Genomic DNA, 57096 nt, shown 5'->3' with positions numbered 1-57096 from the left:
CCCGTCGATGGAACCAAAGTTACCTTGTCCGTCGACCAGGGTGTAGCGCATGGAAAAGTCCTGCGCCAGACGCACGATAGTGTCATAGACGGCAGAGTCACCATGAGGGTGGTACTTACCGATCACATCACCGACGATACGAGCCGACTTCTTATAGGCACGATTCCAGTCGTTATTGAGTTCATGCATGGCGAACAGAACACGGCGATGCACGGGCTTCAAACCATCTCGCACGTCGGGAAGAGCACGGCCCACAATCACGCTCATGGCGTAATCGAGGTAGCTGCGGCGCATCTCCTCTTCAAGCGAAACGGGAAGCGTCTCCTTGGCAAAGGAATCCATAGGTCAATTCTTTATAGATATGGGTTAAGCAGTAAGCCAGCCGTAAACGGACAAGAGGAAATTCTAGCACTTTCACATAGAGGGACGCAGCGTAGCGAGGCGAGAAGGCGGGCGATATGTGATTGAAACGGTCGATTCGTCAAAAATCCATCGTCCACTGATCGTATCGATGATGGATTGAAGAAGCGGCCCCACCCTTTGCCTGTTGCCTAAAACCAACAATAAAAGGAAAGAACAAGGCTAATTCCACGCATCTTCACGAATCGTTCCCCGTCCCCCTCACGCATGTGGCCGAAATGTCTTAAGATTCGACCTAACACGCATGAAACCCAGCGCAAGCAAGTCTTTGTTCCGTTCAAAGGATTGCTATACTGGTTCCGTTAATCAGCGGCAGGGGTTCGCTGCGGTCACTTAACAGCATCAGCTCAACGAGGAGAAATATGAACAAACCCTCCAAAATCGCACTTGTACTCGCCATTGCCGCCGCATCGGCCACTAGTGCAGTTTCCGCACAAGAGTCCGGCGAAGTTAACAACTGGCGCAATCCGTTCGGCGACGTTTGGAAAAACGGCACCAACGAACTGTGCTGGCGCAACAACTTCTGGACACCTGCTACAGGTATTCCAGGTTGTGACGGTGTGCCCGTTGCCCAAGCCCCCGAAGCTCCTGTCGTCGCTCCTACTGTCACCAAAGTGACTCTGAACGCTGACACGTTCTTCGACTTCGACAAATCCACCATCAAGCCAGAAGGCCGCCAGGTTCTGGATCAAGTGGCTGACACCGTTCAGTCCATCGATCTGGAAACTCTGATCGCTACCGGTCACACTGACTCGATCGGCGCTGAAGCTTACAACCAGAAGCTGTCCGAGCGTCGCGCCAATGCTGTTAAAGCATACTTGGTCAACAAGGGCGTACCTGCAGACCGTATCTACACCGAAGGCAAGGGCGAAGCTCAGCCAGTGGCGTCCAACAAGACCCGCGAAGGCCGTGCTCAAAACCGTCGCGTAGAAATCGAAATCGTGGGCAACCGCAAGTAATTCTTGCTGCATCACGTATTTCTGTAGCTAAGGCTACAATTAAGGCTCCGCTTTTGCGGGGCCTTAATTTTTTTGGATGAGCCATGACCGCTTCCACCGTCACTAACGTCAATGTCGATCCCGCAGAGATCGATAAATTCAGTGCACTGGCATCCCGCTGGTGGGACCCTGACAGCGAGTTCAAACCGCTGCACGCCATCAACCCTTTGCGTCTGGACTGGATTCTGTCCTACACCGGCTCCCTGGCGGGCAAGCAGGTCCTGGACGTGGGGTGTGGTGGCGGAATTCTGTCAGAAAGCCTGGCTCAGTCCGGCGCTGACGTCACCGGCATTGATCTGGCCGAACGCTCCTTGAAGATTGCCCGTCTGCACAGCCTGGAGTCGGGCGTACCCGTCAAATACGAGATGATCAGCGCCGAAGACATGGCCGATCAGCACCCGGGTCGTTTTGACGTTGTCACCTGCATGGAAATGCTGGAACATGTCCCCGATCCGGGCTCCATCATTGCGGCTTGCGCCAAGCTGGTCAAACCCGGTGGCTGGGTCTTTTTCTCGACCCTGAACCGCAATCCCAAATCCTTTTTATTCGCCATCGTGGGCGCCGAGTATCTCTTGCGACTGATCCCCAAGGGCACCCACAGTTACGAAGGCTTCATCAAGCCCAGCGAGCTGATTTCCTCGGCCCGTCGCAGCGGTCTGGATGCCCTCGCCCTGAAAGGTCTGGAATACAACCCGATTACTGAGCACTATCGCCTGTCCGGCGACACCTCCGTCAACTACCTGCTGGCCAGTCGTCGCCAAAGCTAAGTCCTCATGAATAAACTGGTTCTATTCGATTTTGACGGCACCCTGGCCGACTCTGCCCCGGATCTGGCTGCTACGGCCAATCGGATGCGCAAGGAACATGGCCTGTCTGAACTGCCTTACGAAGCGCTGCGTCCCTATGCCTCGCACGGCGCTCGTGGTCTGCTCAAGGTAGCGCTGGATATCAACACCGATCATCCTGACTACGCGCAGTTGCGAGCGCAGTTCCTGCAGGACTATCACGATCACATGACGGAGTTGACCCATTTGTTTGAAGGCGTGGCTCCCATGCTCACGCAATTGGAGCAGGCGGGCTACACCTGGGGCATTGTCACCAACAAGCTGGAATACCTGGCCCTGCCACTGATTCGTCACCTGGGCCTGGCAGAGACGTGTGCCGTCACGGTAGGCGGCGACACGACCCAGCACACCAAGCCGCATCCCGAGCCCCTGTTGTACGCGGCTAAAAAAGCCGGTTTTGCGCCGGCAGACTGCCTGTATGTAGGCGACGATTTGCGTGATATTCAAGCTGGTCAGGCGGCCGGCATGGCGACCATGGTTGCCGCCTACGGCTATTGCGCTGGCGACGAAAGTATCGGCACCTGGCAGGCTGATCTGACCGTGCACCACGCCAACGATATTTGGGAAGGCGTAAAGCGCTGGGCAAATGGCCAACTGCCCCGCCCCACCCCGCTGGCCTGTTGAGCAGGCTCAGGGCAGCAGCTCCGACAGGCGCTGCTGCATCCACACAGCCACAGGTGCTAAGGATTGCCCCTGTCGCCACAACATCTGCACCGGCAAAGGCGGCAAGGCCAGTTCCTTGCAATGCAGCTGCGCTAATTTATTGCGCAGGTTTTCATACTCCGCAATATTCAAGGGCAGAATCGCCCAGCCCAAGCCATCAGCCACCATATCGGCAATCACATAAAAGCTGTCCGAGCGCCACACGCTGGGACTGACCACCGTCTGTTCCACCCCTTCAATATGAATCAGCAGCTGTCTATGCGCTGTCAGTTCTTTACGACTGACCTGCTGTTGACTGGCCAGCTGGTGCGTACGCGCAACACAAATCGCTTGTGGTACGGCTCCGATATAGCTTTGCGCAAAAGAACTGGCATCGGCCCCACGATCAAACTGAATGGCTACATCCGAGCGCCCCTCGGCAAGATAATCCATGACCTCGGATGCCGTCCCGTTCCAGATCGTCAATTCCAGCGCAGGCCAACGTACGGCCAGCTCTTTCAGCAATAAGCGCAGGGGCTCCTGCGGCAAAGCCTCATCCAGACCAATTTCCAGGCGGGCCGACTGTCCCTGTGACAAATCCAGAGCGCGGCGATTCAAACCGTCTGCCTGACGCAACAAGGCCTTGGCCTCAAGCAACATGATTTCACCTTGCACCGTCAGACTCAAGGTTCGTCTTGAGCGATCAAACAGCTCCAGATTCAAATCTGCTTCCAGCAGAGAAATCGAGGTGCTGACCGCGGACTGGACCTTGCCCAGCTCTTTGGCCGCTTGCGTCATGGAGCCGGTTTCAGCCACGGCCACAAAGTGTCGAATACGCTCTAAAGTCCAATCCATTTATCTATTTTATAGATGCTAATCAACTTTGTCTGTTGATAATATTGATAGATCATAGTGGCTTTCCTACCCTTCTGGTTCCCTATGTTGCACAGCTCGATTACCCATCAAGCCCAAACTGCTCCCCTGTCTCCAAGCCGTCGCTGGTTGATCCTGGCGATTGTGTCGGCAGCCCTTTTACTGATTGTGGTGGACATGACGGTGCTCTACACCGCCCTGCCCCGCTTGACGCATGACCTGCAAGCTTCGGCCTCGGACAAGCTCTGGATCGTCAACAGCTATGCCCTGGTCGTCTCCGGACTGCTCCTGGGCATGGGCACCCTGGGCGACCGCCTGGGTCACAAACGCCTGTTTCTGTCTGGCCTGGCCACCTTTGGGCTGGCCTCGATCGCGGCAGCCTATTCCCCCAACCCAACGGCCTTGATTGCCGCACGTGCGTTTCTCGGGGTGGCCGCCGCCATGATGATGCCAGCCACCTTGTCGCTGATACGCATCACCTTTCACGATGAACGCGAGCGTGCGGTAGCTTTTGGTGTCTGGTCGTCGATTGCGTCAGGCGGAGCCGCTTTCGGTCCGGTCCTGGGCGGCTTCTTGCTGGAGCACTTCTGGTGGGGGTCGGTCTTTCTGATCAACGTCCCTATTGTCTTGATCGCCTTGCCCTTGGGCTGGCTGCTGGTTCCCCGCTCTACACCGGACACCTCCCGCCCCTGGGACATCAAAGGCTCTTTGCTGATCATGGTGGGTCTGGTGGCCAGCACCTTGGCAATCAAGGAGATGGGCAAGCTGCACATCAACTGGAGCTTGACCGCTATCGCCCTTCTGACAGGCATTGCCTTTCTAAGCTGGTTTGTCCGTCAACAAAATCGCAGCCCATTTCCTTTACTGGACTTTTCCCTGTTCAAGGACTCCACCCTGAGCACGGCCGTGCTGGCTGCACTGACGGCATCGGCGGCCCTGATTGGCATGGAGCTGGTCTTTAGCCAACGCTTGCAACTGGTGCTGGGTTTCTCGCCCCTGGAAGCCGGTATGGCAATTTTGCCTTTGCCTCTGGCCGCTTTTGTATCGGGTCCTCTGGCGGGTCGTTTGCTGGTCGTCATAGGCAGCAAGCACCTCTTGATGGGCGCGCTGAGCCTGGCTGGAGCGGGTATGGCCACGTATCTGTTGTGGCATAACAGCGCACAGTTTCTGCAAGTGATCAGCCTGGTCATGCTTGGACTGGGTGTAGGGGCAGCCATGACCGCCGCCTCCAGCACCATCATGCAAAGCGTGCCGCCTTCACGGGCCGGGATGGTGGCCTCGGTCGAGGAAATGTCTTATGAGCTGGGTGGAGCACTGGGCGTGACCATTATGGGCAGCCTGCTGTCCTTCGTGTACAGCGCCAGCCTGATTCTGCCGCAGAACTTGAGTGACCGAGCCCTGGCCTACGACAGTCTGGATCAAGCCTTGTTGATGGCAGAGACCATGCCGCAGGATCTGGCCCTGACCTTGAGTGAATTGGCCCGCGACTCCTTCGACAAGGGCTATGTCGCCGTATTGGCCAGTTGTACGGTCTTGCTGCTGATGGCAGCCTTGGCTGTCTGGTACTTCCAGCGCAACAAGCCCAGCCAAACCGGTTATTCCCACTAATCTTTTTGCAACAGCGCCAACTTGTCGGTTTGAGCAGCCCAGTGCTCATGATCCGGCAAGGGCGCTTTCTGTTGAGTGATGCGCTTCCAGGTCGGGTTCTCGCTCAAGGTCCGATTCAGCTCCACATAGACCTGCTGCTCGGGCGTCACATCCTGATCACTGACAATCGCCCCCACCGGACACTCGGCCACGCAGATGGAGCAGTCAATGCATTCGTCAGGATGAATGACCAGGAAATTCGGGCCTTCAAAAAAACAATCCATGGGACACACCGTCACACAATCGGTGTACTTGCACTGGATACAGGCTTCCGTCACTACATAGGTCATGAAACAGCTACTTCAACAAATAAAGACGGGGCATAGCATAACAGCTGAGCATGAGCATCATGTGATCGCTGTCGGCTATGCCCCGCGTATTCAGCCTGAGTTCAGGCTTCTACTATGCGGTTTGCTTCGCCACTTCACTTAAATCGCAGGCGGCTCCACAGGCAAAAAGTGGAAAGGTTTAGTGGGCTTGAAATGCTCCAGCACTTCGCCCATGTAGACCGTACTTTGTTCTGGCCCCAGCTCCAACTTCATGACCTTGCCGCTTTCTGCCGAGAAATCGACCTTGGTCATATCCACCCAGAACGCACCCGGCGACAGCACCGAGTCAAAGTAATACAGACTACGCTGGTGGTCGAACACCGTACGCCAACGTGTTGAAGAGTTTTGCGGCTGCCCCTCCACCTTCATGCCATAGGGCGTAGAGGCATTACGGATCACACTCAGGACACTGGCAACGGCTTTATCATCGCTTAGATCGCGTGGCACGGCATCAATATAAAAAGAGGCACGGACAAAACGGTCTGCAGCACGACTCGTACCGGGCAACATGTTCACGCCCCCCACCTGCTCCCAGTAATCCTTAATAGCCAATTGCTGGTCAAAAACAGGAGAGTTCGTCATGACCTGATACTTGCGGCTATGGTGAATATGCTGTTTTCCGTCGATGTACTCAATAATCGCGCTGTCCCCGGACGAGTCCGACATGGACAAGTGCAAGGTCGCCAGACGATCCTCATCGGGCATGGTATCCGTCAATACGACAAATGGATTTTTCTCCAAAGCAGCAACGGCTTCTGCAACGGTTGCAAAGTTATCAAGCACATATTGTCCCCACAAAGACAAGCTCAAAGTCTTGTCACCCTTTTTGGGGGTAGGAAACTGCGACTCAGGCAGCCACAACAAATTAACGTTCAACCCCTTCTCATTAGCACCATCGGTCGAAGCCATGTCATAGCCTGAAGCAATCACGCTGCCATACTTAGAGGTCCACTCGACCGAGGCAGGACCAGCCTCACCATTACGCTTTGCGCCACGAGGGAAAATCCAGAGATTGGTTCCAACATCCTTTTTCCAGTCCATGGAACGACCGGTAATCACCTGTCCGTTATCACCCAGAAAAACAGCTCGGGTACACGCCTGAGAGGCCGCAGGCACCAAAGCCAGCCCAACTGCACATGCCAGCAAAGTACGACGACATTTTTTTAGCAACATCTTTCTCTCCAGAGACGGCTAGCCGCCCAATCAATGAAACAAAAAAACCGACTGCTTTCACAGCCGATACATTGGACACGGGTGTAACAGAAACAGGATTAGGACATTGCGTCAAGCCAAGTTAAGTCTTGTGGTGCAAGACCGACAAAAACAGAGCATGAAATCCCTTGTTTTGAGAATAAAAACATTTGCTAACTCATGATCGACCGCAATATTATTTTTCCTTACTGATCGCCTTGAAGCTGCGTTTTTCACTCTGAAAACCTGAGTAGCTGCCTTATCAGCCCGCGTATAAATGAACCAAATACGATCTCCAAACTAAACACACCTTTTTCTTGTTTTTAAAAAACTTAAAGATAGTCATTCAGGTCTGAAAACACAGGCGATGTGTGCTCGAAATCTTTCACCCAGAACTGGAAGATCATTAATTACCAGGAATGGTCAAATCCTATCCGTAGGCACAAGGAACGGCATAATGCCTCGACACGGACTTCAATAACATGCAATAAAAAACAGCCCGTAACGGGCTGTTTTGCATATTCGTCTAAAACTCCAGGCAATCAAAAAACTCCGGCAATCCTGCATAGCTATCCATAAGCTGGTCAATGACATAAGCACTATCACGGGTTTCCAGAGCCAGCAGGTTTTCCCGGTAATCTTCTTCAGCCAAGCCAACGGCTATGCGGCCCGGTTCGACACGGGCACCGGCCAGCAGCTCGGACAGCTTGGGGTCCTGCATCGCCTCCAGGGCAGCGCGCAAGGCCAGTTCTTCGTCCGTAAAACCAACTTGTCCGGTGCGATCAGCGCGTAACGCCGCTTGCACTAAGGGCAACAAATTATCAATATCTTGCTTGCTAAGGTAAAACACATGCATGACACGTTCTCCACGGGTTGGTGATCGGCTAGTCCAGCATACCGAAAGACATAAGACTGACGCTAGTGCGCCGTCATTTACAGAATTAAAAAGGGGGTCCATGACAATGATGCGTAAACTCACTCATTCCCGCTGGCTATTATTGGGAATCTTGCCACTGGCCAGTCTGGCTCATGCCCAAGTGAGTGCTCAACGTCCAGACGCCATTTCCGACAGCACGACTTCGCCACACTATGCCGTGCAGATTACACCCTATGCCTGGATTACCGGCTTGTCGGGTGAGTCCTCCCCCTTCAAACGCGCGCCCTCCCTGGATATAGAAAAGTCCTTTTCAGATGTCCTGCACGATCTGCGTGCCGCGGCCTTTCTGAACGCCTGGGTGCGTCGCGACCGCTATGTGTTCAACAGCGACCTGCTCTACGTGAACACACGCGAAAGTGAAGTGGTAGGTGGTTTGCCTTTGGTCGGTGCTGCAGAAGGGACCGTGGACACGCGTCTGTTCATGGCCACATTACAAGGTGGTTACCGCATCTACGACACTGAACAAGCCAGCCTGGACGCACTGGCCGGTTTTTCTTTTTGGGATATACGCACCCGTGCCCATCTGAGTACAGCTGGCCGAACCCGGCATCATCAGGAGAGCTTCAATTGGGTGGACCCCATGATAGGACTGCGTGCGTTCTATCGTTTCACCCCGGAGTTTTCCACTCAAGCCCAGATCCACTTGGGCGGCTTTGGCGTGGGCTCGCGCCTGAGCTATCAAGCCACCTTGACCTTGAACTACGAGCTGTCAGAGAACTTCTCCATCGCTGCCGGATACAAGATGCTGGATGTGGACTATCGTCGCTCCGGCCATGTCTTTGACACTCGCATGTCGGGCCCCGTGCTGGGGCTGAGCTGGCGCTACTGATTGCACGTGAAAAGGGGGCGGTTCCGCCCCCTTTCACCGAACATCAGGCCATACCATCTACCTGATGCCGTCGCTCCCAGAACCGTGAAGACACTTTTTCAAGCAGATCATCACCGGTTTTGATGACGAACACACCCTTGTCCACTGAAACACCCGCCCGGTCCAGCAAGGGTTGGGCTGCACCGTTATGACCAATTGCTTTCAAGTGTCCATAGGCGTCGGCTACAAAATCCACCGCCGCCTTGTTGGTGCACAGCTTTGAAGCCTCTTCCTGAGTAAGCAGCAAGGCCACCGCATCAAACAGAACCGAGGGCGCACCCGCAATCTTTTCATCGGCAGCCAATTGTGTACCGTCTGACAGCGTCACTCCCCCTACTTGCGGAGCGATAAGCTTGACGGCCACACCGGCCTCCTGAGCCCCTGTCAGCAGCATTTCCAGCAAGCCCTTGTCAGCTCCGTCCGTTACCAGAATACCCAGCATCCGACCGGCAATCGGCGACTTCTGGGCCAGTATGGACAAGGCTTTGGAAGGTGCCATGTCGATCGGCTCGCGGGCGGGCTTGGCAGGAGGCGGCAAATCCAGCCCCAATCCCTGAGCCGCTCGTTTGGCCAGATCCTCATCAATGACACGCATGTGCGAGAGCACACGCACACGAACATGATTGAGCTGGACCTTGGACAGTTCAAATACCAGTCCGGCAATCAGATGCTCCTGCTCAACTTCAGTCTGAGAGCGATAAAACAATCGGGCCTGGCTGTAATGATCCGAGAACGACTCAGCCCGTACACGCAGTTTTGCGCCATCGTCTACGGTACTAGGGAAGGTACGAAAGCCATGGGGCTGCGCGCGCGGTCCGCCCGATTCACCCGCCTCCTCCAGGCTGTTGGGCTCGTAGGTCGCACGACCCTTGGGAACCTGCGTCTGCATCATGCCGTCGCGCTGCATATTACTGAACGGGCAGCGGGGTGCATTGATAGGAATCTGATGAAAGTTGACCGTTCCCAGTCGAGACTTTTGCGTATCCAGGTAGGAGAACAAGCGGCCTTGCAGCAAAGGATCATCCGTAAAGTCGATCCCCGGAATGATGTTGGACGGCAAGAAAGCAACTTGCTCGGTCTCTGCAAAGAAGTTGTCGGGATAACGATCCAGAACCATACGACCCACGATTTTGACGGGTAGACTTTCCTCGGGAATGAGTTTGGTCGCATCCAGCACATCGTAGTCCTGCTTGTCAGCCCACTCCTGATCGAAAACCTGCACACCCAGCTCCCACTCCGGGAAGGCTCCGCTTTGAATCGCCTCGTACAGATCGCGTCGTAGATAATCCGAGTCTGCCCCGGAAATCTTGACCGCCTCATCCCACAGGGTGGACTGCAAGCCCTGCTTGGGTTTCCAATGAAACTTCACAAAATGCGACTTGCCCTTGGCATTCACAAAACGGAATGTGTGCACACCAAAGCCCTGCATCATGCGAAAGGACCGTGGCAAGGCTCGATCGGACATCAACCACATGACGGTATGTAAAGACTCGGGCATCAGGGAGACAAAATCCCAGAATGTGTCATGGGCTGACGCTGCCTGAGGAAAGCCCCGGTCCGCCTCGGGTTTGACGGCATGGATCAGATCCGGAAATTTGATGGCGTCCTGGATAAAAAAAACGGGCATATTATTGCCCACCAGATCCCAGTTGCCCTGCTCGGTATAGAACTTGACCGCGAAACCACGCACGTCACGTGGTGTGTCTTTGGAGCCTTTAGAGCCCGCTACCGTTGAGAAACGACAGAACACCGGCACCCGATGTCCTTCCTTTTGAAATACACAGGCCTGGGTCAACTCCGGAATCGCTTGCGTGCATTCAAAATAACCATGTGCTCCTGTGCCGCGAGCATGAACAATGCGCTCCGGTATACGTTCATGGTCGAAATGGAATATTTTCTCGCGCAGGACAAAATCTTCCAGCAAGGTCGGGCCACGCGCCCCGAAACGCAAGGAATTCTGATTGTCCGATATGGGTACGCCATGATTGGTCGTCAACTCAGCATGGCCAAACTGATGCAACTCCCCGCCTTGCCCCACGGCATCCTGATTGGTTTTGGCTGCGGATTTCTTCGTCACCATATGTCCTCCAATCAAATCAAACGAAAACCCCATTCCACTGGGGTGCCCCTGGAAAAAGCCTAGAAGTTTTAATGACTTGATGTGCGAAGCAATCTCTCAAAACGTAAACAAGCATGTCCAGCTTTTTTCGTGACAGAGCCGTAACTGTCTGGTGAGCTCTGACATCATGCCCACCTCCTCGCTCTATACTGGGCACGCTTTATCGCCTGCTCAAGCGCGGGCTCCCCGTTTCTTTTTGGAATGATTTCGTGTTTCAAGTCGCTGCTCTCGTTTTCGCCCTGTATGTCGCCTGGCGACTGATCAAACCGCTGAAGATCAAACCCTGGATCAAATGGCTGCTCAGCATCTTGGCCGTCGCCGCCACCTTCCACCACTACACCGTAGCGCTGTTCTGGGGCTCACGGGCTTCACCGGAAATTCCCGCACAAGTCATCATGATCCTGGGCTGGGCTTTCGGGGCCGTCCTGCTGGCTGCCTGCTTTACCTTGATCACCGATCTGGCAGGTTTGCTGATGCGCGTTCTGTACAAGCCAGCCGGGCTGCTTCTGTTGCGCTCCCCTGCCTTGCGGGGCGTGCTGGGCATCACAGCTGTCAGCCTGTCCGCACTGGGTGTCTGGCAGGCAGTGCAAGTCCCCGAGCTCAAGTCCATCGAAGTAAAGGTCAAGGGCCTGTCCCCCAAGCTGGATGGTTTCAAGCTGGTGCAACTGACTGATCTGCACGCCAGCCGTCTGCTGCAAGGCCCCTGGATACAAGCCATTGTTGATAAAACACAGGCTTTGAAACCGGACCTGATCGTCATTACAGGTGATCTGGTCGATGGCACGGTGAAAGCTCGCCGCAATGATGTCGCCCCCTTGCAAGCCCTGTCTGCCCCGCAAGGGGTGTGGGTAATTGCAGGCAACCACGAGTACTACACCCAGTACCAGCCCTGGATCGAGCACTTCAACAGCCTTGGGCTACGTATGCTTCTGAACGAGCACAGCATTATTGAACAAGACGATGCTGCTTTTGCTTTGGCTGGCATTACCGACAAGTCGGCAGCCGTGCATGGGCAGCCCATGCCCGATGTGGCTGCAGCAGTCGCCGGGATCCCTGCTGGCATGCCCATCATCATGTTGGCCCATCGCCCTGACACCGCCAAGGAAAGCGCAGCGGCGGGGGCGGCCTTGCAGTTGTCGGGCCATACCCATGGCGGCCATATTGTGGGCATGCACAAGATCGTGCAGATGGCCAATGATGGCTATGTGGGTGGACTGTATCAAGTGGGGGATATGCAGCTGTACGTCAGCTACGGTGCCGGATTGTGGGCGGGCTTCCCGCTGCGACTGGGGCGCGCCTCAGAAATCACCTTGATTACCTTGCGCGCCTCCTGATTCCAGGACTGGAACCAGAGCATCAAGACACGCTGCGCAGCGCCCGTCGACACAGGCGCTGCACAGCAGCATTATCCGGCGCTTGCGTCTGCCATTGGGCACATAGATCACGCACCCACTGCGGCTGATCCTTGGCCGCATCATTCAAGAAATTGGCTACCGAGTCCTGCACATACACACTGCCATCCCGATACAAGAGCTCAAGAATCGGCAACATGCGTTCCGGTTCTTTTTTCAGGATGGCAATATGTGCGCACCACACTCCCCGAGGGCGCAAAGCCTCACACGCAAAGCGACGCAGATACTCCGAGTCTGTGCGCGCCCACTGCTGCAAGCTCTGAATCGACACATCCAGCTCTGCCACCAAGTGAGGGCGTACCGCCATCCAGGCCCATTCACGCACACCAAAATGCGCATCATCAGCCAAAGGACGCAGTGTCTCCAGGCGCTGGGGAACGCTTAAGGATGTACGGGCCCCCACCATGAAACAAGCCCAACCCCGTACCACGTCAGCCTGATGCTCCACACAGCGCGTCCAGGCCATCTCGCCATACCTGTCCAGCAAGTATTCCGCAATGGCTTTCATGCGCTTGAGAATGCCCAATTGGGCCAGGGTGTCGATGTGCTCTGCGCCCTGCTCATCAAGTTCCGGAAATACGATCGCCACCAGCACGCGCTGATCGATGGCCAAGGACTCGGTCAGAGTAAGGCCCTGGATTTCCCCCTTGGACAGAGCCAGCAATATATCGGCCGGTATGTCCGCGACCTTGACATAAGCCTTGCGGTTTTCGGTACTCATGACGCGTCGTCTCCACCAGCGGCTTTGTTCAACAAGGCGCTAAGCTGTGTGCACTCCGCCTCGGACAAATGCTGGAACAATTCGCCTATCCACTGAGCGTGAGTTCCTATCAGCGCCCTGGCCAACTCCGCTCCCTGAGGGCTGAGTTTCACCATGACGGAGCGCCGATCGGTCTGAGCCGCAAAGCGCTGCACCAAGCCCGCTTTCAGCAGCCCATCCACCAGAGTTGTGACAGTCGCCCGCGTAACGCCTGCCCGTTCAGCCAGGATGTGGGAAGGCATCCCGTCGGGTGCTTCCTCCAGCAGGAACAAAAGTACAAAACGGGCTTCACTCAAGCCATGGGGCGCCAACAAGGCGGCGCAGTCCCGATCAATACGGGCAGACAAGGACAGGAGCTGAAAACACAGGGACATGCCCTGAACGTTGACGCCCTTTTGCTGCTCTGCGTGCGAGAGCAAGGCCCGATATTTCGCTTCCAGTTTCATAGTTCGACATCGAATGATTTGATATCGAATCTTAATGTCAGACCGCTTCAAAAAACAAGAAAAATAAAGGAGGGCTGATTTCATATCATGCCAATTCAATCCATAAAGCGGAATATGTCCAGGTAGTAAGGAGCCTATCGATAAAGACAGCCATTTTTTCGACGAAAGAGTGTCGCCAAAATTCGACAATGCCACATTTTAAGCTTGATGCTTACAAGACAGGCCCACGCATGCGGTAAGGTATAAGGCTGGTCAGGCATCAGCCCTGCCACCGTTCATCAGCAGCACACATGGAATCCGATTACCAGCATCATGAATAGCATCAAGAAATCGAGCAAATTGGCGAATGTTTTGTACGATATTCGCGGCCCCATCATGGACCGGGCCAAACAAATGGAAGACGAGGGCCAGCAACTGATCAAGCTCAATATCGGCAACTTGGCGGTATTCGGTTTTGACGCCCCGGAAGAAATCCAGCTCGACATGATCCGCAACCTGCCCAACTCTTCGGGCTACTCGGATAGCAAAGGTATTTTTGCCGCGCGCAAAGCCGTCATGCACTACACCCAGGAACAAGGGATCAAGGGCGTGACGCTGGAAGATATTTACCTGGGCAATGGCGCCTCTGAGCTGATTGCCATGGCCACCAACGCCCTGCTGGACGACGGTGATGAACTGCTCCTGCCCATGCCCGACTATCCGCTGTGGACGGCTGTAACCAGCCTGTCCGGCGGTACGCCCGTGCACTACTTGTGTGACGAATCCAAAGGCTGGATTCCGGATCTGGACGATATCCGTTCCAAGATCACCCCACGCACCAAGGGCCTGGTTGTCATCAACCCGAACAACCCCACCGGCGTGCTCTACCCCGACTCGGTGCTGCAAGCTCTGGTCGATATTGCTCGCGAATTCAATCTGGTACTGCTGGCCGACGAGGTCTACGACAAGGTCCTGTTCGACGACATGAAGCACACCGCCATGGCCAGCCTGTCCAACGACGTACTGACCCTGACCTTCAACTCCCTGTCCAAGAGCTACCGCGCATGTGGTTACCGCGCAGGCTGGCTGGTGATTTCGGGCGACAAGAAAGCCGGTGCCGACTACATCGAAGGCCTGAGCATGCTGGCCAATATGAAGCTGTGCGCGAACGTGCCCGGCCAATGGGCCATTCAAACCGCCTTGGGCGGCTATCAAAGCATTAACGACCTGGTATGCGAAGGCGGACGTCTGCGTCGTCAGCGCGATCTGGCTTACGAGCTGATCACCGCCATTCCCGGGGTTAGCTGCGTCATGCCCCACGCTGCCCTGTACATGTTCCCGCGTCTGGATCCCGAGGTTTATCCCATCAAGGACGACCGCCAATTCTTCCTGCAACTGCTGGAAGCCACCCGCGTGATGCTGGTGCAAGGCACGGGCTTTAACTGGCCTCATCCGGATCACTTCCGCATGGTGTTCCTGCCCCACGAGCCGGACCTGCGCGAGGCCATCAACCGCATCGCCAAGTTCCTGAAAGACTACCGTATCAAGCACGGTACAGAACGGCCTGAGTTTGCCCAGGCGACCATTCCAGTCGTAGACAGCGCCGAAGCTGAATAAAAATCGGACTCAATGAAAAAAGCCAAGGACTCATTCTCCTTGGCTTTTTTTGGCACTCAAGATACTTGAGACAATTGCTCCGCAACCCAAGCAATAAAAACACGCAGCCGAACATTCGTATGTTTGCTGCGATGAAAAGCCACATACAAGGGCATAGGGTCCATTGCCCAATCCGGGAATAACGCGATCAGGCGCCCTGCTTGCACCGCTTCCTTGGCCAAATACGCCGGCAGGCAAACCAGCCCCAAACCCGCCTCACCCGCTGCCAGATAGGCATTGCCATCATTCACGGCCAAGCCATAACGGCCTGGCAAGGAAACCCGCTCTTTATGGCGACGCAAGGCATAAGGAAACGGTTTGTTCTGATGTTCCCACAGGTATCCCACCATTCGATGCGCAAGCCCTTCCAGCTCTTCAGGATGCACAACGGTACCAAACCGCTCCAGATACGAGGGTGCTGCATAGATAGACAGATCCAGCGCCCCCACCCGCTTGGCAATCAAGGACTGGTCTTGAATCTGACCACCTCGAACCACACAGTCCATGCTTTCATCGAGCAGATCTACCGTCTTGTCGCCTACGCCCATATCCAGCTGAATATCCGGGTAGCGTGCGTAGAACGACGGCAAGGCAGGCACCAGCACACGGCTGGCTAAAGGGCTGGGCACATCTACCCGCAAGCGGCCACTGGGCGAAGCCAAGGCTTGGGCCAGATCCCGCTCACTGTCTTCCAGATCGGCCAGCAATTGCACCACACGCTCAACATAAAGTGCTCCAGCGCTGGTCACACTGACCTTGCGCGTCGTGCGATTCAGCAAGCTCACCTGCAAGCGTGCCTCCAATTGCTGCACCAGATGCGTGGCCCTGGTTCGGCTCAGATGCAAAGCTTGGGCCGCCTTGGTAAAGCTGCCCGTCTCCACCACCTTGGCAAAGGTACGCATCGCTTCGAAACGGTCCACGTATTGTCCCCAATCGGTTGCAGTAATTGTTTGGATTATAGAAATAGTGTTGTCTGCCATCCAGCGTTTATCTGTCCACGCACAAGACCTACAGTGCATAGCTCAATGAACTTCACCTGCCCAGCAGGCACTGGAAAGCATGATGACTACCTTACGCCAAGCCGTCTTCCCCACCGAACGCCAAGCCTTGTATGAGCGCGGTCACTACTCACCGGCGATCCGTTCCAATGGCTTTTTGTTTATTTCTGGCCAGGTCGGCAGCCGCGAAGACGGCTCACCCGAGCCGGACCTCGAACAGCAAATACGTCTGGCCTTTGAGAACCTCCATACCGTGCTGGGCGCAGCGGGTTGCAGCTTTGCTCATGTGCTGGATGTGACGCTATTTTTGGTCAACCCGGAAGCCAATCTGGAAACCCTGTGGAAGGTTCTGCCGGACTACTGGGGTGATGCGCCCTACCCGGCGTTGACAGGCGTAGGGGTGCCTTGGTTGTCAGGCTTTCAGTTCGAGATCAAGGTAGTGGCGCAACTGCCCGAACAAGCCTGATACGCAAGCTCTTGTCTTCTTTATCGATAGGCTAATCGTGCTGATTGGACTCACTGCCAGGCAATGCAGCTAATACCGCAGCCTGCATACTTTGCGTAAACGCGGTATCGCCCATGGCCCGACTGACCATCCCTGTCCCCAACATGGCGGCAAACAAGAGCATGACTTGCTCTTCGGTCTGCTCGGCACACGCTTGCAGGGCAACGCCACGAAACTGCTCAAACAAGCTCTCTACGCCTTCGCTGTAAATTGCCGTGGTCTGCGCATCCGCAGGCAGGCCGCTGGCCAGGGAAGAAAAGGCCAGGATCGGGCAGCTTTGGGTTTGAGGACGGTGCTTGAAATATCGCCGCATCAAGGCTTGAAACCCTTGCACGGCGTCCTGTTCATAGCGCTGGTTGATACGCTCCCAGGATTCGGAAGACTGGGTAAAGGCAAATCGGGAGGCCTCGTCAATCAAGGCCTCCTTGGAAACAAACTGCTTGTAGAAAGCGCCTGCCGTCAGGCCCGCCTCTTTCATGATGTCCCCGATCGAAACCCCTTCCACCCCATGTTTGCGAAACAGTCGGCAAGCCGTCTCCAGCACCCGCTCGCGGTTGCGTTCGGCCTGCTCACGCGAGACACGCCCCATTCAAACCTCCGGACGACGAAAGGCAATCAGCTTGGCAATCAGGCGCTGGCACACCTCATTGTTCTGATTCAGGGTGTGAGACTCCACCACCACCATGCCCCTGTCCGCTTTGGAGCGGGAAGGCTGAATGTCGATGATTTTACTGAGCACATGCAAGACATCGCCAGGGCGCGTAGGCCGTGGCCAATCGATTTGCCCGCCTGCACCAATGATCCCCTGACTGAATACCAGGCTGTCCACCAACAGCTTCATGGTAATAGCGGCAGTATGCCAACCACTGGCGGCCAGCCCCTGAAAGAACGTGCCCTTGGCCGCCTCTGCATCCAGATGGAAAGGTTGTGGATCAAACTGGCGGGCAAAACTGACAATTTGTGCTTCATCCAGAGCATGTTCTGCGCTGCGAAACTCCATTCCCAGGGCCAGATCCTCAAGATAGACAGGTGCTGTAAGGCTCATCCGAATACTCTCCAGAAAGTGTGTGAGTGCGTGTCGCTGCCCGCGTAAATAGATTATGGATGGCAGCTATCCTTGCACGGCTTTCCTGGAAAATCAAGGATAGATTATGGTCATACTCTATTTTTTAGAATGGTAATAATTCTGCTTTTTTTACTGCGGAACAAACCATCCAGAAGCTTGAAAGCAGGTGCCTGAACGCCGAAAAACAGTCTAAAAATCAGTTCCTTGCGGCCAGATGAAGGCACAGTAGCCAGTGACACACCCGTCAGGCCACACCCCTGCCACTACAGGCACAATGCATCTTGAATGCTACACATCCCTCCAAAAACCAACGCCTGGGTTTTCTATCGTTCTGCATCCTGATTACAATCACACTCTTGCGGTTCTGTCGGGACTAACGGTGCTTCATACCCGTCTTTCTTTCCCAGGTACAACCAGACCTTACCCTGCCCTGAGGCCACAAACTTGTTGATTCAACAAGTCTTTTGCACCCGCTTCAAGCATGGCTAACCCATTGATTAAGAGGAGATCCTACACCTATGTGCAAATTCATTTATGCACTCTTCTTTGGTATAGAGAACGGCTCAAGTTTTCGATTTCGCAGCGCGATAATCTAGACTTGAGCGAAGCAATAACTTACTGAAAGACTTCACTCAGGCCTCAAGAATTATCGTCAGCTTCTATTGACGAGGATGCGCTGTACCCGCGCACCCAAAAAACTTGAGCATGTCATGAGTACTTTACTGTCAGTCCACTCACTCTCTTACGAAACCCTTTCCGGTCCTTTATTCAAAGAAATTGCCTTCACTATCAAGGCCGGAGATCGAGTTGGACTTATAGGCCACAACGGTTGTGGCAAAAGCACCTTAATCAGCCTGCTTTGCGGCGAACTGACGCCCAGGCAAGGCAGTATTTCACTAGCAAACCACTGCATTCTGGCGCGTGTTGAGCAATACCTGCCAACGGATCTGCACGCCTTGAGTTTGCTGAACGCCGTACTGGCTGCCCTGCCCGCAGAGCAGCACGATACGGATTCCTGGCGCGCAGAAAGCTTGCTTGGCGAGATGGGCTTTCAGGAACAGGACTGGCATACCCAGGTCAGTGACTTAAGTGGTGGGCAATACACTCGCCTGCTGCTGGCACGGGCCTTGATTACCCAGCCTGATCTGCTCTTGCTGGACGAACCCAGCAACCACCTGGACTTGCCTTCCCTGCTTTGGCTGGAAAGCTTTCTAAGCAATTGGTGCGGCACATTTGTGCTGGTCTCTCACGACCAGCGCTTGCTGGATAGTGTGTGCAACAGCACCATTATTTTGCGTGATCGTACGTTGTCTTTTTTCTCTCTGCCCTGCTCGGCTGCGCGTGAAGCATTGCGCAATCGGGACGAGGCGGATTTGCGTCGTCATCAAGGCGAGCAAAAGGAAATTGATCGCATCGAACAAAGCGCAAAACGCTTGGCTATCTGGGGACAGGTCTACGACAACGAGACCTTTTCCCGCAAAGCCCAAAGCATGGAAAAGCGCCTGTCCAAACTGCGTAAAAACCAGACCGATCTGACGGATGGCACACCCTGGACCTTGCGGCTGCATGGCCTGGACATGAAAGCAGATCGTCTACTGGATATTGCAGATATGGCTGTCAGCCCGGCACAGAACCTGCCTGCTCTCTTTCAAGCCCATGGCCTGCAAGTGCGCAGCGGGGATCGCATCGGATTGGGCGGTCGCAATGGTTGCGGTAAATCCTCTTTATTGCGTCAGCTATGGCGATACTGGCAAGACGAGGCGGACATGGACGGGCTGAAGTTTCACCCGCAATGCCGCATTGGTTATTACGACCAGGACCAGCAGCAACTGGATGGTTCCAAGACCTTGCTGCATGCCTTGCAGGACTTCTCGCCCTTGCCGGACGATGTCAGGAAAATGGCGCTGATCAGTGCCGGTTTTCCTTATCTGCGGCATGCACAGAAGGTGGATAGCTTGAGTGGTGGCGAGCGTGCTCGGCTGATGTTTATTGCCCTGTCGCTGGCCAACTATCATCTGCTCTTTCTGGACGAGCCAACCAACCACCTGGACCTGGACGGCAAGGAAGAACTGGCAGAGGAACTGTGCAAATTCAAAGGCGGTTTTATCCTGGTCACCCATGACCGGGAGCTGCTGGAGAAAAGCTGCAATCGCTTCTGGCTGGTGGACGAGGGTTCCTTGATGGAAATGCAGGACTTGACGCAGTTGTATGCCGCTCTGGTCCAGACAGATCAGCCAGAGGAATCCTCATCAATCTTCAGTCCGGGCTCAGGGAGCACAACAAGGGCTCAATCAGCCCCCTCCAGCGACGACACGCTGCTGGAACAACTGATTGAACTGGAAAGCAAACTGGAGGCTGATATGGCACGCAAGCCCAAGCATCAAAAGCCTGGCTTGCAAGAGGTCTGGCAAGCAGAAATTCACAAGCTGCGCCAAGCCTTGAACCTGGAGTAATCCAGACCTTATGCCTTGTCTGCTCAACAGATCCGGCAAGGCATAAAAAACAGCCCCTTGTTGTCAGATTCAACAAGGGGCTATCTGTATCTGCTGGGCTTCAGTCTGCTAAATCCAGCACCAAGGTCTGCGACATCAAGGGCGAACCCTCACGCAAAGGCTCGGGCTCTCCGCTGGGCACAAAGCCATAACTCTCATATAGCCGGACGGCTGCTTCATTCGTCAGGGTCACACCTAAGCGAACACAGGCTGCTTGCCTGCTTTCTGCCCATTGCACTGCGGTATCCAGCAGAGCAAAACCTGCCCGCAAACCTCGCGCGGACGGTGCCACCCACATCTGATAAATATCGGCCACAGCGGGTTCCGAAGCAGACAACTTGCACCAGACCAGGCCGCAAGCCTGCCCCTCTTTTTCAGCGAACAAGACACGGTCCGTCTCGGACGCACAAGCAGCTTGAATCCGCTCCTGCCAGAAATGCTCAGGATGTGTGGACTCCACGGCATAGGTACTCCCAAATGCATCAGGACAATCACGCAAGGCGCCAAGACGCAATGCTTGATACAGGCGCCACTCCTGCGCCTGAACCGGACGAATAGAGATCACAACACATCCTTTTCAAGAGGAATCTGGTGGTAATCAAGGCCGTACAGCCGTCACCTCCAACTCGACCAACCAGCCTGGGTTCACCAGAGCCTGGACCGCCATGGCTGATCGTACAGGCAGATTTGGCTGTTCCTTGGTTCCAAAGTACTTGGAATAGCCTGCCATGAAGCCGTCAAAATCCAGCTTGCCGCCCTCCGGAGCAACCAGGAAGGCCTGCATCTTGATAATGTCCCCGACCGACATGCCCATCCCTTCCAACTGAGCCTTGATCTGCTCCATGATGGATTCGGTTTGCTGCTGCATATTGCCGTAGGCTGCCGTGCTGGCTGCATCAGCCGACTTGTCGCGCACAGCGGGAACAGTGCCGCTCAAGTACACCGTGGTTTTACCGGCAGGCACTTCCACTGCCGTCAGAATCGGGAAATCCGAATTGGGAATAGGATGGCGCTTCACATCCTGCGCCAACGCCGGTGCAGCCAGACCACTGATCAAAGCAGCAGAGACAAGCATCTTCACGACATTCATAGTTTTCTCCTGATTGAAGGTTCAAAAACCAAGACTTCACTAGGTACAAGCTCTTCCCTAAAGCCTATTTAATTTCAGAAAGCCGCTCTAAAGTTCAGACAGTTATCTTTTGATTCAAAAAAACTGACTTTCTGTAGCCTGTGCAGCAGGCTGTTATCAAGGCAGTAAGCTCATCCACAGAAAACCTCTGATCAGTCCAAAGCTTAATTCAAAGGCCTCAACAGCAATAAAGCACACAAAGCCAGCATGAAAACAGCGATGCTGCCATCCAGTACACGCCAGGCCAACGGTTGACGAAACACAGGTTGCAGCAACCGCGCCCCATAGCCCAAGGCCAGAAACCAGCTGGCACTGGCCGCACAGGCCCCAACAGCAAATGCCCACTGCAAGTTACCGGGATAAGGAGTGGACAGACTGCCCAACAGCACCATCGTATCCAGATAGACGTGGGGGTTCAAAAAGGTGAACGCCAGACAGGTCAGCAAGATACGGCGACGATTGCGCTCGCTCCCCTGCCCGGCCATCAGGCCTCCTTTACCAGTCCAGGCCGGCTGCGCGGCCAGCAGCCCATACCAGGCCAGAAAAGCCGCAGCACCAAAGCGCAGAACTTGCAGCAAACCAGGCCATTCCCGAACCAAAGTCCCAATGCCGGCCACGCCCCCCAGAATCAGGACAATGTCGGCCAGCGCGCAGATTGCCACCACCAGCCCCACATGACTACGCTCCAAGCCCTGCCGCAACACAAAGGCATTTTGAGTGCCGATAGCCATGATCAGGCCTGCCCCCGTCAGAAAGCCAGTTGCAACAACAGAGAAGAACATGCCATCCATCCACAGAATTGAAAAACTGCGTTATGGTGCTGTCATTTACGGTTTAAGCAAAGCTAATTATTCTTCACTTAATCAAGAATAATTAATCGAACAAGCCAGCTATGGATCTGCTGCACCCACAACTACGAGCATTTACGGCCGTCCTGGAAGAAGGCAGTTTTGAAGCAGCCGGGCGCAAGCTGTACATCACCACCTCAGCCATCTCGCAGCGTATCAAAGCGCTGGAGGACAGACTGGGGCAAGTGCTGGTCCTGCGCCAGCCACCTTGCCGTCCAACACCGGCGGGAGAGTTGCTGCTGCGCCGTGTCCGTCCCATGCAGGTTCTGGAAGCCGAGGCCGTCGCAGACTTCCTGCCAGAACAAAATGGCCCACGTCGGCCTATCGCTATTGCGGTCAATAGTGACTCGCTGGACACCTGGTTTCTGGAAGCCTTGTCCCGGCTAAGTCAGGAATATGGCTACCTGTTTGATGTGCGCGTGGATGATCAGGACCACACACTGGAATTGATACGCAATGGCTCCGTGCTGGGCGCGGTCACTGCGGAACCTGCCCCCCTTCAAGGCTGCGAGGTGCAGGCCTTGGGCATCATGCGCTATCAGGCCATTGCTTCTCCCGAGTTTGTGGCCCGCCATTTTGGATTGGGAATAGACGCAGAATCCCTGGCTCAAGCCCCCATGATCGTCTTTAACCGCAAGGACGAATTACAGTGGCGCTTTATACGCCAAATCACGAATGAATCCGTCGCCCCTCCCATCCACTACCTGCCCACCTCCACCGGCTTTGTGAAAGCAGCGGCTTTGGGCCTGGGATGGTGTCTGGCACCCGACTCCATGGTCAGCGATGCCCTGGCCGCCGAAGAGCTGGCTTTAGTCGCCCCCGGCCTATGGCTGGATGTGCCTTTGTATTGGCAACATGCGGCTATCCGCTCCGACACCTTGCGCAATATGGGTAGGGCCCTTCAAGAAGCAACCCGCAGCTCATTGCTGCCGGTGCCCTCTTGAACAGCTCTTTTGAGGTCCGTACGGGAAAACAGTGGGTAGAGTTTTCCACTTCAGGAAGATGGCAGAAGTCTGATTCATGCCGGCTCTTGCCACAGACTTGTCGAGAACAACACTCAGGACTTTCGTTTGGTTCTGGAAGGTCGGGCAAGCTCAGAAATAATGCGCGCCAGCTTCTGCGCCGCTTCCTTCATTTGCTCTGGACTGAATGCGCTCAAACCCAGAATCAGTCCCGAAGGCCCCTGCCCAGCGTGATACATGGGTGAGACGGGACGTACTGCCACGCCCTCCTTCATGGCCCGCTGCGCCACCACCACATCATCAACCGGCGAGGCCAGCCACAAGACGGAATGCATGCCTTGATCGCTTGGCTGCAAGCTGGCCAAGTCACTGGGCAAAACCTCGCGCACAATCTCAAAAAGGTGGTTACGACATTGGGTGTAGATCCCGCGCATACGCCGAATATGGCGCTCCAGATGCCCCTCTGAAATAAAGCTGGCCAAGACATGCTGGTCTGCACTGGGCGGGTGCCGATCCAGCAGAACGCGCGCTCCGCAAAAAGCCTGGACCAACTGCGGCGGCACAATCGCATAACCCATGCGCAACGAGGGAAACAGCACCTTGCTGAAGGTTCCCAGATAAATCACCCGCTCCGGGTCCAGGCCCTGCAGGGAAGGAAAGGGATGGCCACTGTAGCGGAACTCGCTGTCGTAATCATCCTCGACAATCCAGGCGGACTTATCGCGTGCCCAGGCCAACAAGGCATTGCGCCGCGCCATGCTCATGGGCATGCCCAGAGGGTATTGGTGCGAGGGGGTGACAAAGGCAAGCCGCGCATCTGCTTGCAAACGTATGCCCGCCGCCACATCCAGTCCCTCTTCATCCACAGGCACACGAACCATCCGTTCCGGCGAACCTATCGTATTCAAGATCGCGGTCATGCCGGGATAGGCCGGGTTCTCTACCCAGGAAAAATCCTGCCTGCCCATCAAGACCAGACAAGCCAGAAACAAGCCTTGCTGAGTACCCGTCGTCACAATGACCTGCTCCGCCTCACAACGCACCGAGCGTGACCGGCGCACGTACTCTGCAATAGCCTCTCGTAAAGGCAAGGCGCCTTGAGGGTCCCCATAACCACCCGGCGCGCCCTGACCATGGGCTCGCAAGCGATTCCCCAAACGTCGCCAGATGGGGCCTGGCGCAGCGGCACCCAATGGAATCGACACAGCAAACGGGGCAGACGGCAAAGGCTGAAACTGAGCCGCAACCGTATTGAATGGCTGGGCGGCGGGTGGTGCAGGCTGGGCAGGCAGCGATGCCGTCCTGCGCTTCTTCGGCCTTGTTTTGGGATTGGCCAGCGACTGAGCAATATAAGTCCCCACGCCCGGCGAGGACTCCAGAAAGCCTTCGGCAATCAGTTGCTCGAAAGCCTCTACGACCGTGCCGCGGGCGACACCCAGGGACGCTGCCAGGGCTCGTGTGGAGGGTAAGGACTCACCCGGCTTGAGCGCACCGTTTTTTACTGCTTCGCGCAACTTCTGCGCCAACTGACGGCCCAGGCCCCCTGCACTTCGGTCCAGTTCGCCAAGGGAAGGAATCTTTGGATTATGAGCAGTGCGGGACATAAATTGTGGTCCATGAAAATAGCGCCAAACTGGTACAGATCAATGATCCAGAATAGACCAATAATAGACACATCACCCCTGAACCCCAAGCGAAGAAAGACAACGATGTATATCCCCGCCCACTTCGATGAATCCCGTCCTGAACCACTGCACGAACTGATCGCCCAGCATCCACTGGGCATTCTGGTCGCCAATGGCAAAAGCGGTTTAAGCGCGAATCACCTGCCCTTCATGCTGCATCCTCAGGAAGGTGCACAAGGGGTATTGCACTGCCACGTCGCCAGAAACAATCCCGTCTGGCAAGACCTGGAAAACGGTGACGAAGTGATGGTGATATTCCGTGCAGGAGACGCCTACATCTCCCCACAGTGGTTCCCAAGCAAACTGGAAACACACAAGCAAGTCCCATCCTGGAACTACATCGTGGTACACGCCTATGGGCGAGCAAGAATACGCGATGAAGAACGCTATGTGCGCGGGGCCGTGGCACGTTTGACCCGCATCCACGAAGCCAGCCAGCCCGTTCCCTGGAAGATGACAGATGGCCCTAAGGACTATATCGACGCCATGCTGAAAGCCATTGTCGGAATTGAAATTGAGATCACTCGGCTGATCGGCAAAACCAAGCTGAGCCAGAATAAGGAGGCTCGGGATGTGGAGGCGGCATCAGCAGCATTAATCAGCCAGGGAGATCTTTTCATTGGCTGTGCGATGCAGGCGGTGGCAGTAGACAAACGGGAGCAGGAGAACAAAGCGTAGATCACCTGTTCCCCAGCAATAAATATCTTTGCGTCTATTTTTTTATGTGCTGAGTGAAGCCAATGCCCGCAAGGGTGACGGCTTCACTCAAGCAGCCGCCTCGGCAACAGCCTTGCGCACAGCTTCACGCGCCCCTACGCGCTCCAGATAAGCACTTAGTTTGGGAAATTGGCTCATATCGACTGCATCTCCCTCCAGCCAACCACCTACTGTGTACAGATAAGCATCAGCCACGCTGAACTGCTCGCCCAACACCCAGGGACCCACAATCAAGGATTCCAGATAAGCCGCACAAACCGTCATGTTTTGCGGCACCTTGGCGCGCATGGCTTCTTCGGCCGCTGGATCATCTGCCCAACGAGAACCACGGCGCTTATGTGCATGGGCCACATGCACCGTGGATGCCAGATAGCTGTGCAGCTCCTGCATACGGGCGAATGCAAAGGGATCATTCACAGGCGCCAGCTTGGCATCCGGAAAGCTCTGTGCCACAAAAGCCAGCAAGGCCGGAGTTTCCGTCAAAGCCCCCTGCTCTGTCACCAGTGCCGGTACACGCCCCTTGGGATTGACGCGCAGAAACTCCGGGCTTTGCTGTTGATTCGCGCCAAAATCCAGCTTGACCACATCAAAATCAGCCCCCGCTTCATGCAGTGCAATATGAGTTGCAAGCGCACAGGTCCCTGGCGCGGAATAGAACACCCAACGAGACATGTCGATCTCCTTTTGTCCATAAAACGAAGGGACCATTATGACGCTGAAGCGCTGTTGGGCAAGCAAAAAACAAAAAACCCAACAGCCGTTAAGCTATTGGGTTTCTTGGGATATCTTGGTGGAGTCGGGGGGAATTGAACCCCCTAACAATCACCAGTTGGCGCGCCTTTCCACGTGACTCCTGTCATGTGCGTGTCATTTCTCACCCTTTTCACTATCAGGAGCAGCCTATGGCAGAACCTCTGTCGGAACTGTTGCGCTTACGCATAACGCCATCGCAACGCCAGCACCTAAGCGAAGCAGCGGCCTTAGCCGGACTATCCTCATCAGAATATGCCCGCCAACTGCTGACCACTTCTCAATCCATGCAATCAGAGCTGGCATCACTGCGCCATGCTCTAGAGACTCTGTTAGACCAACACTCGCTAGCTACTCAAATGGAAACCCTGATGCTGCTACGGATCTTGGTCCAACCCGAACAAGTCAGCCAGGTACACAAAAGCATGCTGACCATGGGACACATGCCAGCTCACTCGGAGATGTCATATGGAACCCGCACATAAAGAAGCCAAGCAACAATCAAGTGGCCGTGCCTTCATCCTCGGAGTAGTCGCAACACTTATTGTTCTTTCTGCCTGGAACTCCATCCCTGAGTCTGGCGGAAGTTGGATCTTGCAAGCGATCGCTTTTCTTGCACACATCTTCATGTGGTTTTTTATGATTGCCGTCGTCACCAAGTTTTGCTCGTCAATCTGGAGATGGCTCACTCGTTAACACAACAACAAGGATCATCATGATCAATGACCTCAAGACCGTTTCAGAAATCAACGCAGAAATTTCCCGCCTTCAGCGTAAAGCGGAAGTTATCAAACGCAAGACCCGCCAGAATGTACTTGCTGACATCGTACGAACCATGCGGGAAAACGACCTGACCATAGACGAGATTGCCCAGGCCTTTCGCCGTCCAAGCGTCAAGCCAAGTACCTCGCCCACAGTCAAATACAAACACCCTAGCGGTGCAACCTGGTCAGGCAGAGGCCGTACCCCAGGCTGGATGAAAGCAGCTGAAGCCGCAGGTGAGTCGCGTGAACGCTACCTGCTTCCCACCCCGTCCACCAACCCGCAGTAATACAAAAGAAGGGCATCTCCCCTTCCGCCCTCTCCCTTCCAGTCGTTCTGTGGCCCAGCGCCATCGTCTTCTATCCATTTGGAGTAATCATGAAACAGCTCCCCATTTCATTGGGTGCGCTAGCGTTGGCCTGCGCGTCCACCTCCTATGCCCAATCGTCCGAAGTTTTGACTGGACTTCCTGGATTGGCTTGCGAGGCCGTCCTATGCCTGTCCAGCAGCCTGCAACCAGGCGAATGCGCCGCCTCTCTCGATCATTACTTTGACATTCGCAAATACGCCAAAGGCATGCTCGACTGGGAGGCCACTGTAGACGCTAGACGTTTTTTCCTAGGTATGTGCCCAGTTGCATCTGAACCCGGCATGTCGGCACGTATGGATGCCATCTCTCGCGGAGCAGGCAAATGCGATCCTGACTATCTCAATGCGACATATGGGCAAGACATCTACCGCTACCGGATGGTGGGCTCTAATTATCTGGGCATACCCGCCATTCGGGACTTGTCCCTTATCAAGACAGTCACCCTAACTAAATTGCCCAGCTACTGCGTTGTCTACAACGATCATGAATGGACGTACGACTTGAGCATTAAGTACGTCGGTGATCCAAACCGTGGGGGCTATTGGGTTCCGGCCAGAGGCTACGTATCAGCCCAATCAAAATGGGATGCTGAACATACTGGTAGCTGGGCCAACAATTGGCACTACTCGTTTGAAGATCCTCGTCGCAATATCGACGACACCGCAGGCACTGGGAACAACCATTGAGAGAGAGCCGTGTTAGCAGAATTCGCGATTTTGGCCACCACATGTGCGCCCAACATTCATGAAACGACGTTATCGGCCCTGGTACGCCATGAATCAAAGGCCCAGGTATATGCCATTGGCATAAACAAAGGTAAACGACTGGACGAACAACCAACTGACTACGAACAAGCCGCACAAATTGCGAACGATCTCATTGATCGTGGCATTGACTTTGATGCGGGTCTTGGTCAGATCAATGTTCGGAACTGGTCTTGGCTTGGATTGACGACAGAAACAGTTTTTGATCCCTGCACTAATTTGCAAGCTGCTCAAAAAGTGCTGACGGACTGTTATCAGCGAGCCTTACGGCAAACAGCCGATGAGCAACGAGCTCTACGTTCGGCCTTATCTTGCTACAACACAGGCAACTTCGAGCGAGGCTTCAGCAATGGATATGTCGGGAAAGTCCTGGCGCAGGCTGGGGTGAAGATACCAGCGATCAAAGCCATCAAAAATGATGCTGTAGTCGTAACAGCAGAACCTAAGCAGCCCCGACCCCCAAGAGCAGGGAAGCCGGATGGCTTTACAGGAAACAAAATCACCGACGGTTTCAAGAGTTCTGAGGGAAAAGCTTCAGCACCTCCTGAACCAAACGAAGTCACGCCAGCAGTATCAGTACAACCCTCTGCCTAACTATTCCAAACACTCTCCAGCGACAAGCGGGTCGAGGGGTTAGTACGGCCCACAGCCGCGTCAGGCGGGAACAAGACCCCTTAATGCAGCAGGATCAACCTCACGCTATTTCCGAAGACAGGGACGAAGAGCCGACGGCTAGTAGCCCAAGTTCCCTAGGATCGAGTTGACGAGGACAGAGAGCTCAGAGGGGCAGCACCTCTTTGCTTATGGCCCAAGTGCCAGCCACCAGATTTTTATCAGCGCCCATTCGGGCAAACACATCCCTTTTCTTAACCAAAATGCCCGGTGTTTTCTGACACCAGGCCAAGGAGCTATGCATGTTTGTTAAGCAATACCTGACCCGTTTAGCGCAAAACCGGGCCGTGCGCCATGTTTACCAGTCGGCCATTGTGGCAATGCTGACCACCAATATGGCTTACGCCCAAGCGATTGGGGGCTTGAATAAAGCAAAAACAACGCTCGAACAACTGCGTGATGCACTCATCATCATTTTGCCCATCGCATGCGTGATTGCCGGTCTCTTGATTTGGGTCCTGTACTCAGCGGAGATGATGCGAAAAGAAGATGCCACACGCTGGGCTATTGGCGTTATTGGCGCAGGCTCAGTTATCGAAATCGTGGCGCTGCTCTGGAGAGGTTAAGACATGGCAAACAACCCAGACAACTACGACGATGACGAAACTGAACTAAAGCCTTTTCACTATCTCGTGTTTAACGGTTTAGGTAGGAAGCCAACATTCATGGGAGTCCCCACCATGGTCTTCCTCGGCACTTTGTCCTCTGTCGCCATCTTGGCCATGTTCATCGGTCTGTATATGTGGGCCACCTTGATCTTTGTGATCCCATGGCTTGCCTGGATTACAAAATCTGACGACAAAGCCTTCGAGATCTGGGGGTTGGAGCTGAAGACACGACTCAAAAACCGCAATAAAAGTTTTTGGAATGGTTCCAGCTACGCCCCAACCTCATTCTCAGCGCGCCGCCCCTGGCGCCACAAATAAAGGAGTAAGTAATGAGCGCCCTGACTTTGAAGGAGCGTCCGGTATCACATTACGTGCCGTACTCACACCACGTTACTGACGAAATTATTGCGGACAAAGGCAATGAGTACCTGGCGGTCATCAAGGTCAGCGGCCGCTCCGCTATGGCCGCCAGCCTGGAAGATCAAAATGACTGGCTTGAAGCCTTGCATAACGTCCTTCGTGGTTTGCCACTCGGCAAGCTGGGCTTATATACGCATATCGTCGGTCGCTACGTGACTGAATACCCAAACAGCCAATTCTCACAAGTCTTCGCCCGGCAGTTCGATGACTCCTATCGCGCAACCTTCAATGACAGAAATGCCTTGAAGGTCAACGAACTCTACCTGACCGTCTCTATTCATCCCGTAGCAGATGAATTACTGGGCGTGATGGCATCGCTTGAAAAAGCATCTCCTGAACGTCTAAAGGCATGGCAAACCGAATCCATTGAGGATTTGAAAGGGGCTGTTCGCGCCATTCTTGCTGGGCTGCATCGCTATGACGCTGAAGTTCTGAAAATTGTGGATCGAAATGGGTATGCGTTTAGTGAGCCAGGTGAATTTTTTGGATTCCTGCTCTCTGGTGAATGGCATGCAGTGCCAGTGACGGATGGCTACCTGTGGGACAGCTTGCCGTCTGCGCGACCCGTATTCTCGCGCTATGGCGAACTAGGTGAAATCCGAACCCTTACCCGGACACGGAAATTTGGAATGCTGGAATTGTTTCGCAAGCCGGGACAAGTACGGCCTGGCCACTTGGACTCTATCTTGTCCAGCCCTTATGAGTATGTCATCACTCAATCTTGGGGTAGCTTTACCAACTCGGCCGCCAAAAAGCTCGTCAAAAAGCACAAGAAACTACTTCAAGACTCCAATGATGATGCACCGGGTCAAGTCAAGCAGTTAAAGAAAGTGATCGAAAAGATCGAGACTGGCGACCTTGGGCTGGGTGATCATCACGCCACCATGTTGATCTGGGGAGACGACGCTGATTCACTGCGCCGCTCCATGTCCGATATGAGAGCAAGGTTCGCCGATCGTGGTTTAGTTGTTAAGCCACTTGAAAAAGCCCTAGAGGCTGGTTTCTGGTCGCAACTACCAGCGAATTGGAGTTGGCGGACTCGTCCCGTCGCCATCACAAGCGAGAATTTACTTTGCTTGAACAGCTTCCACAATCAGCTCTCAGGCAAAGCGACAGGCAACCCGTGGGGGCCTGCCGTAACGATGTTTAAGTCAGTTGTAGGTGCGCCCTTCTTCTTCAATTACCACGTATCACTTGAAGAGGTCGACGAGACTGGCCAACGACGACCAGGCAACACCTTGATCATTGGATACACCGGGACCGGCAAAACAGTGCTGCAAGGTGTATTGCTCACTCAAGCACAGAAGTTTGGTGCAACGGCGCTTATCTTGGACAAAGATGAAGGACTCCATGTACTTGTATTGGCCCTGCGTGGGCAATACTTCACTCTCCGTTTGGGTTTACCGACTGGCTGGCAGCCTTTCCAACTGGACCCGACACCCAAAAACATGGCCTTCATGCGCCAATTGGTGGCGCACCTAGCGGGACTTCGTGGTGAAACGGTCTCTACCAAGGAAGCAAAAGACATTGCGAAAGCAGTGGAAATGCTAATCCTGGAAATTGATAAAGAAGATCGAGGTATCCATACCCTTCTCCAGTATCTGCCTGACTACTACCAGGAAGAAGGACAGCAGCTCACCCTGCATAAGCGCCTCTTGCCATGGAGGCGTGACGGTGAATATGGCTGGGTCTTCGATAACCCGACAGACAGGCTAAATCTGGAAGTGCCTGAAGGACACAATCCCATTTTTGGTTTTGACCTTACAGAAATCCTTGATGATGAGCATGTTCGCGGCGCAGCGACGATGTACATACGACATCGCAGCCAGGCTCTGCATGACGGTCGACGGATAATCAATTTGGTTGATGAGTGCCAACATCCTTTAAAAGACAAGCACTACCAAGATGACATGCAGGACGCGGTTAGGACCATCCGTAAAAAGAACGGTGTATTGGCGTTCTCCACCCAGGAACCAGAGGCCATTGCTGAAAACCCGGTCGGACCTTCGATTATCCAACAGGCCGGAACCCTCATTTTTCTTCCAAACCCACGAGCAAAGCGCGAAACCTACATGAAGGACTTTGGGCTAAGCGCTAGAGAGTTTGAGCTAGTGAAACAACTTGGAGAAAAAAGCCGTCAATTCGTCGTCAAACAGGGCTCCAGCGTCACAGTCGCCGGGTTGGATCTATCTACATGCCCTGAAGCACTTTTGGTTTTTTCCGGCAGCCCCGACATGGCCACCATTGCTAAACAGGTGATTGCCGAGGTTGGCGATGACCCAGCCACATGGTTGCCCCTTTACGTCGACCGGGCCGAACAAGCTCGTAAAGGTGAGGAACCCGTCGAGCTGATTGATCATTAACGTAATAGCGTAAATATTAATTTCTTAGCTATTATTGTGAGGTTAATTAAATCCAATATTAATTGAATGGAGCCCAGTGTGAATAAACGAAAATTTATATTTGTTTCCAGCCTAATTGCAATCAGCCTAATTACTGGCTGCCAAACAAAAGAAGAAAAATTCGCAGGATACTGGCTCCAAAACAGCGACAAACGCCCTGTTTCCATGCACATCAAACCTGATGGCAGTGACTTTCTTGTCAATATCAACCAACTTAATTTCGGTCGATTTTCAAGAGATATTGAAAAAGGGGTATACAAAGGAAACGAAATTTTGACAATAGGAGAGAAAAAGCAAGTCAAATACAGTGACGACAATGATTCATTAAGTGATATTGACGATGAAACCATCACATTCAAAAGAGTGACAGCGGATCAATACAAAGCAGCCAGCAATCACTAGACTTAATCCAATCCTCTAGATCCCCCTCTTTGGTGGCCAGTTTTTACTGGCCATCTCTTTGCGCCGTCCTGGCGTATCCATGTATCCCTCGGAGCAATTATGAAAAGCATTTCTGCGCTTGCAGCAGGGCTTTGCCTTGCCTTTTCACTTGTATCACCCAGCTACTCAGCCGGTGGCATTCCTACATTGGATGTGAACTCAATCCCCCAACTCAACGCCTTGTTGGATCAACTGGAGACGGCGCGTGCTCAGCTCCAACAGGCGCAAGCACAAGTTCAAGCACTAACCCACTCCTCGGGCTTTGGCTATGTTCTTGAGAATGCCGATGTTCGGCGAATGATGCGGGATTCACTACCTAGTGATGCCTCTGCGCTCCTCAATCGCCTGGATGGCCAAAACTCGACGCTTTCAAGCTCTGTCAACGCCATATCTGAAGAGGTCAATGCACCGGTGAACTTCCAGCAGGACTCTAAAGCGCTTCGTGAGCGATCTGTACGCATTGCAGCCACAAAAAAGGCCATGTCTGAACAGGCGTATAACGCGATGACTAAACGACTTGAGACGATTGATGGCCTCCAGGCCCAAATCAATCAAACAAGTAACCCGAAGGAAATCGCAGAGTTGCAAGCTCGCATTGCGATTGAGCAAGCGAACATTCAGGCAGACCAAACCCGTATTCAACTGGCGGAGCAACAGTTTGCTGCTGAATCGGCACTGCTGGAGGAGCGCGGCAATGTCGTCTACGGGGGCTGGTTTGGCGGCAGAAACAGACAAGCAACTCCATAACTGGGGATCATTATGGCTTTTGATGCAAGCAGGATATCCGAGCCAGCCAACATTAACCGGATCGGCGAGTGGTTGATGAGGCAAGTGGATGTCGTTTTGAATACCGCTATAGCGACACCCATTGAGCAACTAGCCCGGGCCTTAGCTCCTATCATTGTCGTTGGGCTAACCCTGCAATTTTTGTTCTACAACATGGCCATTATGCGTGGCTATGGAAACATGACCGTCACTGAGCTGATGTGGAAAGCAATGCGAGTCGCACTCATTGCGGGAGTCGCAACAGCCGGTGGTTTCTATCAAACCAATATTGTCGATGTCATGATCTCCTTGCCTGACGATGTTGCCGGTATCGTCGCAGGCGGCAATACCTTCTCCGACAGTATCGACACCCTTCGGGCAAGAACCGAATCAGCAGCAGCCACCATGGAGGACTCAGAAACAAACTGGTATCCAAGCAGCAAGAACATCCTGGTCAATATCTATGCAGGCTTCTTAACTGTAGTCACCGCGATAATTAGTGCCTCTGTAGCGGTGCTGATGATTGTCGTCAAAGTTGGTATGGCCTTAGTGGTAGCAGCCGGGCCATTTTTCATAGCCGCATTAGCATTTGAGCGCACGGAACGGCTATTTGACAGTTGGGTGTCACAGGCTCTGAACTTTGTGATCCTGGCATTACTAGGCGCACTGATCATGTCTATTTTGCTAGAGCTAACCCTCTCGTACATAGCCATGCTCATACGGCTACTGACCGAGGGAGACACATCACTTCTTTCATTGATCGCTGGATACTTTCTCGTGGGGATTGCCACGATTGTCATCATCGTTATGTTGCCTGGCCTTGCCCAAAGTCTTTCCAGCGGCTTTGGTGCCCAATTTGGCCTTGGCAGCGCGGGTCGCGGAGCCATGAATGCCATGCGCGCTGGTAGCTTGATTCGAAAGCTGATTCGCTAATACATCCTTAACCCCGCTACAGCACCACCCATTTCCTCCTCAACTCTTCCTTAAAGCCCAACAGTCTACATAGCTGGGCCAGGAGTCATTCCCGATGAAAATACAACTTGCCGCGGTGGCTTTGGCCGCCGTGATGGCTGGTTGCGCCTTTACGCCGCCAGCCCCACCACAACCAGCCGACTCGCCACGAGTCCCGGTCAATCTCACGGCCCCTCTGTCCAGCGGAGGTAGCCATGAGTAAAAAGCTCCGAACCATCGACGTCGCTGAAGAGCTGGAAAAGAACCGAGGGCTGGAACGTGACTTGAAGACCGAACTGATTTCGAGTCGTCGTCGAGCTCATCGACTCAATATTTTTCTTGGCGTTTTGGCATTGGCAGGCGTCGTTGCCGTAGCAGGCTTAACCCCTTTGAAAGAGCCAGCAAAACCGCACATCATCCGTGTCAATGACACAACCGGTGCCATTGAACACATCACCAGCCTTGGCGATACCCCTGAAAGTTATGGTGAACGCATCGACAAGTATTTTCTGAATACCTACGTCCTGAATTGCGAAGGCTATAACTGGTACACCATCCAAGCGCAGTTTGACACCTGCGCTCTGCTTTCTTCACCGCCAATACAGGCCCAATACGGCAAGCGATTTGAGGGTCCTAACGCTCCTACTGAGCGACTTGGCCAGCTTTCAAATCTGGATGTTGAAGTTCACTCGATCACGATGGGCGCCAATCAAACCGCTACGGTTCGATTTAGTACCGCTCAACGGGACGTCAGCTCCGGCCGCAATGAAAAAGAGCATCACCAGATTGCCACCGTCGCATACGAATACCTCCAGGTGCCCTTAAGCGAATCGGTTGCTCGACGCAACCCTCTCGGCTTTCAAGTTATCCGCTACGACTTAGCCGCAGACCTTTCACGTTAAATCCCCTTGAAGGAGTACCCATGAACCGATTTGCCAAAACGGCATTTGCGGTGGCACTGGCGTGCCTGGTCGCTACGCCTGCACTCGCCCTAGATCTGCCCAAACAAGCAGGCACTGACCACCGGATACGCTACGCCAACTACGACCCTCACAATGTCACCCAGCTCGATTCCGTGATCGGTGTGGGAACAATGATCGAGTTAGAAGAAGGCGAAAACTATCTGTTTCATGTATTCGGTGACAGTGAAGCCTATGAATTTACCGAATACACCAATCATCTGTTTCTCAAGCCTGTGGTTGATCAAGCTGATACCAACTTGATCGTAGTCACTGACCGCCGGAACTATACCTTCCGAATCGAGTACCACAACGAGCGGGAGACAAAACAGGCCCTCTATAAATTGATCATGCGCTATCCCGACAGTGAAGCGATAGAAGCACGCCAACAGCAGCATGAAAAAACGGTTCAAACCGCATTTTCTCAGGTAGGTCTTCCAGTGAACTGGCAAGCATATTCCAAGAGTGGCGACCTCGATTTGGCTCCGATACACGCTTGGGATGACGGCCATCAAACCTGGATGCAGTTTGCACCAACCGCCGAAATCCCCGCCATTTATCGAGTCACAGATGATGGCCAGGAAGTGCTCACGAATTACCACATGGCCGATCACAGAACGATGGTGCTACATCGCACTAGCGCACGTTGGCATATTCGGCTCGGAGGCAATGTAGTCGCAATCCATAACGCCGCATTTAGACAGACACCCACAAAGCCACATACAGGAACAGCCTCTCCCTCTGTCGAGCGTGTCGTCCATGGTGTTAAACCGCTTTCCCTGCCCTCCTCTTCTGCTGGCCCTGCCGCCACCGCCTATCCGGCTCAACCGGCTTACGATCCGCAAGCTTTTGAACTGGGCCCCGAACACATAGAACAAAAGGACGGCAAAACGCTCATGACCTTCAGCTCAAACCGTCTGCCAATCGTCCAACCAGTCAATGAGCAGGGGCAAGCATACGCCGCAACCACCACCATTCGGCCTGGGAACATATTGCTCATCGATAGCAATGCGGATGCCTGGCAAGCACAGAGCCGTGGTTTGACTCACATTTTCAAAACGGAGGAGTATTTGAAATGAGCCTCAACCAAACCAACTCACATGACGTTGATGATCGGGGGCCAAGCAACACTGGAAGTACGCGTCGCCCCTTGCCTCCGGGTGCCCGTGGCTTTCTGTGGCTCTGCCTCGTGATCGGTATCTGCATCATTGCAATCGTCATCTGGAACATGACAGGCACTCGTGCTGAAACCCCTGTTGAGAATGCAGACCCTACCACCAGTGGCATCAGCAACCTGCTTCGATTACCTGAGCTAAAGGCGCAGCCAACTCCTACACCTGCATCTAAGCCAGATACCTCTACGGCTGATACATCATCCCAAGAGCAAACTGGCACTATCACGTTGCCCATGATTCCCAACCTGATCAATGGTGTTGATGCTCGACGGCTGCGCAGTCCGCTACGCGCTCAGAACAAGGAACAGGGGCAACAGCACACACAACAGAACGCCGGGACCTCGGTAACGGCTCAAGATGATGCCGGTCCATTAGCGAGTCAGTTACGCCCGTTAGAGCTTGCTCCCTCTGTGGCGGGGCAACTAGGGAATCGTAATTTCTTGATTACCCAAGGCACGATGATCGATTGCGTCATGCAAACTCGATTGGTTACCGCGCAAGCAGGAATGCTGACTTGCAACGCCACCCAGAACGTCATGAGTGCGAACGGGAAAGTCGTCCTTATTGATGCTGGAACCAAGTTTGTTGGTTATCAAAGCGGTGGCATCGAACAGGGTCAACCACGCGCATTTGTGACATGGCATCGCCTTGAAACACCCAGTGGCGTCATTCTCAACCTCAGCTCGCCGGGGACGGGTCCGTTGGGTGAGGCGGGCGTTGACGGTGCCATTGATCACCACTTTTGGGATCGCTTGGGCAATGCCATTTTGCTCAGTCTCCTCGGCGACTTAGGCAATTGGGCCTCGAACCAAGGGAACAAGGGGGACGGCAATATCAGGTTTGATAACACCCGCGAGGGTGGCCAAGAGGTTGTTGCCAAGATTTTGGAACACTCACTGGATATTCCCCCCACCTTGTATAAGAACCAGGGCGAACGAGTCGGAATTATGGTCGCCCGCGACTTGGACTTCAGTAAAGTTTATGACCTCAAACCCACCACTTACCGTCAATAGTGTGGACCGAGGGATTGCGGTTCGGGCAGCCTTACGGCCACTCGAACCGTATCTTAAAGACCCCACTATTTCAGAACTTGCGATTGTGCGCCCCTACTCCGTATTTGTGCGTCAGCACGGAGCCTGGCATGAGCACGAGTGCATGCCTTTGACCTTATCTAGCTTAGAGGGTCTATCGCTCTCACTGTCTGTGTATAACGGCTTGGCACCAGCTCCCATCATGTCGGTCATACTGCCTGACGGTGAACGGGGACAAATCGTACAAGCGCCTGGATGCCTGGATAACACCATTGCAATCAATATCCGCAAGCACACCCAGTTAGTCAAAACACTAGACGAGCTGGAAGCAGAAGGCGCTTTCAACGAGGTTTGCGACAGCCTGGATCTACTCGACGAAAGCGGTCTAACACCGACTGATCACCTCCTACTTCAACTAAAAAACGAAGGTCAGATTGCACGTTTTCTGCATGAGGCAGTTCAGGCTCGCCGCAACATCATCGTTGCTGGCAAGACCGGCTCTGGGAAAACAACCTTTGCCCGCTCCTTAATAGAACGTGTGCCACTAGAGGAACGCATCATCACGATTGAGGATGTCCATGAACTCATCCTTCCCAACCACAGGAACTTGGTACACATGCTCTATGGCGGTAGCCACGGCCGTGTGACAGCGACCGACTGTGTTGCGGCATGTATGCGCCTATCACCTGACAGGATATTTCTGGCCGAATTACGTGGTGGTGAAGCCTGGGAGTATTTGGTTGCTCTCAATACGGGGCACCCAGGATCCATTTCAACAACACACGCAAATAGCTCACTGGATACCTACGACCGCCTAGCCTCATTGATCAAGCAATCGCCAACTGGCGGCCAGCTAGATCTGGCGACCATACAGGCCTTCCTGCGAAATACAGTCGATATCGTCCTGTTTTTTGATCGTTTCAAACTACGTGAGATTTTCTATCAACCACGCCGTCGAGACCTGAGCACCTGATTGGAGGAAATCGATATGAATGAACCCTATGAAGGCATTGGCTTCGCCGTCTATTCCTACAAGCTAATGACCGATATTTACAGTGAAGGCCGTGCCCATCAACAGAACCTAGTAGAGATTGCAGCCAAAATTGACGCCAGCTATCCCTGGGATACCCGATACGGATGGCGCTACAAAGAGTGGCTACGCGCCCGTCGGGAATTCTTTAAAGAGCATGGCTTGCCCGATCTGCAACCTCGACGCAGCCTAAAACTGGGTAACGAACTGCCGATGTACAGCTGACCGTCTGAGCTCAGCCCCTCTGCAACGATTTGACCGCTTCACATGCACCGTGTGCATGAAGCGGTCTTTTTATTGAATAGCACAGGGGCGCTAATCCAAGCAAAAGCGTCTCTGCGCTGACGCTATTTGGATTGCCATGTCCTCGAACACTCATCACTCCACACACCGCTTAAACGAGGCACTTAGCCGTTTGGCCAAAACTGCCAGCCACCGAACGGCGGCACAGAAGGAAGAGGAGGAACAAACAGCCCTACTCATAGGAAAACCCGTATTCAAGCGAATGTATCTACCGGGTATTGGAGAACACACACGCGCCATGCCCAACTGCATCGCACGCAGCAGCATCTTTGCACCCATAGCCCGTGGCAACCGTGCCCTACACGACGACTCCACTCTTCTACAAAACGACAGGATACTCATCAAAGGTTCTGGCAAACAGCTTGGAGAGGATCACGCCGATATCTGGATGCACGCCATCTATCTTCAAATGACCTGCCCATCAGAGCATCAACCTGTAATAAACCGGGCTGATTTTTTGCGCGCCCTTGGTCGACCGATCGGGGGAAGCCAGTACGACTGGCTTCATAGCGGGATGAAGGATCTGGCTCGCTTTACGCTATCCATCGAAGCTAGCCGCAGCAACGGCGTTCTCAAATACAGCTTTGGCCACCACCCGGCCAGTCGTGTCCTAGCGATGCTAGGAGGCTTCGATTACGACGATGCACTAAATGAGTACAGGCTGTATGTGGATCCCCGTTGGGCGACTATTTTTGGCAACCGCGAGTTCACATTAATTGATTGGAAAACACGTTTGAACATGCGTCATGAGCTCTCGAAAAGTCTTCAACGGCTGATCGGAACGTCAAAGGATGCGGAGCAACGCTACAGCTTGCAGCTTCTCAAAGAACGTGCCCAATACATGGGCCGGATGCGAGATTTCAAAGCCAGCTTGCAACGAGCCATTAATGAACTCGCTGAGCTCGGATTAATCATCTCCCCGCGCATCGAAATGAGCAGGCGTGGAGTGGAGCAAGCCACTTGGAATCGAGCCAGTGACGAAGCTCTAGTAGCTTAAAAATCTCAGTACGCAATCTCGATTTTATCGGCATAGGATCGCGCTTACAGGCCGCAAAACTGCCCAAAACCACCTGTGGATAACGTGCTTTGACTATCGGCATAGGATCGCTCAACTTCGGCATAGCATCGCGGATTGTCGGCGTAGCGTCGCGCTTTATCGGCATAGCGTCGCACTAAAAACCAGGAAAACCTTTAACCATGCGGCTTTCAGAGGCTCTGTTACACCTCTACCTTCTTTCTACCTATCTTCTACCTATAGGGCTGTGAATAACTCAAACGATCGGTCTGTCGAGTCTTAGGTCTCTAAGACGCTAAAAAACACATAACGCGTCCTCGTTTTTCCTGTTGCTTATCCAACCTCATATCAAGTCAGTCCCCCACGCCTGTCGCGTGGGGGAAAGGTAGCCCCCAGAAGAACATTGGTCCCCACCCTATCGGGCGGGGATGAGTGTTCCCCTTGGCCGCGGAACCCCTGCCGGGTTCCCTGTCCAGTCCTCCCAAAGTCGGCCTGCGGCCTCGACCCTTCCCCGTGGGCTATGCCCCCCACGCCCGTATCCGGGCGCGGCTCCCCCTGCGCGACACTGCCGCGCTTCTGCCTTCAACATGGAAAGTGGCATTTGCTTTCCAGCACAACCAGGAACCCTACTCATGCAACCTGACCAATTCGTCGAGCAATTTCGTCGCGCATTGGCCGATGCTGACCCGCGAGCCACAGTCACTGCACGCATTCGTTTACTACTGCCCATCATTGAACAGCGACTGGCCAACGGTTCGTCATATGCCGCAGTCGTCGAAGATTTGAACGCAGCGGGCATCGAGATCTCACAAACCGTGTTTGCCAATGCGCTGTGGCGGCTTCGTCAACGTAAGAAACCTCGCTCACCCTCAACCGAGATTTCAATCTCGCCCCAGCCTTCTCATAGCGTGGCAGTGCCGCCCATCACGACAAGCACTCCGGCCCAGGCTCAGGCTCAGGCTCACAGCAGCGAAGCAGTACAAGGCCGACCTAATTCCATCGAATCACCTGCCGATCTGCGCAGATTCCGCGACATGGACATTGATCTGGATGCACTGCGCGAAGAAGGCCGCGCTATGCGAGCCGGACCTAAACCCTCTTGACCCTCTTTTGATTCACCCTCACAACCTGAAGGAAAATTCTCATGAAAATCGCCGTTTTGAACTACACCGGCTCAGTTGGTAAAACCGTCGTGGCGTCGCATCTGCTAGCCCCACGCTTGAATCATGCGCAGATTTTCGCTATCGAATCGACGAATGAAACAGCGGGCGATCTGGGGCTGGATGTAGACCAATTGCGCGGGATGCAGTTTGGAAAACTGTTCCGTGATTTGCTCACGCTGGACGACGCCATCGTGGACGTTGGGGCATCGAACATCGAGGAGTTTTTGGCGCATATGTCGCGCTACGACTTGTCTCACGAAGAAATTGACCAGTTCGTTCTACCGGTTGTCCCGACGGGCAAAGCACAGCGAGAAACCATCAAGACCGTTGCCGCCTTAAGCGGTCTAGGCGTACCTGCACATCGAATTCGAGTGCTGTTCAACCGTGTAGAAAGCGACGTAGATGAAGAGTTTCTGGCGCTGCTGACCTACGCCAAGAAGACCGGCGAATTCATCGCCAATCCAAACGCCGTCATTTTCGAGAATGAGGTGTTCGAGCTGCTGGCCGATAAACGCATCACCATCGCATCGATACTGGCCGATCAGAACGACTACCGTCAGCAATTGCGCGAGGCGGACCCAAAAGATCGCAAACGCATCTCACATCTGTCGGACATGCACGCGTTAAAAGCGTTAGCCCGCCCAGTAGATCGTCAGCTTCATCGCGCCTTCCAGGCCTTATTCGAGGAACTGCTACCTGCCACCAACGGAGCTTCACATGAGTGACGAAAAAACAGCACGGACCAAGCTGGATCTGCTGTTTCAGGAGACCTTGGGGGATGTGGCTGGACTGATCGAACGCACAGAGCGCGTCAACGACAAACTGCGCGAAACTGCCACCGCGCTACTGGCCGGTATTGAAGCTTTTTCTGCTGCCAATGCACAGTTACAAGCCTTGCCCGAGGACTTGGCCAACACACTAGGGGCCGTACTCGATCGCGCCAGCATGGATCTGACCGATCAAGTGGTACACAACGTGCAAGGCAGCCTTTCACCTATTCGCGCTGAGTTGAAGCTAATCAGTGCGGACACCTCTCGATATGCAAGATTTGCACACGTCTCGGCACGCAAGATGGCCATCCTGGCACTGATAGTTGGGGCCAGTGCTGGAGCTGGAGCCACCGCACTCTTGTTGCGCTTTCTTGCTTAAAAAAAGTCATTCTGCCTATGCCTTGGGGCTCAGCCCCGGGGCATAACTTTTTCAAGGATTTTTTATGTCACCGATTACGAGACGACGATTATCGGTATTGATGATTGTTGCATTCCCGCTTCTAGCATGGATAACAGCCGCGAGCTTGGCCAGCGGAGTGACGGTCAATCGTTGGGACGCACGCACCACCTGGCATCTACTGACGGCAACAGCCCAGTTCCCCATCCTCTATATCCCACCAGCCCTTGGATTCGCCTTGTCCTTAGTTGGCGTCATCGCGTTAAGCAAAATGTTTAAACGCACGGCCGGCTTTGAAGGCGACCGTTTCACACGACATATCCGTGGAACTAAAGTCGTCCCTATTGCCAAGCTACGTTCGCAATGCACGGACCGAGTACACCGACAGGTGGATGTGGCCTCTGTGCCGATGCCCGTCAAAGTTGAAAACCTTCACACCCTTATCGGCGGGGCGACCGGAAGTGGTAAATCCGTGGTGCTACGCAGAATGGCCAATTCCGTGAGAAAGCGTGGGGACCGAATGTTTGTGATCGACCCCGATGGCGATTTGCTCAGCAAGTTTTGGCAGCCAGGCGACATCATCCTCAATCCGTACGATGCTCGTTCACCAGGCTGGGCGTTCTTCAATGAAATTCGGGCGGAATATGACTGGAAACGCCTATCCCATTCAATGGTACCGATGAGCCAGGACAAGAGTGCAGAAGAATGGAACGATTACGGACGTTTGTTGCTGCGCGAGACAGCCAAGAAACTCTACACCGTCACTCCTGAAAAGGCACACATCGACGAGTTGTTCCGGCTATGTACGATTGAGGACCCTGCCAAGCTCAAGAGCTACTTGGAAGGCACATTAGCTGAATCGCTGTTTGTAGGTTCATCTGAAGCCAGTAAAGCGCTTTCAAGTGCGCGCTTTGTCCTGTCGAACAAGCTATCTGAGCACACCAGCATGAAATCCGGCTCATTCTCGATTCGTGACTGGATTGATGATCCGAACGGTGGGAACTTGTTCATCAACTGGCGCGAAGACATGGTGACCGCAATGAAGCCTTTGGTCTCGTCTTGGGCTGACGTTTTCATTACGGCTGTCCTGTCATTGCCCGAAGATGCAAAACGACGCTGGTGGTTGTTCATCGACGAGCTGGCCAGCTTGGACGCCCTGCCCTCGTTGGAAGATGGGCTGACCAAGGGCCGTAAAAAAGGTCTACGTGGAGTAGCTGGCCTACAAAGCACATCACAACTAGAGTACATCTACGGCGAGAAAAAGGCTCAAACGATTCGCGCCAGTTTTCGTAACTTGCTGGTTCTGGGCGGATCTCGAACTGACCATGAAACTGCTGAGGATCTGAGCAAAAGCCTAGGCGAACATGAGGTGGAGCGCCATAAATACAGCGTCTCTCGCTCCGTCGGTGATCGCAATACCAATGATCAAAATACGCCGGTCACAGAACGCGTGGTAACCGCCGCGCAGATTCAAGCCTTTGATGATTTAACTGGCTATGTCGCCTTCGCCGGTAAGTACCCGATCTCACGGTTCAAGTTGCAGTTTGAACCGTTTACTCAAGTGATTGAGCCGTTCATTGAATCGACTCAACTCAAACGTATTCCCCGATCAACACAAAGCACGGCTGACGTGCAGCGACAGCCTGCCCTAGTCTTGTCAGTAGGAAACACATCATGATTACCAAAGAGGTTTTACACCGCTCTTCGGCCGCCAAGCATTCGCACTACTATGGCGATCAGGCCGATGACTACTACAGCCGTGATGGCCAGGCCGCCATTTGGCAAGGCAAGGGAGCCGAGATGCTTGGCGCATCTGGCGCGGTCGATACCCAGCGCTTTCATGCCATGTTGCGCGGCGAGTTTGGCCATGGCGTGAGTGCTGGCAACAGCATCCGTCACGATTCACAGGCCCGCTCAGGCCTGGATCTGACGATCTCAGCCCCTAAAAGCGTTTCGCTGCAAGCCTTGATCGGTGGTGATGAGCGCATCATCATCGCCCATGACCGCGCTGTGGAGCGTGCATTGGCCTATGCAGAGCAACATTTTGCACAGTCACGCCAAACCATCCGTGGTAAATCGCAGGTGGAAAACACCGGCAATCTGATCATCAGTAAATTTAGACACGAAACAGCCAGAGCCACAGACAACTCCCCGCCGGACCCGCAGCTCCACACCCACGCCGTCATCATGAACCTGACCCAGCGCAAGGACGGCAGTTGGGCCGCGCTGAATAATGATTTACTGGTTCAGTCCCGCCCGCTTCTGGACTCGATCTACATGGCTGAATTGGCAAAAGAGTTAACCGCCATCGGCTACGATCTGCGCTTTGAAAAGAACCACATCGAACTGGCACATATCTCACGTGACCAGATCGAGCACTTTAGTAAACGCAGTACGCAAATGCACCAGCGCCTGGCCGACGTGGGCATGAGCGGTCACACCGCCTCTCACGCGCAACGTCAGATGGCCGTTTTGGCCACACGCAAGGCCAAAACCCAGGAGTTCACCCGCGACCAGCTTCAAGCGGACTGGACAACACAATCCAAGGACATTGGCATCGACTTCCAGAGCAATCTGCACGCCTCTAAAGAGCGCGCCAAGGATCTGGCCAGCCTTACACGCCACTCACCTGAGCCTGAGGCGCGTCAACGCATTGCCGATACCGCGATGATCTGGTCCATCAAGCACCTAGCTGAGCGCGAAACAGTCATGAGCCAATCCGCATTGCTCAGCCATGCGCTTCGCCATGGAGAGGGAGCCGTCAGCGCAGAGCAACTACGCCAGTCTCTAAGCCGCCTGGTTGCGCGAAACGAGCTGGTAGCCAGGGCTTTTCATTACCGTAGCAGCTCGAAACACGACGCCAAACCGCGCACTCGTCAGTCCTGGGCGCAAGAGCTCGTTCAACTGCGCGGTATCTCCATAAACAAGGCCCTGCAGCAAATCGATCAGGCCATTGATGTCGGTCGGTTGACACCCACCGAACCACTCTTTGCAACCCAGACGGCGTTACACAGTGAACGCGATATCGTATCCATGATGCACGCGGGACGCGACAAGGTAGCGCCGGTGCTAGCGCGTGATCAATTGCAGGCGGAGTTGACCGACACCACCCTCACACCAGGCCAGCGCAGTGCCATCGAACTGATGCTATCAGGCCAAGATCAGATGGTGGGCGTACAAGGATTGGCCGGAACAGGGAAATCATTTGCACTACAGGAAACCAAAGCATTGTTAGAAGCGCGTGGATATCGCATGATCGCCCTGGCCCCTTACGGTTCACAGGTCGCCAATCTGCGCCAGGACGGCATTGAAGCGAACACGGTCGCCTCTATGACAACGGCCACCGAGACCGAGCGCCTGGACAGCAAGCTGGGCGAGAAAACGGTCGTCGTCATTGACGAAGCCGGAGTCATCCCGGTGCGCGAGATGCAAAAGCTGCTACACCGATTGCAGCCCAGCGGTGCTCGCATCGTGTTGCTCGGAGACACTGGCCAGACCAAGGCAGTCGAGGCCGGACGGGCATTTGCACTGCTGCAAGAACAAGGTATGAAAACCGCCCTCATGGGCGATATTCAGCGCCAGAAAAGCCACACACTTAAGCAAGCGGTCGAACTGGCCGCCGTTGGCAAAGCCAGCGCATCGCTCAAAGTTCTGGAAGATTATGTCGTCCAGATTGATGATCGCATTACAAAACGGGATGACGGCACCCGAATACGCGATAGCTGTCCACGTTACGAAGCGATCGCGCGCGAGTATGTCAACCTGTCTGATACCGCACAAGCCAACACGCTCATTGTCACTGGGACCAACCACTCTCGCCAGGCCTTGAATCAACGCGTACATGAACTCAGAGGTCTGAGCGGAAAAGGTCGGCAATACCGCCTGCTCACGCGACACGACACCACCCGAGCCGAGCGTCGCTGCGCCAAATATTACACAGTCGGCGATATCGTCCAGCCCGAGCGGGATTACAAGAACGGGATGAAACGTGGCCAACTGTATGAGGTGGTCGAATGCAATCGCTCCACCGATAGGCTGGTCGTTTTACCCCTGCGTCCTGACCCCGGGCAGGGAGCTCAACCTATTGAAGTGATCCCGAAAACCATGAGTACGCTATCAGTCTATCACCAGCACACCGCCGAAGTGTCCGTAGGTGACATGGTTCGGGTCACTCGCAACAATGCTGAGCTCGACCTGGCAAATGGCGAACGCTATGAAGTGCTCGGTATTGCTCAGGACTCGGTGACCATTGCGGCCAATGGCCGAGCCGTCTCCTTATCCGCTGACCAGCCCCTGCACCTGGATCATGCCTACGCGACGACGGCCCACAGCGCCCAGGGCTTAACCTGCGATCGCGTGCTCTACAACGCGGAAAGTTTTTCGCGCACCACGGCCCAAGACACCTACTACGTGAGTATTTCGCGTGAACGGCATGAGGTCACCGTCTTCACGGATAACGCCACGCTGCTACCAAAAGCAGTCGATAGAAAGGCCTACAAAGGGCTGGCTCACGACTTGCTGCCGCCCCGTAGCAAGGTCAAGCCGCATGAATTGGCCTACACCAAGCCCGAGAAACAGCATGACGAACTGGAAATTTGATCATTTGATGATTTATTGCTGAATAACAGCTAATGAATGGCGCAGGAATTGCTAAACGACTGCTTAAGATTTGCTCATCAATTGATTAACACATGCTTTGTTATTGCTTAATGATTGATGACTTTCATCTGGAATAGCCATGTCTACATTCCAAAACACCACATTCGTACCCCATAAAAACGGCGCATTTACTAGCTTGCAAATGATTTTGTTGCGCTATGTGTTCCACACTTCCTAAAGCAACCAATCTTTTGAAAGCTCGCATTCATGCGGCTTTCAGCACCCCCGCAGGGGTGCGTCTTGTGTGAGACCTTAAGGGCCACAAAGAGCGCCAGCTCATTGGGGGACTTTTGGTCTCTTGCCTGGTCCTCAGACCAGGCAGCGTCACCATGATGGGGCCCCGGCAAAGCCGGGGAATCGTACTCACCAATTGAGCCGATGCCTGCTGTTGACAAGGCAATCGGCTCTTAACGTCTACCTCGCATGCACCGCCAAGCAGCACTGCTGCCATACAACCGGAGATCGTCATGGATAGAACAAACCAGGCCACCCGTCATCAACTTAACAAGAAGCAAGTTGATGAGCGGCAAAAACGTGATGAGATGTCATACTCAGCCGAGTCCCAAAAGCCGAAGAAGAACGGGACAACACTACTGCGGGAAACAATGACAAAACTGGAGCTTAAACGCCCAACTAGCCATGAAGAGATTGCTAGAAAAATTTTGCAAGCACAGACTACCCTAGAAGGGCTACGCAACCGCGACCGCCCAACCGTTAATCAACATGTAATTACACAGCAGCATGCTCCTGATGCAAGATCTTTACAGCTGAGAAAATTTTTTCAAATTTCCATCGAAGCAGGACGGAAAGGTTTGGATATGCCATCAGCTGTCCGTAACAACTCGGAGTTGCTCGGCAACTACATCAAAGGATTAGAGAGCTATAAAACGGGCCTACGTATCACCAAGGATTTAGAGGGACAAGAGGTACCACAAGCTACCTTCGAGCGAATAAGTCATCTACTAGGCACAGAAAAATCTATATACATGAAACTGGAAAAACCGAGCCTAGAGCCACGAAAACTGGAAATTAAGCCAGAAGGACCAGAATTAGAGATATAAGTTCTGACAACATAAAAAAATTTGGATTATTTTTCACTCCCCTAACTAAAACATCCCCAATGAAACTTTAATTTCCACAGAGATTTAATGACACACTCGAGGTATTCCTCCAATACAAACCTTACCTTTTATTAATAACTCATAAAAACGAAAGAAAGGAAGCACTAAGGTAAAATTCAAAATTGCTATGTACTCTAAGGCATCGTTACCATGATTGAACAACTAATTATAGTTAAACGAATTTTCTCGATTGCAGATCAATACTCCCAGAAAATGGAACCCTTGTCAGCCGGTTTGGCTATTTCGTTATTCCAAGATGCTGTGGAGCAGTTGTCCTGGTGCGTGGCCAAACACCTTGATCTTACTGTCAAAGACAACGAAGGGTTCACATCTTTACTTGATAAAATTGAAAACCACTCCGAGGGTAAAATCCCATATAAGGCAAAAATATTAGAGCTAAATAAGGCAAGGGTCTCGTTTAAGCACTATGGCAACCTTCCTGCACGCTCAGAATCTGAGAAATTTCGAGCCTACACATACGATTTCCTTGTGTTGAGTAGCCAACGATATCTGGATATCGATTTTGAGAACATTTCTCTAGCATCCCTTATCAGCGATAACAGGATCCGAAAACATGTTGAAGCAGCTCAAACTGCATTGCTTAACGATAGTGTCAAAGACGCTGTTGAGGAGGCCACGCTTGGCCGCTTCTTTCTCTTCAAAGAATTGGAAAGACACTTTCCAAAGATAGATGGAAATTTAAGTAAAGCAGATAAAATTCTTGAAAGAATCCCCGGATTACAAGGGCAAGAAATTCAAATATTTAGCTATCTCGAGAGTTACTTAGATTCTGTCGCAAAATTCAATGCCAATGCGTTGGCGGGAGGAAATATTAGTGAGCATCTATATTTCGAGCGCATACTTCCGCATGTAACCCAATTTCAGGCAGGAAATACCAAAGTAAACTGGTCGAACAGGAGCAATCCCACTAAGGAATTCGCAGAGAAAGTGATAAAATACGTAATAGAAACAGCTATAAGAGTCGAAAACACGGGACAATAGATCATAACAATTCAGTATAAAGTTAGCGTGCTCTAAGCTAAATTATTAACGAAGTGATCATCACGACGACTCCAGTCCCAAAGCAGACAACTTAACCTGCTCTTTGCTGCCCCTCTTGGGGCAGCAAAGTAGTCCCCAGCTAATCTGCTATTTGCATAACCTTCGGTAGCCACCCCTTCCCTGCAAGAGCCTGCTCTGCTGCTTGACTCGCCTCATCCTTTTTCATTCGCACCAGCAGTGCAGCCTGCTCAGGCGCAGCCTCTGCAGAAACAACCTCCACCAGCCGATCTTTCGAAACATGGCTCAAGTAGGTCTCACTTGTAGCACTCCACCAATCCGACATGGAGACATTGAGCAAGCCTGCCAAGCGATCTAGGGCAGTAGCACGGTTTGACTCCTGACACTGAACACCCTGCACCGTGGTTGCGACCAAATAAGCCAATAGTTCTAGCAAAGTATCTGTATCCTGGGCCAAGGCCCAGCTCAAGGCAGCACCTTCCGCTGCCCCGCCCGCGCCTGGAACTACATCGCCCCAATGCTGTGCGATACGTGCCAGCTCCTGACCTGCTCGGCTATTTGGAAGATCTGGCGCATGGGTTTCCAATGCCTCGCAACTCGTTGAAATACCCAGCCCAAAGCTCTCATGACGACAATAGCTATCACCAAAATGGCGTTGGGCCATCTGGGCGACCAGCACAGCCAATGCCACGTTCGGACTGTTGGCGAGCACCGCTTGCACGATAGCTGTTTTATTAGCAGTCAGCTGACGCACTAAGCGCTCGGAGTGCATCGGTCGGGTTTTTACGGCAGGCAAGGAAACATGGCCAGAGTCCTGTTTGGAGCCCGGATACTGCTCTTGCAACTCTTGTGCCTGCACTCGATCTTCGGGACGAATCAGGCCGGCGACAACACCAAGCTCTCCTCGGAAATCCACGCTGACCATGCACCCAGCAATTTTCTTTTGAGCAGATGTGAACTCGTGGCCCAGGTCTTCAAATCCCGCAATTTGCCTGTATAAATCGTCCCGTTGTTCATCCAGCTTCTGCCATTCAGCCTCGTCGCCACCCTCTTCCTCCAGGTCACTCATCGTCTCCGACAACTGCTCAACCTGGGCATTTAATGAGTCATAAGCTGCCTGAATCTCGTGGGTCAATTCGACTGGCTGCGCATTAACGCGACCGAATCGGCTCTTGACCGATTCAGTCTCAAGCGTAATTTCCACCCAAGACCAGCCCTCTTGTTTAAGCAAATCAGCGTTTTCCTGCAATTTGGCCATCGCCAGCTGCTCAACCAGCCCTCTATCAGTAAGATAGATACCGTCCAGATCGTCTTCATCGGCGAACAAGTCTTTCGTCACCCCGCCACCAGCAGTCTCATACGCTACCAGGCCAATAAAGCGGACAAGCCGGTGACTGGCAGTCAGAGCTTCATCTATCAAGTACCGGCGAATCACTCGCGGATTCTTCCGATCCCACATATCGAGACTGGCATAGACCTGCTCTTGCCGTTTTTGATCATCGGTAACTGCGTATGCCATCAGCGCATCCAGGGACAAATCGTTTGCACGGTAAGCCTGCATAAGTGAGGGCGAGACTCGCCCTAACTGCAAGCGGCGACGTACAACTGTTGCTGTGACCCCGAAAGCAGCAGCCACATCTTCAATGGTTTTTCCTTGATCAATCAACGCCGCAAAAGACTCAAACTCGTCCGCTGGGTGCATCTGCTCACGTTGCACATTTTCCGTGATCGATATCAGCAACGCATTTTCATCAGAATAAAGATTGCAGTCGACCAGTTGCCCCTCTGACCAACGACCATCCTCCATCAAAAGTTGGATTGCTTTTGTGCGGCGCCCACCAGCAATAACCTCATGGAAGCCACGCTTTTTACTCTTGACCACGGCCAGGGCATGGAGCAAGCCTACTTCTGCAATCGAATCGGCTAATTGTGACAGCGGCGTCTGACTTGCCATTTTTCGGGCTTGATACTGCCCTGAGACAAGCAGTTTGCGAGGATCCAGTTGAATAGCCTTATGTTTCATAGCATGTACTCCCGCCAATTTAATGAATGGTCGAATTACCAGCAACAGGTAACGTGTCCGATAGCAAAGCGGATAAGCGCCCCAGTTGAGCAATGGTCAAGGCTGGTAAACGAAATGGTGTCGCAGTCTCATGCGCCTCTCGTAATTCAAAAGCTAATTTGATAAGATCAATTTGCATCGCTTTAACTCCTTCTAGGTTGTGTGATGCTTGCCCCTGCCCTGGTTGCCGCCAGGCAGGGGCTTTTTCATGCCATGTGTATATAAAAAAAACCAACAAATACAGCGCAGCTAGGCAAGGAGGAGGATTGGCCCCAGTCAGCACTGTTTCGAGGGCCAAAACGGGGATCCAACGGGTCATGACCAGAGCTGAACAGAACAGTCCCATCTGGCTTCACCACATAGTGGGTTTCAGTAATTTCGTCACCGTTCCTCTCAGTGACAATGAATCCCTTAAGCCGTATTTTCTTTGCGTCCATAAATCACCCCTCTATTTATTCCAAGGATTTACCGCTGACCGGGATCGAAGATTCCGAGCCCGATTTGTAGATATGTGTTGCGTTCTACATTTCGGCTTGCGGTGTGTGCCGCCGGTCTCGTTAGTTCGTCGCCCTTGCCGTGCCGAACCATGGAAGGACAAACGGAAAGGGACCGTGGAATAAATAGGGAGCGAAGCGAGCGGTTTATGCCGCGAAAGCCCTTGGAGTGCGGGCCTGGAGTGGTACGGTCGGCGTTGTTGGGGCGACGGACTGACGAGATCGGATCCGCGATAGCCCAGCTATAAGAGAACGCAACACAGCCGCGCGGCGAGCGCCTTATGCGCTAGAGCGCACTAACTTCTTTGCTAACCCTTAAACACTAGACTCAAGAAGGCCGTTGTACCCCAATGGGCCGACGTATCAGTTCTTATCTTTAGTAACGCCTTAAACAGAATCCAGAAATGAATGGAAACACTATATATAGTTAAAAATTTTAAATAAAATCTATATATAGTATATTTAGCAGATGAAACGACAGATCCTTAGTCGTTCTACCCCCCACTAAGAACCAGGAACTTGCTATGTCTGTTAACAAGAAACAAACCTCATCCGGCGTGGCGTCACTAGCTGGAAAAACCCTTGGCAGCTCATCTGCCAGTGACGTTCAAAAATCAATGGCGGGCTCGGTACTCCGCCAATCGGGTACAGCCGCTCAAACAGGTAAAAGGATTGAAACCAAAGCCTCTAGCGTCATGAGCAACCCTCGCTCAGCGGCCACCACCAAAACACTAGCCGCCTCAGCCGTTTCCCAAGCAAATAAAAAGCGTTAACAACGTCACACTCAAATAAGAACAGGCCCTAAAAAGGGCCTGTTTTTTTTAGAATAAGCTGATTTGTCCAGCCCTCCCGGTCAACTCAATCGTTTGAGCCGAGTTCTCTTCGTCGGCCCCAGTAGGCAGCTCATGAACAGGAACCTCCCCTTTGTCTGAGCTCTCTGTCTTGCTAGATGATTTGTATTCTTGAGCCAACTTCAATGGCCAGCCACCTAGGATATGAGCAGGTGTATACCACTTTCCCCTAATCCTGCCTGCTAATGCATCTCCATGAATGACGACTGCAGGTACGTGCAGCAGAGCCAACTGCAAGTAAGTCATATGTACGCATCGCAAATCGATATCTATCGCCGTGACATGAAGGACTTCTTGATAGTTGTACCCTTCATCCATCAAGGTATGCGCCAACGCAATAGCCATTCCACCGGCTCCACATGCGGGCTCCTGGATAGATAAGAACCCTTTGTCACCTAACCGATCACTAATTGCCATCGGGCTCCCCAGAATCATCTCTGACATTAGTCGAGATACTTCATAAGGCGTGAAAAACTGACCAGATCTGCTCTCCCCCATATTCATGCCCATGAATATCGTTCCCAACACGTCCCCAAGCTCGCCAGCTACGACGCATTGCTCCAAACACTCAACCAAGAGTCCGAATGCTTTAGCAAAACCATGCACCTCCTCTTTTGCATACTGGGCAATGACTTCCAAATATCGACGCTCTCGCTGCTCATACTGGTTTTTATCCACGGCATTTGCCAAGGCAACCGCACTAATTTCCACCCAGTCAGCCCAGACTCTTGTTAACCCCTTTGACTGAGCAATCGTTGTCAATAGTTGAATAATCTCTCGTTGAGGTTCACTTGCTGAGCCAATAAATCGCTGCTGTTGTGACTTTGTCGACATCTTGTATCTCCGATTATGAGGGCGAAACTGCCCGGAACCAGAGGACACGTCGCAGCGCAGCGCTCAAGTGTCAAAGACGGCCAAGTGGCCGCCAGCACCGAAGGTGCGCCGCACTTGAACGCGAGAACGATGTGACACACTGACCGGGTATACAGATTCGACCCCCACGCCACGGCTCTCTTAGATCTCACCAAGGATGCCTTTCACGTCGCAAAATCATTAATGTAGAGATCTCTACACTATTGCAATGCACGCTACATGAAATTAGCCTACTCTCATGACTCCCACATCGCACTCTTGGCAACTTCTAATTATTAGTCTTCCATCGGCACGCGCTACAACACGCATGCGGATATGGCGCAGCGTAAAACTCCTGGGCTGCGTTGCCCTACGAGATGGGGTCTATTTACTACCTGCTCAAGTCAAGCAGGTCCACCAGCTTCAAGCATTGGCTGATGAGACACTGCAAGCAGGTGGGGATGCCCTACTCCTGAATGTCCAGGCCAAGGACCTAGCTGAAAATCAGCTATTTAAAAACAAGTTCGATCGTTCCCCTGAATATGCACTGTGGTTAACAGACCTGGGGATAGCTCGAAAGTCATTACCCACTCTCAGCATGAGTCAGCTCCAGAAAATGCAGCGCAAGTTATCCCGTAGCTATGACGCTATCCACCAAACGGATTTTTTCCCTGGCGCTGCTTCGATTCAAGCCGAAACGCAATGGCGTGACTTTGTGAACATGATCTCCGTTCTGCAATCCCCTGGGGAGCCACAATCCAAGACCGGAAACGTCATCCCTCGAGACCCGATTCAATATCAAGGCAGGACTTGGGCCACACGCTGCCACCTTTGGGTTGATCGAGTCGCCAGCGCTTGGCTAATAAAACGCTTTATTGATCCTCACGCCACTTTCATCTGGCTAGATAACCTTGCCGATTGCCCTAGCGAGGCGCTGGGTTTTGATTTTGATGGAGCCACCTTCTCACACGTTGGAGAACTGGTCAGTTTTGAGGTTTTACTGGGAAGTTTTGGATTAAATCACGACCGTGCTTTGGTGCGCCTGGGAGCCATGGTCCACGCCTTAGACATAGGGGGAGCCCAAGTACCTGAAGCATCAGGTTTTGAAGCGATGCTCTCAGGAGCCAAGAAGCGTCAACTAGATGATGATCAACTCCTCGCTGAAATGTCGATCGTTCTGGACTCCTTACACGCCCACTTTAGCAACTAGTTTTACTCCCATCCTCAGTCAACACCCAGCTACACGGGCTCTCAACCACCACAGCAGCCCCATTAACGGCGTTAACCAAAATGAAAGCTCACATTTCCTCTCCATCCGCCCAAGCTGCAGAAGTTCAGGAGCCCATCCCTGATCATGAACGACATGGCGTTTCGTTCAAAGAGGCTCTCTGGGTGTGGGTTCGTGTCGCTGCACTCAGCTTTGGCGGACCTGCAGGCCAAATTGCTGTGATGCATCGAATCCTCGTTGAGGAAAAGAACTGGATAAGCGAAACGCGTTTTCTACACGCCCTGAACTACTGCACTCTTGTGCCAGGGCCTGAAGCGCACAAACTCGCCGTATACATAGGCTGGTTGCTCCATCGCACGCGGGGGGGGCTTTGGGCCGGCCTGCTCTTTATTTTTCCTGGTCTTATCGCGCTAGGGGTCCTCAGTTGGATCTATGCAAGCTATGGTGAGGTTGGATACGTTCAGGCCTTATTCTTCGGTTTAAAGGCAGCAGTACTAGCCGTTGTACTAGAAGCGGTAATGCGCGTTGGCCGTCGAGCGTTGAAAACTAGGCTCATGGTAGCAATGGCGGTTATATCTTTTATTGCCATCTTTTTCTTCGCAGTCCCTTTCCCCGCCATCATTGTCGCGGCCTGTCTGATAGGGCTGATCAATGAGGCATCAGGTAGATATTCACCCCGCCCTCAGACCAAAGAAGTGGCAAAAGTACCTGAAGAGATCCCAGTAGCCGCCATTGATGTCGCCTTTGCACAGGAACTACCAGAGCACGTACGTCCATCCCATATTCGGGCCTTGAAGGTGGCTGTACTTGGAGCTGGTCTTTGGCTCGGTCCGCTCTTTATTTTTCTGGCCACCATAGGTCCGGACAGCGTCTTTACGCATATCGCCACTTTCTTCAGCAAAATGGCCGTACTGACATTCGGAGGAGCTTATGCCATTTTGTCGTATGTTGCGCAACAGGCTGTCGACCATTACCACTGGCTTGCACCGGGAGAAATGCTGGTGGGTCTTGGGATGGCTGAGACGACACCCGGGCCGCTGATCAGCGTGGTGCAATTTGTTGGTTTTATGGCCGCCTACCGGCAGCCAGGCACCCTGGACCCCGTAATAGCTGGAACCCTGGGGGGCATCCTGGCCAAGTGGGTCACCTTCGCCCCTTCATTTCTCTTTATATTCATCGGTGCCCCATACATCGAGGCCTTACGCAACAACCGCGCCCTAAATGTCGTCCTGTCCATGATTATGGCAGCGGTAGTTGGCGTAATTCTGAACCTGGCGGTCTGGTTTACCATCCACACCTTTTTTACAGAAGTGACTGTAAAACATACCTTTGGGATGACACTGCAAATCCCTGTTCTCTCTAGCTTAGATAAATGGTCATTAGTGCTCTCTCTTGCTGCCGTAGTGGCCATGTTCCGTTTCAAACTGGGCATGTTTACTACGCTCGCTGGGTGCTGCATCGCAGGCATCTTGATTCACCTTTTCAGCTAACGAACTTTGGTTACTACGCTCACTGGCCCGATGGACTTCAACAGTAATGTGAGAAAGCTCATGAACATCAACCAGCCGTTGTTTATAGCTCTCTGGGGTCATCGGCTCCGGTGACACCAGCGATACTATCGCTGCAAAATGCCCAGGGCCTAACTGCCAGACATGTAAATCAACAATCTCGCAGCCCATTGGCTCCAACGCCTCACGGATCTCGCTCTCAACAGTCTGCCCCTCATCCACCGCATCCAGCAAGACACTCCCCGCGGTTCTGATCAGCCCCCAGGACCATCGCGCAATAACTAACGCGCCTACTATTCCCATGAGAGGGTCAGCCCAAAGCCAACCATAACTACGACCTAATAACAGGGCTGCAATCGCCAAAACCGACGTCAAGGCATCTGCCAACACATGAATATAAGCCGCACGTAGATTGTTGTCGCCGGCCATCGCATGTAGCTCTGGCTTCTCGTGATGGTGGTGGTGATCATGACCATGATGGGAATGACTGTCTTTTAACAACCAAGCACAAACCAGATTAACGAGCAGACCAACGACGGCAACAACGATTGCCTGGTTGAAGTCAATTTCAATCGGTTGAGTCAATCGCCAAAAACTCTCCCAGCCAATAAGCAACGCTATCAGTGCCAATATCACCGCACTGGCAAAGCCAGCAAGGTCACCAAGCTTCCCTGTTCCAAATGTAAAACGAGGGTTAGAAGCATTGTGGCGAGCAAACCGGTACGCCCACGCCGTAATCAGCATCGCACCGGCATGAGTAGACATATGCCAACCATCGGCCACCAAGGCCATCGAGCCATAAATTGTCCCTCCAATGATCTCAACCAGCATCATGGAGGCTGTCAAAATGATGACCAACCAGACCTTCCGTTCATTCTCCCGATGTTCCGCACCAAGAAAAAAATGACTGTGCTTATAAGCACCTAGCGAACTCTGACTCATCTGCCACCTCTACAACCATAGATACACGCAAGACAACTACTTTAAGTAAGCTCGAATCACCTCGATCATTTCCTCTCCTCCCTGCTG

60 protein-coding genes (2 of these 60 running past the window's edge) are annotated in these 57096 nt (G+C 53.2%); 39 read left to right on the top strand and 21 right to left on the bottom strand.

Annotation, left to right across the window (positions count from 1 at the left end):
- On the bottom strand, positions 1 to 342 hold the 5' portion of the coding sequence (gyrA, locus tag U2949_RS02585; protein ID WP_321286008.1) for a DNA gyrase subunit A. The gene continues 2343 nt to the left of window position 1, outside the view; only the first 342 of its 2685 coding nucleotides appear in the window; its start codon is at positions 340 to 342; its stop codon lies beyond the left edge, outside the window.
- 440 nt (positions 343 to 782) lie between these two features.
- Between gyrA and ompA the strand changes: the two genes are divergently transcribed.
- The 3 genes from ompA (at position 783) to gph (ending at position 2887) form a co-directional block, all read left to right on the top strand.
- Complete coding sequence (gene ompA / locus U2949_RS02580) at positions 783 to 1379, top strand: outer membrane protein OmpA (RefSeq protein ID WP_009464175.1); 597 nt, start codon at positions 783 to 785, stop codon at positions 1377 to 1379.
- 83 nt (positions 1380 to 1462) lie between these two features.
- Positions 1463 to 2185, top strand: a complete 723-nt coding sequence (ubiG, locus tag U2949_RS02575) for a bifunctional 2-polyprenyl-6-hydroxyphenol methylase/3-demethylubiquinol 3-O-methyltransferase UbiG (RefSeq protein ID WP_009464176.1) — start codon at positions 1463 to 1465, stop codon at positions 2183 to 2185.
- A gap of 6 nt (positions 2186 to 2191) precedes the next feature.
- Complete coding sequence (gene gph / locus U2949_RS02570) at positions 2192 to 2887, top strand: phosphoglycolate phosphatase (protein ID WP_026482976.1); 696 nt, start codon at positions 2192 to 2194, stop codon at positions 2885 to 2887.
- A 6-nt stretch (positions 2888 to 2893) separates the two neighbouring features.
- Here the strand turns inward: gph and U2949_RS02565 are convergent, their stop codons facing one another.
- Positions 2894 to 3760, bottom strand: coding sequence for a LysR family transcriptional regulator (locus U2949_RS02565; RefSeq protein WP_026482977.1), 867 nt, complete (start codon positions 3758 to 3760; stop codon positions 2894 to 2896).
- A gap of 84 nt (positions 3761 to 3844) precedes the next feature.
- Here U2949_RS02565 and U2949_RS02560 point away from each other — a divergent pair, with 84 nt between their 5' ends.
- Positions 3845 to 5386, top strand: coding sequence for an MFS transporter (locus tag U2949_RS02560; RefSeq protein ID WP_026482978.1), 1542 nt, complete (start codon positions 3845 to 3847; stop codon positions 5384 to 5386).
- Here U2949_RS02560 and fdxA read toward each other — a convergent pair.
- The 3 genes from fdxA to U2949_RS02545 form a co-directional block, all read right to left on the bottom strand.
- Positions 5383 to 5715 (bottom strand): ferredoxin FdxA, encoded by a 333-nt coding sequence (fdxA, locus tag U2949_RS02555; RefSeq protein WP_026482979.1) that lies wholly within the window; start codon positions 5713 to 5715, stop codon positions 5383 to 5385. The genes U2949_RS02560 and fdxA overlap by 4 nt on opposite strands.
- Before the next feature lie 138 nt (positions 5716 to 5853).
- On the bottom strand, positions 5854 to 6927 hold the full coding sequence (locus tag U2949_RS02550; protein WP_035274484.1) for a linear amide C-N hydrolase: 1074 nt from the start codon (positions 6925 to 6927) through the stop codon (positions 5854 to 5856).
- A gap of 544 nt (positions 6928 to 7471) precedes the next feature.
- Complete coding sequence (locus tag U2949_RS02545) at positions 7472 to 7801, bottom strand: hypothetical protein (protein WP_321286003.1); 330 nt, start codon at positions 7799 to 7801, stop codon at positions 7472 to 7474.
- 106 nt (positions 7802 to 7907) lie between these two features.
- Here U2949_RS02545 and U2949_RS02540 point away from each other — a divergent pair, with 106 nt between their 5' ends.
- Positions 7908 to 8711 carry a hypothetical protein gene (locus U2949_RS02540; protein ID WP_026482982.1) on the top strand — a complete coding sequence of 268 codons (804 nt, stop codon included), beginning with the start codon at positions 7908 to 7910 and terminating at the stop codon, positions 8709 to 8711.
- Between the two features lie 43 nt (positions 8712 to 8754).
- Here U2949_RS02540 and U2949_RS02535 read toward each other — a convergent pair whose 3' ends face one another.
- Positions 8755 to 10830: a catalase gene (locus U2949_RS02535; RefSeq protein ID WP_026482983.1), complete on the bottom strand. Its 2076-nt coding sequence runs from the start codon at positions 10828 to 10830 to the stop codon at positions 8755 to 8757.
- A gap of 248 nt (positions 10831 to 11078) precedes the next feature.
- On the opposite strand from U2949_RS02535, the gene U2949_RS02530 reads away from it, so the two are divergent.
- On the top strand, positions 11079 to 12203 hold the full coding sequence (locus U2949_RS02530; protein WP_321286001.1) for a metallophosphoesterase: 1125 nt from the start codon (positions 11079 to 11081) through the stop codon (positions 12201 to 12203).
- A 22-nt stretch (positions 12204 to 12225) separates the two neighbouring features.
- On the opposite strand, the gene U2949_RS02525 is transcribed toward U2949_RS02530, so the two are convergent.
- Positions 12226 to 13002 carry a DNA alkylation repair protein gene (locus tag U2949_RS02525; RefSeq protein WP_026482985.1) on the bottom strand — a complete coding sequence of 259 codons (777 nt, stop codon included), beginning with the start codon at positions 13000 to 13002 and terminating at the stop codon, positions 12226 to 12228.
- Positions 12999 to 13487, bottom strand: a complete 489-nt coding sequence (locus tag U2949_RS02520) for a MarR family winged helix-turn-helix transcriptional regulator (protein WP_026482986.1) — start codon at positions 13485 to 13487, stop codon at positions 12999 to 13001. Before U2949_RS02520 ends, U2949_RS02525 begins: the two co-directional genes overlap by 4 nt.
- Positions 13488 to 13799: 312 nt before the next feature.
- Between U2949_RS02520 and U2949_RS02515 the strand changes: the two genes are divergently transcribed.
- Complete coding sequence (locus tag U2949_RS02515; RefSeq protein WP_009456304.1) at positions 13800 to 15083, top strand: pyridoxal phosphate-dependent aminotransferase; 1284 nt, start codon at positions 13800 to 13802, stop codon at positions 15081 to 15083.
- Between the two features lie 56 nt (positions 15084 to 15139).
- Here U2949_RS02515 and U2949_RS02510 read toward each other — a convergent pair whose 3' ends face one another.
- Positions 15140 to 16042 (bottom strand): LysR family transcriptional regulator, encoded by a 903-nt coding sequence (locus U2949_RS02510; RefSeq protein ID WP_321285998.1) that lies wholly within the window; start codon positions 16040 to 16042, stop codon positions 15140 to 15142.
- 142 nt (positions 16043 to 16184) lie between these two features.
- Here U2949_RS02510 and U2949_RS02505 point away from each other — a divergent pair, with 142 nt between their 5' ends.
- The gene (locus tag U2949_RS02505) at positions 16185 to 16586 is read left to right on the top strand and encodes a RidA family protein (protein WP_321285996.1); all 402 of its coding nucleotides are present in this window, start codon (positions 16185 to 16187) and stop codon (positions 16584 to 16586) included.
- A gap of 31 nt (positions 16587 to 16617) precedes the next feature.
- On the opposite strand, the gene U2949_RS02500 is transcribed toward U2949_RS02505, so the two are convergent.
- Both U2949_RS02500 and U2949_RS02495 read right to left on the bottom strand, forming a co-directional pair.
- Entirely contained in the window at positions 16618 to 17214 is a 597-nt protein-coding gene (locus U2949_RS02500) for a TetR/AcrR family transcriptional regulator (RefSeq protein WP_257722747.1), read from the bottom strand.
- The gene (locus tag U2949_RS02495; protein WP_035274486.1) at positions 17215 to 17670 is read right to left on the bottom strand and encodes a MaoC family dehydratase; all 456 of its coding nucleotides are present in this window, start codon (positions 17668 to 17670) and stop codon (positions 17215 to 17217) included.
- Positions 17671 to 18401: 731 nt separating this feature from the next.
- On the opposite strand from U2949_RS02495, the gene U2949_RS02490 reads away from it, so the two are divergent.
- A complete protein-coding gene (locus U2949_RS02490; protein ID WP_321285992.1) occupies positions 18402 to 20144 on the top strand; it encodes an ABC-F family ATP-binding cassette domain-containing protein in 1743 nt (580 codons plus the stop codon).
- A gap of 100 nt (positions 20145 to 20244) precedes the next feature.
- On the opposite strand, the gene U2949_RS02485 is transcribed toward U2949_RS02490, so the two are convergent.
- From U2949_RS02485 to U2949_RS02475, 3 genes are all read right to left on the bottom strand, one after another.
- Positions 20245 to 20748 (bottom strand): GNAT family N-acetyltransferase, encoded by a 504-nt coding sequence (locus U2949_RS02485; RefSeq protein ID WP_026482991.1) that lies wholly within the window; start codon positions 20746 to 20748, stop codon positions 20245 to 20247.
- A 33-nt stretch (positions 20749 to 20781) separates the two neighbouring features.
- Positions 20782 to 21273 carry a RidA family protein gene (locus U2949_RS02480; protein WP_026482992.1) on the bottom strand — a complete coding sequence of 164 codons (492 nt, stop codon included), beginning with the start codon at positions 21271 to 21273 and terminating at the stop codon, positions 20782 to 20784.
- A 203-nt stretch (positions 21274 to 21476) separates the two neighbouring features.
- A complete protein-coding gene (locus tag U2949_RS02475) occupies positions 21477 to 22094 on the bottom strand; it encodes a LysE/ArgO family amino acid transporter (RefSeq protein ID WP_321285990.1) in 618 nt (205 codons plus the stop codon).
- Positions 22095 to 22204: 110 nt separating this feature from the next.
- On the opposite strand from U2949_RS02475, the gene U2949_RS02470 reads away from it, so the two are divergent.
- A complete protein-coding gene (locus tag U2949_RS02470) occupies positions 22205 to 23104 on the top strand; it encodes a LysR family transcriptional regulator ArgP (protein ID WP_026482994.1) in 900 nt (299 codons plus the stop codon).
- Positions 23105 to 23217: 113 nt separating this feature from the next.
- On the opposite strand, the gene pdxR is transcribed toward U2949_RS02470, so the two are convergent.
- Positions 23218 to 24726, bottom strand: coding sequence for a MocR-like pyridoxine biosynthesis transcription factor PdxR (pdxR, locus tag U2949_RS02465; RefSeq protein ID WP_321285987.1), 1509 nt, complete (start codon positions 24724 to 24726; stop codon positions 23218 to 23220).
- Between the two features lie 105 nt (positions 24727 to 24831).
- On the opposite strand from pdxR, the gene U2949_RS02460 reads away from it, so the two are divergent.
- Positions 24832 to 25485: an FMN-binding negative transcriptional regulator gene (locus tag U2949_RS02460; RefSeq protein WP_257722754.1), complete on the top strand. Its 654-nt coding sequence runs from the start codon at positions 24832 to 24834 to the stop codon at positions 25483 to 25485.
- 87 nt (positions 25486 to 25572) lie between these two features.
- Here the strand turns inward: U2949_RS02460 and U2949_RS02455 are convergent, their stop codons facing one another.
- Positions 25573 to 26196 (bottom strand): glutathione S-transferase family protein, encoded by a 624-nt coding sequence (locus tag U2949_RS02455; protein ID WP_257722755.1) that lies wholly within the window; start codon positions 26194 to 26196, stop codon positions 25573 to 25575.
- Positions 26197 to 26426: 230 nt separating this feature from the next.
- Between U2949_RS02455 and U2949_RS18720 the strand changes: the two genes are divergently transcribed.
- From U2949_RS18720 to U2949_RS02335, 25 genes are all read left to right on the top strand, one after another.
- Positions 26427 to 26759, top strand: coding sequence for a plasmid mobilization protein (locus U2949_RS18720; protein WP_407654153.1), 333 nt, complete (start codon positions 26427 to 26429; stop codon positions 26757 to 26759).
- Positions 26743 to 26970 (top strand): hypothetical protein, encoded by a 228-nt coding sequence (locus U2949_RS02450; protein WP_321285983.1) that lies wholly within the window; start codon positions 26743 to 26745, stop codon positions 26968 to 26970. Before U2949_RS18720 ends, U2949_RS02450 begins: the two co-directional genes overlap by 17 nt.
- Positions 26971 to 26989: 19 nt before the next feature.
- Positions 26990 to 27325: an H-NS histone family protein gene (locus tag U2949_RS02445; protein WP_321285981.1), complete on the top strand. Its 336-nt coding sequence runs from the start codon at positions 26990 to 26992 to the stop codon at positions 27323 to 27325.
- Between the two features lie 89 nt (positions 27326 to 27414).
- Entirely contained in the window at positions 27415 to 28092 is a 678-nt protein-coding gene (locus tag U2949_RS02440) for a TrbM/KikA/MpfK family conjugal transfer protein (protein WP_268379060.1), read from the top strand.
- Positions 28093 to 28101: 9 nt separating this feature from the next.
- Positions 28102 to 28764 carry a lytic transglycosylase domain-containing protein gene (locus U2949_RS02435; protein ID WP_321285978.1) on the top strand — a complete coding sequence of 221 codons (663 nt, stop codon included), beginning with the start codon at positions 28102 to 28104 and terminating at the stop codon, positions 28762 to 28764.
- A 320-nt stretch (positions 28765 to 29084) separates the two neighbouring features.
- Complete coding sequence (locus U2949_RS02430; RefSeq protein ID WP_321285975.1) at positions 29085 to 29408, top strand: TrbC/VirB2 family protein; 324 nt, start codon at positions 29085 to 29087, stop codon at positions 29406 to 29408.
- 3 nt (positions 29409 to 29411) lie between these two features.
- Positions 29412 to 29768 carry a VirB3 family type IV secretion system protein gene (locus tag U2949_RS02425; protein WP_094197156.1) on the top strand — a complete coding sequence of 119 codons (357 nt, stop codon included), beginning with the start codon at positions 29412 to 29414 and terminating at the stop codon, positions 29766 to 29768.
- A gap of 11 nt (positions 29769 to 29779) precedes the next feature.
- A complete protein-coding gene (locus U2949_RS02420; RefSeq protein WP_321285973.1) occupies positions 29780 to 32233 on the top strand; it encodes a VirB4 family type IV secretion/conjugal transfer ATPase in 2454 nt (817 codons plus the stop codon).
- Between the two features lie 78 nt (positions 32234 to 32311).
- Positions 32312 to 32674 carry a hypothetical protein gene (locus tag U2949_RS02415; protein WP_321285971.1) on the top strand — a complete coding sequence of 121 codons (363 nt, stop codon included), beginning with the start codon at positions 32312 to 32314 and terminating at the stop codon, positions 32672 to 32674.
- Positions 32675 to 32773: 99 nt separating this feature from the next.
- Complete coding sequence (locus U2949_RS02410) at positions 32774 to 33460, top strand: TrbJ/VirB5 family protein (RefSeq protein WP_249459637.1); 687 nt, start codon at positions 32774 to 32776, stop codon at positions 33458 to 33460.
- Between the two features lie 12 nt (positions 33461 to 33472).
- On the top strand, positions 33473 to 34411 hold the full coding sequence (locus tag U2949_RS02405) for a TrbL/VirB6 family protein (RefSeq protein WP_321285968.1): 939 nt from the start codon (positions 33473 to 33475) through the stop codon (positions 34409 to 34411).
- Positions 34412 to 34505: 94 nt separating this feature from the next.
- On the top strand, positions 34506 to 34652 hold the full coding sequence (locus tag U2949_RS02400; protein ID WP_094197160.1) for a conjugal transfer protein: 147 nt from the start codon (positions 34506 to 34508) through the stop codon (positions 34650 to 34652).
- On the top strand, positions 34645 to 35331 hold the full coding sequence (locus U2949_RS02395) for a VirB8 family type IV secretion system protein (RefSeq protein WP_321285966.1): 687 nt from the start codon (positions 34645 to 34647) through the stop codon (positions 35329 to 35331). The genes U2949_RS02400 and U2949_RS02395 overlap by 8 nt, the downstream gene beginning before the upstream one ends.
- 20 nt (positions 35332 to 35351) lie before the next feature.
- Positions 35352 to 36467 (top strand): TrbG/VirB9 family P-type conjugative transfer protein, encoded by a 1116-nt coding sequence (locus U2949_RS02390; protein WP_321285964.1) that lies wholly within the window; start codon positions 35352 to 35354, stop codon positions 36465 to 36467.
- Positions 36464 to 37576 (top strand): type IV secretion system protein VirB10, encoded by a 1113-nt coding sequence (gene virB10, locus U2949_RS02385; protein WP_321285962.1) that lies wholly within the window; start codon positions 36464 to 36466, stop codon positions 37574 to 37576. Before U2949_RS02390 ends, virB10 begins: the two co-directional genes overlap by 4 nt.
- Positions 37545 to 38567, top strand: a complete 1023-nt coding sequence (gene virB11, locus U2949_RS02380; RefSeq protein ID WP_321285960.1) for a P-type DNA transfer ATPase VirB11 — start codon at positions 37545 to 37547, stop codon at positions 38565 to 38567. The genes virB10 and virB11 overlap by 32 nt, the downstream gene beginning before the upstream one ends.
- A 15-nt stretch (positions 38568 to 38582) precedes the next feature.
- Positions 38583 to 38849, top strand: a complete 267-nt coding sequence (locus U2949_RS02375; RefSeq protein ID WP_321285956.1) for a hypothetical protein — start codon at positions 38583 to 38585, stop codon at positions 38847 to 38849.
- Positions 38850 to 38985: 136 nt separating this feature from the next.
- Positions 38986 to 39924 (top strand): TrfA, encoded by a 939-nt coding sequence (locus U2949_RS02370; RefSeq protein WP_321285955.1) that lies wholly within the window; start codon positions 38986 to 38988, stop codon positions 39922 to 39924.
- A gap of 650 nt (positions 39925 to 40574) precedes the next feature.
- Positions 40575 to 41045, top strand: coding sequence for a hypothetical protein (locus U2949_RS02365; protein ID WP_321285953.1), 471 nt, complete (start codon positions 40575 to 40577; stop codon positions 41043 to 41045).
- A 41-nt stretch (positions 41046 to 41086) separates the two neighbouring features.
- Entirely contained in the window at positions 41087 to 41830 is a 744-nt protein-coding gene (gene stbB / locus U2949_RS02360; protein ID WP_321285951.1) for a StbB family protein, read from the top strand.
- Positions 41823 to 42254 (top strand): hypothetical protein, encoded by a 432-nt coding sequence (locus U2949_RS02355; RefSeq protein WP_321285948.1) that lies wholly within the window; start codon positions 41823 to 41825, stop codon positions 42252 to 42254. The genes stbB and U2949_RS02355 overlap by 8 nt, the downstream gene beginning before the upstream one ends.
- Before the next feature lie 64 nt (positions 42255 to 42318).
- The gene (locus tag U2949_RS02350) at positions 42319 to 43950 is read left to right on the top strand and encodes a helicase HerA-like domain-containing protein (protein ID WP_321285946.1); all 1632 of its coding nucleotides are present in this window, start codon (positions 42319 to 42321) and stop codon (positions 43948 to 43950) included.
- Positions 43947 to 46871 (top strand): MobF family relaxase, encoded by a 2925-nt coding sequence (gene mobF, locus U2949_RS02345; RefSeq protein WP_321285944.1) that lies wholly within the window; start codon positions 43947 to 43949, stop codon positions 46869 to 46871. Before U2949_RS02350 ends, mobF begins: the two co-directional genes overlap by 4 nt.
- A gap of 527 nt (positions 46872 to 47398) precedes the next feature.
- On the top strand, positions 47399 to 47992 hold the full coding sequence (locus U2949_RS02340; RefSeq protein WP_321285942.1) for a hypothetical protein: 594 nt from the start codon (positions 47399 to 47401) through the stop codon (positions 47990 to 47992).
- Between the two features lie 210 nt (positions 47993 to 48202).
- Complete coding sequence (locus tag U2949_RS02335) at positions 48203 to 49054, top strand: hypothetical protein (RefSeq protein WP_321285940.1); 852 nt, start codon at positions 48203 to 48205, stop codon at positions 49052 to 49054.
- Between the two features lie 139 nt (positions 49055 to 49193).
- On the opposite strand, the gene U2949_RS02330 is transcribed toward U2949_RS02335, so the two are convergent.
- Complete coding sequence (locus tag U2949_RS02330) at positions 49194 to 51095, bottom strand: ParB/RepB/Spo0J family partition protein (protein ID WP_321285937.1); 1902 nt, start codon at positions 51093 to 51095, stop codon at positions 49194 to 49196.
- A 19-nt stretch (positions 51096 to 51114) separates the two neighbouring features.
- Positions 51115 to 51480, bottom strand: a complete 366-nt coding sequence (locus U2949_RS02325; RefSeq protein WP_321285935.1) for a hypothetical protein — start codon at positions 51478 to 51480, stop codon at positions 51115 to 51117.
- Positions 51481 to 52152: 672 nt separating this feature from the next.
- Here U2949_RS02325 and U2949_RS02320 point away from each other — a divergent pair.
- Positions 52153 to 52401: a hypothetical protein gene (locus tag U2949_RS02320; protein WP_321285933.1), complete on the top strand. Its 249-nt coding sequence runs from the start codon at positions 52153 to 52155 to the stop codon at positions 52399 to 52401.
- A gap of 48 nt (positions 52402 to 52449) precedes the next feature.
- On the opposite strand, the gene U2949_RS02315 is transcribed toward U2949_RS02320, so the two are convergent.
- Complete coding sequence (locus tag U2949_RS02315) at positions 52450 to 53313, bottom strand: N-6 DNA methylase (protein ID WP_321285931.1); 864 nt, start codon at positions 53311 to 53313, stop codon at positions 52450 to 52452.
- Positions 53314 to 53590: 277 nt separating this feature from the next.
- On the opposite strand from U2949_RS02315, the gene U2949_RS02310 reads away from it, so the two are divergent.
- The gene (locus tag U2949_RS02310) at positions 53591 to 54541 is read left to right on the top strand and encodes a chromate resistance protein ChrB domain-containing protein (RefSeq protein WP_321285929.1); all 951 of its coding nucleotides are present in this window, start codon (positions 53591 to 53593) and stop codon (positions 54539 to 54541) included.
- A gap of 80 nt (positions 54542 to 54621) precedes the next feature.
- Positions 54622 to 56049, top strand: coding sequence for a chromate efflux transporter (chrA, locus tag U2949_RS02305; protein WP_321285927.1), 1428 nt, complete (start codon positions 54622 to 54624; stop codon positions 56047 to 56049).
- On the opposite strand, the gene dmeF is transcribed toward chrA, so the two are convergent.
- On the bottom strand, positions 55939 to 57009 hold the full coding sequence (dmeF, locus tag U2949_RS02300) for a CDF family Co(II)/Ni(II) efflux transporter DmeF (protein ID WP_321285925.1): 1071 nt from the start codon (positions 57007 to 57009) through the stop codon (positions 55939 to 55941). The two genes, chrA and dmeF, sit on opposite strands and share 111 nt — an antisense overlap.
- 36 nt (positions 57010 to 57045) lie before the next feature.
- Positions 57046 to 57096, bottom strand: partial view of a metal/formaldehyde-sensitive transcriptional repressor gene (locus U2949_RS02295; protein WP_321285923.1) — the 3' end only. It continues 222 nt past the right edge of the window; the window shows 51 of its 273 coding nt (coding positions 223-273); its start codon lies off the right edge, out of view — the gene reads right to left on this strand; the stop codon is at positions 57046 to 57048.

Origin of the sequence: Alcaligenes phenolicus, assembly GCF_032063905.1 — a bacterium.
Taxonomy (GTDB): domain Bacteria; phylum Pseudomonadota; class Gammaproteobacteria; order Burkholderiales; family Burkholderiaceae_B; genus Alcaligenes; species Alcaligenes phenolicus.
This window is presented reverse-complemented; position numbering and strand designations above follow the sequence as displayed.

Coding starts and splice junctions, on each gene's coding strand:
- ompA (WP_009464175.1), top strand. CDS start 783: ATGAACAAACCCTCCAAAATCGCACTTGTACTCGCCATTGCCGCCGCA.
- ubiG (WP_009464176.1), top strand. CDS start 1,463: ATGACCGCTTCCACCGTCACTAACGTCAATGTCGATCCCGCAGAGATC.
- gph (WP_026482976.1), top strand. CDS start 2,192: ATGAATAAACTGGTTCTATTCGATTTTGACGGCACCCTGGCCGACTCT.
- U2949_RS02565 (WP_026482977.1), bottom strand. CDS start 3,760: ATGGATTGGACTTTAGAGCGTATTCGACACTTTGTGGCCGTGGCTGAA.
- U2949_RS02560 (WP_026482978.1), top strand. CDS start 3,845: ATGTTGCACAGCTCGATTACCCATCAAGCCCAAACTGCTCCCCTGTCT.
- fdxA (WP_026482979.1), bottom strand. CDS start 5,715: ATGACCTATGTAGTGACGGAAGCCTGTATCCAGTGCAAGTACACCGAT.
- U2949_RS02550 (WP_035274484.1), bottom strand. CDS start 6,927: ATGTTGCTAAAAAAATGTCGTCGTACTTTGCTGGCATGTGCAGTTGGG.
- U2949_RS02545 (WP_321286003.1), bottom strand. CDS start 7,801: ATGCATGTGTTTTACCTTAGCAAGCAAGATATTGATAATTTGTTGCCC.
- U2949_RS02540 (WP_026482982.1), top strand. CDS start 7,908: ATGATGCGTAAACTCACTCATTCCCGCTGGCTATTATTGGGAATCTTG.
- U2949_RS02535 (WP_026482983.1), bottom strand. CDS start 10,830: ATGGTGACGAAGAAATCCGCAGCCAAAACCAATCAGGATGCCGTGGGG.
- U2949_RS02525 (WP_026482985.1), bottom strand. CDS start 13,002: ATGAGTACCGAAAACCGCAAGGCTTATGTCAAGGTCGCGGACATACCG.
- U2949_RS02520 (WP_026482986.1), bottom strand. CDS start 13,487: ATGAAACTGGAAGCGAAATATCGGGCCTTGCTCTCGCACGCAGAGCAG.
- U2949_RS02515 (WP_009456304.1), top strand. CDS start 13,800: ATGAATAGCATCAAGAAATCGAGCAAATTGGCGAATGTTTTGTACGAT.
- U2949_RS02505 (WP_321285996.1), top strand. CDS start 16,185: ATGACTACCTTACGCCAAGCCGTCTTCCCCACCGAACGCCAAGCCTTG.
- U2949_RS02500 (WP_257722747.1), bottom strand. CDS start 17,214: ATGGGGCGTGTCTCGCGTGAGCAGGCCGAACGCAACCGCGAGCGGGTG.
- U2949_RS02495 (WP_035274486.1), bottom strand. CDS start 17,670: ATGAGCCTTACAGCACCTGTCTATCTTGAGGATCTGGCCCTGGGAATG.
- U2949_RS02490 (WP_321285992.1), top strand. CDS start 18,402: ATGAGTACTTTACTGTCAGTCCACTCACTCTCTTACGAAACCCTTTCC.
- U2949_RS02480 (WP_026482992.1), bottom strand. CDS start 21,273: ATGAATGTCGTGAAGATGCTTGTCTCTGCTGCTTTGATCAGTGGTCTG.
- U2949_RS02475 (WP_321285990.1), bottom strand. CDS start 22,094: ATGTTCTTCTCTGTTGTTGCAACTGGCTTTCTGACGGGGGCAGGCCTG.
- U2949_RS02470 (WP_026482994.1), top strand. CDS start 22,205: ATGGATCTGCTGCACCCACAACTACGAGCATTTACGGCCGTCCTGGAA.
- pdxR (WP_321285987.1), bottom strand. CDS start 24,726: ATGTCCCGCACTGCTCATAATCCAAAGATTCCTTCCCTTGGCGAACTG.
- U2949_RS02460 (WP_257722754.1), top strand. CDS start 24,832: ATGTATATCCCCGCCCACTTCGATGAATCCCGTCCTGAACCACTGCAC.
- U2949_RS02455 (WP_257722755.1), bottom strand. CDS start 26,196: ATGTCTCGTTGGGTGTTCTATTCCGCGCCAGGGACCTGTGCGCTTGCA.
- U2949_RS18720 (WP_407654153.1), top strand. CDS start 26,427: ATGGCAGAACCTCTGTCGGAACTGTTGCGCTTACGCATAACGCCATCG.
- U2949_RS02450 (WP_321285983.1), top strand. CDS start 26,743: ATGGAACCCGCACATAAAGAAGCCAAGCAACAATCAAGTGGCCGTGCC.
- U2949_RS02445 (WP_321285981.1), top strand. CDS start 26,990: ATGATCAATGACCTCAAGACCGTTTCAGAAATCAACGCAGAAATTTCC.
- U2949_RS02440 (WP_268379060.1), top strand. CDS start 27,415: ATGAAACAGCTCCCCATTTCATTGGGTGCGCTAGCGTTGGCCTGCGCG.
- U2949_RS02430 (WP_321285975.1), top strand. CDS start 29,085: ATGTTTGTTAAGCAATACCTGACCCGTTTAGCGCAAAACCGGGCCGTG.
- U2949_RS02425 (WP_094197156.1), top strand. CDS start 29,412: ATGGCAAACAACCCAGACAACTACGACGATGACGAAACTGAACTAAAG.
- U2949_RS02420 (WP_321285973.1), top strand. CDS start 29,780: ATGAGCGCCCTGACTTTGAAGGAGCGTCCGGTATCACATTACGTGCCG.
- U2949_RS02410 (WP_249459637.1), top strand. CDS start 32,774: ATGAAAAGCATTTCTGCGCTTGCAGCAGGGCTTTGCCTTGCCTTTTCA.
- U2949_RS02405 (WP_321285968.1), top strand. CDS start 33,473: ATGGCTTTTGATGCAAGCAGGATATCCGAGCCAGCCAACATTAACCGG.
- U2949_RS02400 (WP_094197160.1), top strand. CDS start 34,506: ATGAAAATACAACTTGCCGCGGTGGCTTTGGCCGCCGTGATGGCTGGT.
- U2949_RS02395 (WP_321285966.1), top strand. CDS start 34,645: ATGAGTAAAAAGCTCCGAACCATCGACGTCGCTGAAGAGCTGGAAAAG.
- U2949_RS02390 (WP_321285964.1), top strand. CDS start 35,352: ATGAACCGATTTGCCAAAACGGCATTTGCGGTGGCACTGGCGTGCCTG.
- virB10 (WP_321285962.1), top strand. CDS start 36,464: ATGAGCCTCAACCAAACCAACTCACATGACGTTGATGATCGGGGGCCA.
- virB11 (WP_321285960.1), top strand. CDS start 37,545: ATGACCTCAAACCCACCACTTACCGTCAATAGTGTGGACCGAGGGATT.
- U2949_RS02375 (WP_321285956.1), top strand. CDS start 38,583: ATGAATGAACCCTATGAAGGCATTGGCTTCGCCGTCTATTCCTACAAG.
- U2949_RS02370 (WP_321285955.1), top strand. CDS start 38,986: ATGTCCTCGAACACTCATCACTCCACACACCGCTTAAACGAGGCACTT.
- U2949_RS02365 (WP_321285953.1), top strand. CDS start 40,575: ATGCAACCTGACCAATTCGTCGAGCAATTTCGTCGCGCATTGGCCGAT.
- stbB (WP_321285951.1), top strand. CDS start 41,087: ATGAAAATCGCCGTTTTGAACTACACCGGCTCAGTTGGTAAAACCGTC.
- U2949_RS02355 (WP_321285948.1), top strand. CDS start 41,823: ATGAGTGACGAAAAAACAGCACGGACCAAGCTGGATCTGCTGTTTCAG.
- U2949_RS02350 (WP_321285946.1), top strand. CDS start 42,319: ATGTCACCGATTACGAGACGACGATTATCGGTATTGATGATTGTTGCA.
- mobF (WP_321285944.1), top strand. CDS start 43,947: ATGATTACCAAAGAGGTTTTACACCGCTCTTCGGCCGCCAAGCATTCG.
- U2949_RS02340 (WP_321285942.1), top strand. CDS start 47,399: ATGGATAGAACAAACCAGGCCACCCGTCATCAACTTAACAAGAAGCAA.
- U2949_RS02335 (WP_321285940.1), top strand. CDS start 48,203: ATGATTGAACAACTAATTATAGTTAAACGAATTTTCTCGATTGCAGAT.
- U2949_RS02330 (WP_321285937.1), bottom strand. CDS start 51,095: ATGAAACATAAGGCTATTCAACTGGATCCTCGCAAACTGCTTGTCTCA.
- U2949_RS02325 (WP_321285935.1), bottom strand. CDS start 51,480: ATGGGACTGTTCTGTTCAGCTCTGGTCATGACCCGTTGGATCCCCGTT.
- U2949_RS02320 (WP_321285933.1), top strand. CDS start 52,153: ATGTCTGTTAACAAGAAACAAACCTCATCCGGCGTGGCGTCACTAGCT.
- U2949_RS02315 (WP_321285931.1), bottom strand. CDS start 53,313: ATGTCGACAAAGTCACAACAGCAGCGATTTATTGGCTCAGCAAGTGAA.
- U2949_RS02310 (WP_321285929.1), top strand. CDS start 53,591: ATGACTCCCACATCGCACTCTTGGCAACTTCTAATTATTAGTCTTCCA.
- chrA (WP_321285927.1), top strand. CDS start 54,622: ATGAAAGCTCACATTTCCTCTCCATCCGCCCAAGCTGCAGAAGTTCAG.
- dmeF (WP_321285925.1), bottom strand. CDS start 57,009: ATGAGTCAGAGTTCGCTAGGTGCTTATAAGCACAGTCATTTTTTTCTT.